Here is a 57671-nt window from a genome sequence, read left to right as displayed (position 1 = left end):
CCAGCTGTATGGTTCCGTGCTGTCCGAAGCGGCAGTGCTTGGCTTCGTTGCATCCGTGCTTGGCGTGGTGCTGGGAAGTCTGCTCATGTGGGGCATGTGCGTCAGCGACATCATGCAAGAGGGTATGCGATTCAATTTCTCTTGGCAAGCCGCCGTCGTACCCATTCTTTTCGGTATTGTGGTGACGGTGCTCGCATCCTTGGGATCCGCACGTTCCGCTACTGCGGTGACACCATTGGAGGCATTGCGCCCGATCGAACTGACCGACAACCGTCGTTCCAGCCTCACGCGAGCCATAATCGGTATTCTGATGGTGGTAGTCGGTATCGCCATGGCAGTATTTTCCATCTGGCAGGTACAAGCCACCAATGGCGGCGAGGAAGCGAACAGCGATCAATTCACGATGATTCTGCTCATAGCCATCGCCGGTGCCGCACTGGTGTTCCTCGGCATGGTAGTCACCGCGGTGTTTTGGATGCCGGCCCTCATGAAGGGCGTTGGAGCGTTGGCCTCACTGACAGGCCCTTCCGCAACGGTTGCGCACGCCAACATTCAGAAGAATCCGCGACGCATCGCAGCAACCGGTGCCGCTCTGCTCATCGGCGTCACCCTGGTTTCCACCATTGCAACCGGTGCCGCTAGCGCCAAAGAGACTATGAATGGTGCGCTCGCCACCCGTTATAGCGTCGACATCGTGGCCATGGGCGATGACATCAGTCAGCAAATGGTCAAGGATGTAGCCGACATCAACGGCGTGTCCGACACATTGTATGCGCCGGCGGTTTCCGTGACCTTGGAGAAAGCGGATGGAACCCAGCCTACGTCCGCATTGCTGGTCGGTGTGAAGAACATCGATCAGGTCAAGCAGGTCATGCGTGCCAACTTGGGTAACGCCTCCATCGACAGTGATAGCGTGCTCATGCCAACATACAATGCGCAAACCGGCAAGGAACTGCAGTTCGCCAATGGCACGGCTGATTTCTCTACCGAATGGAACCAGGACGGCGTCACTACGCGTTCGCTGACATTGCAAGCAAACCAAGCCGACTACCGTCGCGTATCCGCACAGTATGGAGCTGTCGGATTCGTGGATGAAAGCCATTTCACCAATGGTGACCTCGATGCCGCCACCCATGTGTTGCTGGTCAAGGCAGATACTGACAAGTCAGGAGTTTCCGTTGACGGCATCTACAACGACATGCAGGCCGCATTGGAGAAGAGCGCTGATGCGACAGTGACAGGACCGATCGCCGAACGCATCGTATGGGCGAAGATGATCGACTCCATGATGATGCTTCTGGTGGGATTGATCGCTGTGGCCGTGCTCATCGCACTTGTCGGCGTGGCCAACACGCTGTCGCTGTCAGTGATCGAACGCACCCGAGAATCCGCCACATTGCGCGCCATCGGCATGACCCGAGGCCAGCTGCGACGCTCTCTTGCGGTGGAAGCCCTGCTCATCTCGCTGGTATCCGGCATCGCGGGCGTACTACTTGGCACCCTGTTCGGCTGGCTGGGCGCATACGTGGTGTTCAGTATGTACGGCAAAGTGGTGTTCCCGTTCGAATGGGGCATTAACGGCATCGTACTCGCCGTGGCAGCCGTGGCAGCATTGCTCGCCAGCGTATTCCCCGCACGCAGGGCAGTGAGCACGCCTCCTGTTGAGGCGCTCGCCGAAGCCTAAGCTTCATAGCAAACACAACGAAAAGGACTCCTGCCACAAACATGGTAGGAGTCCTTTTTGCGTATCATGCATACGCAAAACAACAAATCAATCAGACCAAATGGTTTTCGTAAGCGAACACCACCGCCTGCACACGGTCACGCGCATTGATCTTCGCCAGAATATGCGCCACATGCGTTTTCACCGTCGGCAGGCTGATGAAAAGCTTATCGGCAATCTCCTGATTCGACAATCCATGCGCGATCTCAATAAGCACTTCGCGCTCGCGATCGGTCAGTTCATCTAATTCCGGATCGGTGTACGTCGAATCAGAAGTGGAAGAAGCAGTGGAATTTCCATGTGCGCCAACATTCGCAGCCATGAAATCGCCTTCCATCATTTTCTCGATAAGACGTTTCGTGGCGGACGGTGCGATAATCGCATTACCTTGAAAAACCGTGCGAATCGAATTCAACAACGTTTCCGGTTCCGTATCTTTCAGCAGAAAACCGGAAGCCCCGGCAGTGATCGCAGCCATAACATATTCATCCAAATCGAATGTCGTCAGAATGATCACTTTGGTATGAGTGACTTCTGATTGCGTTCCATCGGCAGCAAAGCGATGCTGCAACGCACTGATTTGCCGAGTCGCCTCGATACCATCCATGCCGGGCATACGCACATCCATCAACACCACGTCAGGATGCAGCGTTTCCGCCAACGCCACAGCCTCTGCACCATCGCGAGCCTGCGCCGCAACCGCCATATCAGGTTGGGACCCGATCACCATGGCGAAACCGGCACGTACCAATTCCTGATCATCGGCAATGACCACACGAATCTTCTGTTCTTCACTCATACTCTCCACCTTATCGGCATTGTTCCGCTCACAGCGCGAAACAAACCCTTAAATCTCCCTGAAAACTTGAACCGGCTATCGAGACGCGCGCTGCAGCTGCTCCTCCAGCGGTGCTGCGGGCCTCAACTGTAGTTCGCTCGCGCTACCGGCATGAGCGTCATCGCTGAAACCAGTCTCACGAAGCACGCCAAGCAGTTCGCGCATACGTTTAAGCGCGGCGCGCCCCTGTTCTCCAATGGCTTTGAACGCTGTGGAAATCTCGTCGGCGGTAGGCTCTTTGCCTTGTGCTTCGGCGCGATCCAGCATGCGGATACCATCGACGGCTTGGTTAATCACGCTGTTCAACGTGGCAGTGACCTCAGCCTGAATGCTGGCACTGATACGGTCACGTTCCATATTCGCCGCGAGAATACGCTGCTTCTCCTGCTCGGCCACTAGCGCTTCCTCTCGCGCCTGCAACACCAGTGCGTTTGAATCACTGGAATGAGCCCAACGTGCCCACGCCATAATGCCGGCGCACAGCATCAGCACTGCAACCGTATACATAACGCCGGTAAAGAACGCCGCCGTATTACTTGAAGTGACTGAAACCGGTTTCGTCAAGCCTGCAAAAGCGGCGATGGCGCCGAACAAGGTAGTGTATCCGTGTTGATAAGCCGCGATTTTCAAGCCCATCAGCACCGAACAGGTAGCGGCGGCAAGACCGGTCCAACGCCATGCGTGTTCACGCCCATACAATACGGCTGAATACAGCGCACACAGCGACGCTACGATATGTCCAACCTCAATCGATTCCAAAAACACCAATTGCGCAACCGACAATACGAACACAATAAGCGCGCAAGTCTCGGGGAACCTGCGTCGAAGAGCCAGCGCCAGCAAGCAGCATGCGGCGATCGCATGAGAGAGCTGCACATGAGGTGAACTATCAAAAAAGAACGTAATCGACATGCGATTCAGCAGCATGACCAATGCCACGGCACCAACGGAATCCATGAGCGCATAATGGCGCTGCGTCCACACGGAAACACGTTCCACCCAATTCAGTCCTCGTGAATTGGATGTATTTGCAAGTTCTACGGATTTCAGTTTCAACGATTTGAGCAAATCATGCAGATTGGGTGCGGTGATGCGCAAATGTTGCAGGGCATTCGAACGATGATCGCGACCGGTTGGTTGGTTGGTTTCCTGCGTCTGCTTCGATGGTTGATCTGGGATTCGCGCCGATATGTTGACGACTGTGTGAGGTGCGATTGCTTCGTCGGATAATTTCGCTTTGCTGGATATGGCAGTTGTGTTGCACGATTCGGACTGTTTCGAGGCATACTGTTCGCCGGTTTCGTCTGTTACCTGTTCTTTACCGCCGTAAGGCAGAGTGGCCATGACTTCGAAGCCTCCGCCGAGTTGAGGGCCAGCCTGCAATGAGCCTCCGGCTGATTCGATGCGTTCTTTCATGCCCAACAGGCCGTACCCTGGCGTATGCCCGTCGACATTGGCTGCCGCGCCACGACCATTGTCGGCGATGGTCAAAGTGAGCAAACCGTTGTTCCATGACTCTTTAATGTGCACATCGACGTGTGGCCCCGCATACTTGCGGATATTCGTCAGCGCCTCCTGCACTATATGGTAGGAAGCTATCGAGGCTTGTTCACCGAGTTGTTCCGGGCTGGCGGTGCCGGTGATATTCCGTTGGATTCGAATGTCGGGGGAGACGTTTTGCGCTTGTTCCACAAGATTGCCGATATCGTTATAATCGGCGTGCGGCGAACCCCCGAATACTCCCAGAAGACGTTGCATGTCATGCAGTGCGCGTTCCGATTCGTGTCGAATCGTCTCCATGGTGTTTCTGGCCACCGTGGGATCATGCGTGCCTGCATAGCGACCGCCATCAGACTGCACGATGATGATTGACAGGGTGTGCGCCACCACATCGTGCATGTCACGTGCGATGCGTGCGCGTTCCGCCAACGCGGCGATATCGCGTTCATCCTGGTCTCGCGCGGCGATTGCCTCATTGCGTTCCCGCATCATGCGAATGGTTGCCAGACGGGCACGCTGCCAGAACGCTACAATGACGGTGGAAATGATACATACTTCGAAAATCGGCGTCAGCACCAGCATGGAATGCGCCACCATGTCGGCGACTTCCGATATGGATGTTCCTGTGTAGATGGAACCGAGAGTGTCTTCCGTGACCATAACGCCATTTGGATTTGAGTCATTCCAGCTGCTCCATGTATGCACTTTGCCTCCGGTGAGCAGTGGTCCATTGGTCATGGTCCATGCCGCCAGCGCCGAAGCCAGAAGACCGATGGTCAACGCCAGAATAATGAAGGCTTTCGTGTTTTTGGGATTGCCGTAGACGATCACTGAATACAGCATGAACAATGCCAGAATATCGGCGCCCAACAGGCAGGGGCCAAATATGAGATGCGCCAAGGTCAATGCCACGCAGAGCAACGCTCCGGTCTGCGGCCACCATCGACGGATTAGCAGCGGAATAAGCATTGCCGCTTCCCATGCCATCTGCGTGGAAGGCTTAAGGTCAAACAGCAATCCCGGATTATAGGTGATGCCGCTGGTCACGCCGAACAGCAGAACACCTATAACAAGCGTGATGATGAGATCGCCTGCGAAGACATGACCATGCATCCACGACAAGAGACGCTGCTTGAAATTCGACATACGTTCCACCCTAGCGCCAGATATGCTGTGACGCCATCATGCGCAGGAATGAAATAGCGGTAAGATAAAGCCGCTTTTGTGAGGTAAGGTTGTCCCCGCATGTGGGTGAGATGGAAGCCATCAAAAAGTCACTACTCGCATTGAATATGCCGATGACGCCAAAGGAAAGGTGAATGCATGACGTTGCTGAGCGAATACTACGTGCCCGGATTGCATATTGAGGATCGTTCCATCAAGGTGCCGTTGGATTGGACGGGTCACGAGCCCGGTCATGGGTTCGATGGCGAATCGATTAGCCTGTTCTACCGTGTGGTCGCCGCTCCCGAACATGTGCATGACGACCTGCCGCTGCTCGTGTTCCTGCAGGGCGGTCCCGGCGGTTCCGGTCCGCGTCCGCTCGGTCCAAGTTCCGATGGTTGGATTGAGGAGGCCATCAAGCATTTCCGTGTGGTGTTGCCGGATCAACGTGGTACTGGGCGTTCGTCTCGTGTCGATACGCATGTGATTGAGGGCATGGATGGCGACGGCAAGGCCGGTGCCGCGTTTTTGAAGCGTTTCCTCGCCGATTCGATCGTTCGTGACTTCGAGCATCTGCGTCGTACCGAATTCGGGGGCGCACGTTGGGTCACGCTTGGCCAAAGCTATGGCGGATTCCTGACGTTGACGTATCTTTCGCTGTTCCCGCAAGGAGTTATCGCCAGTTTCACCACGGGCGGCATTCCTCATGTTCCTGCCGATGCGACCGACGTGTACCGTCATACGTTCCCGCGCATGGCGGCAAAGACGAAGCAGTTCTACGAGCGTTACCCGATCGATATCGAACGTGCCGCGGTCGTCGCCGACATTCTGCAATCGCGCAAGGTCACATTGCCGAACGGCGATCCGCTCACGGTGGAACGCTTCCAATGCTTGGGATCCGATTTCGGTATGAAGCCGAGTTTCGAACGCGTGCATTGGATTCTTGACCAGGCATTCCTTGACGGCGACGGGTCGGCCTCGACCTCGGCGGAACTGTCTGACGAATTCCTGTCTTCCGTGATGGATGCGACTTCATCTCGCCCGCTGTATTGGCCGTTGCAGGAGTTCATCTACGCCAACGGTGAGCTGGAAGCGCCGATTTGCTGGGCCGCACAGCGCGTGCGCGGCGAGCATCCGGAATTCGCGGGTGACATTCGTCCGCTTAATTTCACCGGCGAGGCCATGTTCCCGTGGATGTTCGAGCAGGAACGTGCGTTGCGTCCGTTCAAACCAGCCATGGATGTGCTTATGGACGACACTCATTTCGGCACGATTTACGATGCCGATCAGTTGGCTCGCAATGAGGTTCCGCTGCAGGCTGCCGTCTATTTTGACGACATGTATGTCGACTCCGGTCTGCAATTCGATACGCTGTCCCGTGTGGGACGATCGCACTATTGGACCACCAACGAATTCGAGCACGACGGCGTACATGGTTCCGTGGTGTTCAAGCACCTGTTCGACGAGGCGTTGAACAGGGGAGACCTGGAAGAACTGTTCTGACATTCCCGAAATTCTCCGAAACCATCGCATCCAAAACAATTACGTCCATTAGAAAAGACGACAAGGAGGACACCATGTCCAATCCAACCATCGGATTCATCGGATACGGCAATATGGCGCAGGCCATCGCCGAAGGACTCGTCGCAGCCGGCGCCGTCGACGGTGCCGACATCGTGGCTTGCGCCGCGCATTACGACAAGCTGGAAAAGACCACGATGAAAGTGGGTGCAAAGCCATTGCACAACGCGGCCGAAGTCGTCGCAGCGTCCGACATGGTCGTCATCGCCATCAAACCGTACCAAATCGAAAGTGTCATCAAGCCAGTCATCGGCGCGATTGCCGACGAAGACAAATTCGTCGTATCCATCGCGGCGGGCTGGGATCTTGACAAATACCGAGACTTGTTCGGCGCCGATTTCAACGCGGCGCATATCCAATGCACCATTCCGAACACGCCGATGGCCGTCGGCAAGGGGGTACTCGTCACCGAAGCCGACAACACGCTGACCGACACGCAAGCCGAAGTGTTCGAGCGGCTGTTCTCATCGATCAGCCTCATCGAACGCGTTGATTCCGCGCATATGGGCATTGGCATGTGCATCGCAGGCTGCGCACCGGCATTCACCGACATGTATATCGAGGCGCTCGGCGACGCGGGCGTGAAATACGGCCTGCAACGTGCCACCGCCTACCGTCTAGCCGCGAAGATGGTGGAAGGCGTCGGTGCGCTATACCTCAAAAACGAAACCCATCCGGGCGTCATGAAGGACGCCGTCTGCTCGCCGGGCGGCACCACAATCAAGGGTGTGACCTCGCTGGAGGAAAGCGCGTTCCGCGGTGCGGTCATCAAGGCCGTCGACGCCATCGAAGCCTAATACTAAGCTAGGGAACCATGTCTCTTACTATCGGAATCGTCGGACTGCCCAACGTCGGCAAGTCCACCATGTTCAACGCACTGACCCGCAACAACGTGCTGGCCGAAAACTACCCGTTCGCCACCATCGAGCCGAACACCGGCATCGTACCATTGCCGGACAAGCGTTTGCCCGTGCTGGCCAAGCTGGTCCACACCGAAAAGGTCGTGCCCGCCACGGTGACCTTCGTGGACATCGCCGGCATCGTCAAGGGCGCCTCCGAAGGCGAAGGCCTGGGCAACAAGTTCCTGGCCAACATCCGCGAGGCGGACGCGATCTGCGAGGTCGTGCGCGCCTTCGAGGACGACGACATCGTCCACGTCAACGGCAAGGTGGATCCGGCCGACGACATCGACACCATCAACACCGAGCTGATCCTCGCCGACCTGCAGACCATCGAAAACGCGCTGCCCAAGCTGGAGAAGGATCTGAGGGGCAAGAAGATCGAGCCGGCCTACATGGACGCGGTCAAGCAGGCAAAGACCATCCTTGAAGCCGGCGAGACGCTCGACAAGGCCGCACGCGAAGGCCGCTTCGACAAGGATTCCGTCTACGACCTGCATCTGATGACCGCCAAGCCGTTCATCTACGTGTTCAACGTGGACGACAACGAACTGGCCAACGACGAGCTCAAGAAGAAGCTGGCCGATTCCGTGGCCCCGGCCCCCGCCGTGTTCCTCAACGCCCAGTTCGAGGCCGACCTCACCGAGCTCGACGAGGCGGACGCCCGTGAGATGCTCGCCGACGCCGGCCTGGAAGAGTCCGGCCTCGACCAGCTGGCCCGCGTGGGCTTCGACATCCTCGGCCTGCAGACCTTCCTGACCGCAGGCGTCAAGGAGGTGCGCGCCTGGCAGATCCACAAGGGCTGGACCGCCCCGCAGGCCGCCGGCGTGATCCACACCGACTTCGAGAAGGGCTTCATCAAGGCCGACATCGTCTCCTACGACGACTTCGTGGCCGCCGATGGCTCCATGGCCAAGATCAAGGAGGAGGGCAAGCTCCGCCAGGAAGGCCGTGACTACGTCATGCAGGACGGCGACATCGTCGAGTTCAAGTTCAATGTCAGCAAGTGATTGCTAGGTAGTAATTGCCGGATAGCATCGGGGGCCTTGGAATTCCAGTGATTCCAAGGCCCCCGTCTATACTGTATTCAGTTGTTGTCGTATGGAGTCGCATCGTGATGGACACGGTGCATTGGGCATCTGATTGGAGGAGCGGATATGACCGGTTATGTGTTGCGTTTGTATGACACCCCGCTGCTTCAGTTTGATGCCGCGTACGGTGAAGGGCTGTTGGCCGGTAAGGTCGAGGCCCGTATTCGCTGGTTCGATGAGTCGAAGCGGGCGTTGCTGCCGTTCCCGTTGGCTCCGGAGCCGGATGATGTGAAGCTCACCGCTTGGCTGGAACGGCGCACCATCCCGAAGAACCGTGAGTTCGCGGCTCAGATCCTTGCGCAGGCCGGGCTGAACATCGCGGATACGCTCGGCATCATCGACCTGTGCAAGGGGTTGTCGGTCAACGATTCGTTCTGGGTGGAACGGGACGACGAGGATCTGAAGTTCGCAAACATCAACCTGTATGACAATCCGTTGGATGAGACGCTTGCCATCGTGGCGTACACAGGCTACACGTCGAGTGAGAAGCATGCGATAGGCCTGTCAAGCGAATGGACAACGGACGGGCAGTTCCCGAAGGCATGGCGGCACACGGGCAATGGATTGGAGTTGTGGAAGGCCGGTTCCGAAGGGTATGCGAACGCCGGACTAGAGCCGTATTCCGAGTATCTCGCCTCGCAGTTGGCGCGAAAGCTCGGTGTGAACGCGGTCGAATATCGCATTGCTCGCTGGAAGGGCAAGCTGGCGTCGGTGTGTCCGTCGATGAATACAAAGGACGTGTCGTTCGTGCCGTTCTATGCGGCTACGCAGCTCGCATCGTTCCCGGAGATTCTCGCGGCTGCCCGTGCTGTGTCGGAAGCATCGTTCGAGGCGATGCGCACGATGCTCGTCTTCGATGCGCTCATCGTCAATCAGGATCGTCATGCCAACAACTACGGGTTCCTGCGCGACAACCGCACTGGCCGTATCCTCGGTCCGGCTCCTTTGTTCGATCACAACATGTCGTTGTTCAAGAACGACATGCGTGCCGATTGGGAGCATGGTGCGTGGACCCCGAAGGTGCTGGAGGAACGTCAGCCGTCGAACTCGCGCATGACGTTTTACAACCAGTGCGAGGTCATCATGGGGGTTGCGCAGCATGAGATGCTGCGCAAGGCGTTGGACGTCACGTTGGAGAACGATCCGACGTATCCGCTTGAGGACGGCCGCATCGAAGCACTGAACGACTACCTGCATGCCGCGGCCCGTACGCTGCTCGACATCCCCGTGGTGGACGAGGCGAAGCTCGCTTCCCAGCTCGACGCGCTGCGACCCGCAATCCAGAGCGCGCCCGTGATTCTCAACGACAGCCTGCTTGAGAAGGGATAATCGGACGAGTTCAAGTTCTCACCAACGCCTAAGAAGTGATTGTCGAGTAGTGTCATGGTCTTGGCCGGGGAGCATGTCCTAGAACCTCCGCGCTACATGTACGACCAATGGCAACATGGCAACGGCCAGCATGAACGTCATGGCCAGAACCGCTCCCGCTGGATAAACGCTGTACGCCCAGCCGTATGCGATCTGCCCGAGAGGCTGGGCGCACATGCTTGTGGAGAGCGCGAGCGACATCACCTTGCCGGTCATATCCTCGGGGCAGCCCATCTGGATCGCCGGCACGGCGATGAGGTTCGCGAGGGTGATGGCGATCATGGTTCCGCAGGTGCTCGCCGTGAGCACCGCAAGGCGCACTCCATCGCCGGAGGGAAGCGCCATGACGAGCGCCTGGGGCAGGATGGTGAGCGAGAAGGCGGCGATTGCCATCGGGAATCGCCGCATGGACAGCGACCTCGCGACCCGCCCACCGACGAGCGCGCCGAGCAGTCCGGATGCTCCCACGAGACCATATGCAAGGCCGTACGCCGTGGAGCCGAACCCCAGTACGGTCCGCACCATGTAGGGGAAGCCGACCTCCGCATACCCCGTCACCAGGAAGTTGAGCGCGGCGCAGATCAACACCAGATGCAGTACATGGGGACGCTCGCGAGTGAGGAAACGTCCGGCCGCGCGCAGGTCGTCCAGGGCGGAGGTTCGCCCATCGCCACCGCGTTCGGGGGCGCCGAGCCGGATGAAGCACTCCACGACTGCGGCCGTGCCGAATCCCACGATGGTGATGCCCATCATGGGCATGGCGCCCACCGCCGCGTAGAGCACGCCGCCGAGCACGGCGGGCACGAGCGTACTTGTCTGGTTCACAACGTTCACCACGGCCATCGCGCGACGCATCACGTCCTCGCCGTGGGAGCGGAACATCTGCGGCAGCGCCGCCTGCACCGTGGGCGTCTCCATGGCATCGAGCACGGCGAGCACTACCTGCATCACAGCAATCGCCGCCAAATTGAAACCGATGACCGAAAAGATGATGGCGCAGACGAGCACTGTTACGGCGGAGAGCATGTCAAGCGTCACCATGATGGTCCGGCGGTTCATGCGGTCCGCCACCACGCCGCCAAGGGGCGAGAGCAGGATCGTGGGCAGGATACTCGCTGTGAGGATGGAGGCGAACGCCGCCGCCGAGCCGGTCTCGTCAAGCACCCACATGGACATGGCGAACCGCAACATGAGGTTGGCGAAGAGCGATATGCCGAGACCTGCGACAAGTAGATGGAAGTCGCGTACGCGAAGAGGGTTTGCGGCTGGGCTGCTTTGTGGTTGAGTCGTGTATTCGGACGTGTTCGTCATTATCGAGTTCCTTTCCTTGGTATTCATGGACATCCACTCAGACCGACCGTCGGTCTGTTGTGGTGATAAAAAATGCGCCACGGCAAAGGACGCACAAACGTCCTTTCGCTCGGGCGCCATAATGTGCAAACCAGCGTGCCCGGGTACGGCCTATGCGGACGCCGCTTCCCCCTCTGGCATCAGGGCCGTGAGGCCCTTGACCGCTCGTAGGGTGAGCGTCTCGTCGAATACCGGTACGCCGATGGCGTCGAGCATCGTGGCGAGGCAGCGGATACGCCGTTCCATGTCAGTGCGGTCGGCGGGGTAGAAGCAGGGCATGAGCCAGTAGTTGCCGAGGAGCGAGAGCAGTTGCGCCGCCTCCTCGGGATATGCTGTGGGAATCGAACCGTCCTGTACGCCCATGTCGATGAGCGAGCGGAAGGACTCCGGCAGTCTCGTTGACCAGAAGCGCATATTCGCGGTAAAGAACGCGGGATCCTTGAGAAGCGCGAGCTGGGATCGAACGAGATCCAAGTGATCGGGGGCGTCCACGGCGGAAATGACGAGTGCGCGCAACTTCTCCAACGCGCTCATGTCATCACGCTCGATGAGCTCGTCGAGGAGACGCGAGGTGACGGCCCACTCATCGGCGTTCAATTGATCAAGGATCGCCTCCTTCGATTTGAAATGGTGATAGAGCCCGCCCTTGGACAGTCCCAGATCGTTCAGGATGTCCTGGATGGATGTCTTCTCGTAGCCCTTCTCGGCGAAGAGCCTTCGCGCGGAATCGAGGATTCGTCGTTCAGTGTCCTCGTGGTGCGTATGGTTCGCCATGACCTCCTCCTTTCCTTTCTTCCCCAGAGCATACAGACCGTCGGTCGGTCTGTCAAATGGTCGAATCGACTATCATGCGCTGTGCTTGAATATCCACAACACGGCAGGATGAAAAAGACCGACAAACATCGAGCTTCAATTCAATGTGTCTGAGGACAAATACATGACTTTTGACATGACATGATTTCACTGCCTGGATGACTATCCGTCTACTGCGCAAGTGTGAGGGAATGGACGGCTGTTGCGGTACGGCAAGTCGGTCGAGTTCAAGTTCTCCCCAACGTCTAAGAAGTGATTGCTTCATAGCGTCGAGGGCCTTGTAATTCTGATGATTCCAAGGCCCTCGGTTATTCCTGTTATAATTGCTCTTTTTGCCGGACGCGATTATGCGCATCGCTGTAATGCACGAACGGGGGCCGTTATGAGTCTTAAGTTGCCGATTCTCGTTGTTACCGATCTCGATGGCACGTTACTCAACGAGAACCAGCAGGTCTCTTCTCGATTACAAAACATGCTTGACCGAGCTAAAAATGCTGGTGTTCTTTTTGCCGCGGCGTCAGCGCGTCCGTTCCGCTTAGCAAAGCAGGTACTAGAACCGGTATTGCCTTTATTTTCCGCTTTTCTTGTATCTAACGGCGCACAGATTGTGGATACAACCACGTGCCATGTTATTCATTCCGAACCGCTTGATGAGAGACAGTGTGTTGACATTATTGCTATGCTGAAAAATAAATATCCACAGGCTGGATTCGGGTGGGAGTACAAGGAAGGATTCGGTTGCGATCAAGCATTTTGGGATCTGCGCGCGCAGGGAGGAATACTGCGTGATCCGAATCCTCAACGCATGTCGTCAATTCCAAATGCTCCTGTTCTTGAGCTTGTCATGGCAACGCCTGACTACAAAGCGGATCAGTATATTGACGGTTGCCGTGAGCTAATTGGTAGGGACTTTACGGTTACCGATTCCAGTGGCGGTGTTATGGAAATCTTAAATGCCAATGCGAACAAGGCGCATGCTTCACAAATCTGGGCAAAAAGCTTGGACGCTGATTTGAGGAATGTTATCGCTTTTGGTGATGGGCTCAATGATGTTCCATTGTTGCGCGCGGCAGGGATGGGCGTCGCTATGGCAAACGCTGATGATCGGATCAAAGCCGCCGCTGATGCCGTTGCTCCGTCCAACCAGCAGGATGGGGTAGGCGTTTTCCTTACCGACTTATTAAGGGATGAGGGTCTTTTTGTGTGACCATGACCATGCACATGTCGATTGCCAGCGACGGTGCTCTTGCTGCGGGAATATACTCAAGATGGAGATTTACCTCATATGAGGTATCGGATGGGAGGTGCGGCATGCCGGAGCTGAGTCGGTTCTTCGGAATCATCGTTCGCATGATGTATCAGGACGAGAGCGAGCATCACAAGCCGCATGTCCATGTGTACTACGGCGATTTCAAGGCATCCATCGGCATCGACGGCGAGCTGTTGGCCGGTTCCCTTCCTGCCAAGCAGTACAAGCTGGTGGCGGCATGGCTCGTGTTGCATGAGGATGAGCTGTACAAGGCGTGGAACGAAGCCGTGTCCGGACGCCCGTTCGACCGTATCAAGCCGCTTTCGTGATGATTCGTGAGGAGAGGAGTTTGCCATGTTTGAAGTGAATGGCATCCTGTATGCGGATGAGCCCGTCCGGGAGCTGGAGGTCCGTTCGGCCCGTGTCACGGATGACCATGTCATGCTGGTGACGTTCTCCACGGGCGAGACACGTCTATGCGATTTCACCGAAATGTATGACGATGTTCCCGCCTTCGCCCCGCTGCGGGATGAGAAGGCGTTCGAGAACTTTCGCATCGATCACGGCATCCTGATTTGGTGCGATGGCGACATCGACATCTCTCCCACGTATCTGTACGAACATTCGTATGAATACGCCGCTCATGGCGAACTGGTTTCGGCGTGATGTCGTCAGTCGGCATCGCACCATTCCGAAAACTGTAAGTTTCGGTTCAACCCCTCGCGCAGGTAGGGTTGAACGATAGTTGTTTTCGGCTGTGTTATCGTAATAGGTAGAGCTAGCGTTGCTCCCGGACGATGGACAAGTACCCGGTTTGACAAGACTTGCCATGCATGAGGAGTATGACGGTTATGCCTTGGTTTGTTCTTGTAATTTCTGGCATCTGTGAATCTGTGTGGGCTATTGCACTTGACCGCTCCAAGGGATTTTCCCGACTGATTCCCACCGTGGTGTTTGTGATTGGCCTCGTTGCCAGCATGGGCGGACTTTCCTATGCGATGAAACACATCCCCATTGGTACTTCATACGCGATATGGGTTGGCATTGGTGCGGCAATAACTGCCGTTTACGGCATGCTTAGCGGAGAGGACGCCGTTTCACTAATACGGATTCTGCTCATCATTGGGCTGGTCGCCTGCGTCATAGGGCTAAAGCTCATTGATTGATGACGGATATGCAGAGCTCGTTCCCTCAATAGGGGGCGAGTCTTTCCATGTTGTCGCTAGAGAACAACGTAATGCCATTGTGCAAGCCGAGTTTCTTTACCGCAACGTCTTATGGGATATCAGCGCGACGATTCCGAGAGTGACGATAATGATTGCTGCTGCAACGGCAAAGCTGCCGATCATCGCAGATTCATAGGCGCGGGAAGCCGTCTGTCGTATCAGCTCACCCGTCACGTGAGTGAATTCAGTCGCCTGCTGGAAGTCCAGCGTTACGGAACCAGCGGATTGCGGATTCAATCCGGCGGATTGCGCGAGATGATGGAATCCCGCCATATACAGTCCGCTTTGTATGCTGCCGAAGATTCCCACGCCGATGATGGATCCGAATTGACGAAACACGGTCAACAGACTGGAACCGGCACCGGATTGCTCGATCGGTACCCGGCCCATGGCCCAGGTCAGCATCGCCGGTTGGCCGGCGCCCAGTCCGAATCCGGCGATGACTTGACCGATCAGCACCGTCGATTGCTTCGTCACTTCGCCGGACCACCACATGGCGGCGCCGATTGTCAGCATGCCGCCGGCCAGACATCCCAGGGCCAGCAGGCTTGTGCCACGCGAGCCGATTCGTGAGACGATCCAATCGTTCATCCGCGCCCCCACGATGGATGCGACGACCAGTGGCATCAGCAGCATCCCTCCCACCAGTGCGCCGTGGCGCAACACCGTCTCCAGGTAGGACGGCATGATGAAGATGATGCCGTACATCGAGAAGTTCAACATCATCAACGCCGGCGCACAGGCCGCGAACGACGGGTCCCTCATCAGCCCGAGCTCCATCAACGGATTGCGGGAGGTGCGGTCATGCAGCACGAATCCCGTTATCAGCATGGAGCCGACCGTCATCGGAATCCAGGCGCTTGTGGACAGAATGCCATGCTGCGCATTGACCAGACCGGCGGAAAACAGGGTGAATCCGGCGAACATCATCGCCACCGACATCCACGGCACATGCAATGACCGGGCCTTGGGTAGCCCATTCGTTTGCGGAACGTTCATGTGGATGACGGCGATCACGACGAGAAACACCACGCCGTCGAACCCGAAAATGCCGCGCCATCCCAGCGTTGCGGTGAGCACTCCGCCGACGAGTGGGCCGAATGGCACGCCCAAGGTGCCGGCTATCGCCCAGGCGGTCATGGCGCGGGACATCTCGGAGCCCTGGAACAGGATGCCGAGCAGTGCCTGCCCCATCGGGATGACCACGCCTGCGCCGGCTCCCATGATCGACCGCGAGACGAGCAGTACCGGCACGTTCCCGGCCACAAGACCAATCGCGGATGCGGCGACGAACATGCCCAGACCGGCAAGCATGGTCTTCAGATGGCCGAGTCTGTCGCCAAGGAATCCGGCCAACAGCACCACGGCCGCAAACACGAGGTTGTAACTGGAGACGATCCACTGCTGCTCCGCCATGCCCGCTCCGAACGACTCGGCGATGTTCGGTAGCGCCACGTTGAACGCGGTGGTGTTGGTCATCATCACCAGTTCGGCCGCGCATAGGCAGATCAGGGAACGATTCAGACTCCCGTCCTTCGTGTTTTTCATCATCCGACCTTCGCTAAGATACTAGAACGTTTCTTATAAGCCGCACATGATTATAGATATCCGCGAATAAGAAACGCCGTGGTATCTTGTAGTTGTCGGCGTGAACGAGTGTCGAACCCAGTACCCATGCCGCGAATGGAGAGAAGAGCCCATGGAAACGAACGCCGAGCCGAAGCAGACACGTCGCCGGGGCAAAGCCTTGGAAGCGGCCATTCTGGAGGCCGCGTGGGAGCAGCTGTCCACCTGTAGCGCCGAAGAATTCACCTTCGATAACGTGGCCACAAGAGCTCATACCAGTAAACCGGTGCTATACCGCCGATGGTCGAATCGTACGGAATTGTTCGTGGCCGCCATGAGACAGCACCGCGGCCATGCCGCCATCGAACGTCCGAACACCGGCACACTCAGAGGCGACGTCATCTCCATCCTCCTGCAGCTCAACAGCAAGCAGTCCGATGCGGTGATGGTGCTGGCCAAGTTCGGCGTCTACGCCAACTGGCTCGGAGTGAGCGCGCACGAACTCTACGAGCGCACGATGATGAGCGATCGACCCAGCATCATGATGGCCGTCGAAAACGCGCGGGCGCGCGGCGACATCACCTGCGAACTGCCGGAATCACTGTTGCGCATGCCCGGAGAACTCGGTCGTGCAATCATCCTGCGCGACATGCGCCCCCTATCCGAAGCGGACATCATCGCCACGGTCGACGAGCTGTTCCTTCCGCTCGTGGACCATTACGAACGGCAGGCACGAGCGGCACTGGGCGAACCGCGCTGACGCGATTGGAGAGTCGGATGCTTTGGTGCTTGAATGGGGAGGGAAGAGGCCCGGCAGAGACGCGGGGAGAGGGGAAACACGATGATCTGTCCGAATTGTCATTCTCGGATGCCGGAGGGCTGCCGGTTCTGCACGAACTGCGGTACGCCACTGATGGTGGCTCCCGCTCCAAGGCCTGTGCCGTTGCCGGACAATACGGCGACGGTGGTCCCGGTCAAACACGGCCCGGACAAGCTTGTCGTCGCGCTGTCCGCACTGCTGGTGGTCCTGATCGTGGCGGCGATTTCACTGTTCGCCACCTATCGGCTTGAGATGTGGGGTGGCAAGACGCTGCCCAGCGCCGAGACAATCGCCAAACAGGTGGCGGCCAAGACCGGCGTATCGAACGGCAAGGTCCAGGCCAAGGACGTCACCGAGGCACTGAAGAACAAGGGACTCAACGTCAGGACCGTGCCGGTGTTCTCGGGCGAGGACCGCGGCGCGTTCCTGGGCTATGACGGCATGGAACAGGGGCAGCGCGTGGAGGCCGGCACCACGGTCAAGGTGCGGGAATCGGCCGGTCCCGGCGTGCCCAAGGACACCATCGGCAAGCAGGCCACGGACGTGGTGGATACGTTCGCGGGCATGAACGTGCCCGTGCACTACAAGAAGGTGCCGGTCAAGGACCCGTCCAAGACGCCGGAGGGGTCGGTGGCGGTCACCTATCCGGCCGCGGGACAGGGTCTGTCGGACGAGAACAAGGACGACGGCATCTACATCGGCGTGGCCTCCAAGGGCGACGGCATCCCCGTGGACATCATGGGCATGGACCGGAACGAGGCCGTGGACCTGCTGGAATCGCAGGGATATACGGTCGATCTGGAACCGCACTACTCATCCAAGCAGTACGTGGGCAGGATCTCCGGTTCCTATCCGGGGCCCGGTTCCACACCCGACAAAAGCGATACGGTGACGCTCTACTACGGCGTGGACGAGTCCAGCAACACGAGCCTGCTCACCAAAACGGGCGGCGGCACCCGGTACGCCAGCATGGACTCCGTTCCGATGATCGGCATGTACTGCAAGAGCACGGTGACGGACACCTCCAAGGACTGCATCACCCTCGAACAGACGAGCGGACCCTGGGACACCGGTTCGGACAACACGTCCCTGCACATCAAGGGCCATGACCTCTCCACCCCGATGGATGCGTTGGGGCTGACCAACTTCTCGCAGGATGTCAGCGGCGCCATGGTCGAGCCGTCGGACAACGTGCCCGAGAACGAAATGCCGATGAAAAACCATCTGCTGCTCAAGGATTGGGGCATGTTCGAACTCTATTCGGGCATGGGACTGCCCAACTGCGGCGATGAGGTGTTCGGCGCCGGCTCGGTCGGGGAATACTGCATCGACGGCAAGTACTACAACGCCTTCGAGAACGGGGACGGCAGCCTGGATCCACCGGGCGGCTCCGACAACTACAAAGGGCCGACGGGATCCGTCTACAGGATGAAGGACTTCCTGGTCTACTTCCCGGTCGGCTCCGACCTCGCGGCACTGGAGGATTCCGGCTACTTCGACGCCGATTCGCTGGCCAAGGCCAGGAAGCAGAAGGCCGTGGACACGAGCCGCCCGTTCATCCTGCTGCGGGACACAAGCCAGTACGACAAGACCGAGGTTCCGGCCGACGACTACACGACGCCCAATCCGTTCGTTCCGACCAATACCCGATGGAACGGGTACAAGAGCGATCTGGTCAAAATGAAGCCCGCCCCGAGCGATGCGACCGTCTACTACCTGGTCGAACAGGACGGCGACCTCGACTGGAGCTCCCTGCCCGACGCCGACGTCAAATGAGCCAATGCCGCCCACGGACCGTGCCATACAGGTTTCCTGTATCGTGCGTTGCGAATTCGTAATGGATATCGAATAATCGATCGTCGGGCGGCAACGGCATATACGACGTAGGAAGGCGAGCGGAATCATGGGGCGTACATCGCGTGAGCCGGGTATAGATTCGGGTGGGATGAAGCGTATCGTCATCGCGATCTGCGTTCTGTTGCTGGCCGTCGGCACCATAGGGGGAGTGGTCCACTGGTTCGGCAGCCGGTCAGCCGATACGTCGCATGTCGAGTATGCGTTCTCCGCATCCAGCAAGTTCACCGACGCGCAGCTCAAGGCGGCCGGGCATAAGACCGCCGAAGTGTTCTCGGGATTCGCCGGCTGCACCATCGAGAAGATCTCCTACGACGAGCACCGTGCCGACAAACTGCTCGACCTTGAGGACACGGCCAAAGCCGAATCGCCATCCTACGAATCGGCCATCTATGACGCCTACAAGCGCTACGGCAGGAATCGTATCTTCATCGCCACCGTCGACTTCACCTGCGACGGCAGCGATGCGTCGCTGAGTGCCGGCGAACAGTCGATGACCGACTACCTTTATCTCAACGACGATGGCGAAACCTGGACCGAAATCGACCACGGCAACGGCTGATGGGCGGCCAATCGTCGTGCGTGAGTCGCCGAAAACCGCTGCTGAGAGGGGTTGTTGTCGGTTTTCGACTTATTCCAATCCATTGACCGACCGTATGAATCCGGTTACGACCGTCCGCAGGACGATTCTATGAGCATGCAGTCGCATAGCACTTTCGTGGTATCGTCGCGGGTGTGGATCTGAACAACATCGATTTGTCGAACTTGGATTTGTCCGCATTGGATCGGGTGGCGCTGTGGTACGGCGGTCTGCCGGCCTCCGTACAGACGGCGCTCACCCTTGCCGTGGGTGCGGTCGTGGCGTACGTGGCGTTCAAGATCGTGGCCAAGATCATCAAAGGCGTCATCACATCGATAATCGTGGCGGTGCTGGCGTTCCTGCTGACCACCGTACCCGGCAACATGATCCTGTCGCATGCCTATGATCGCGTGGAACAGCAGGTCACGACCAGCCTTTCCCAATCGCGCTGAATGCCCCTATTCAGTACGTTCAGTACGGTAGCTGATCCGGCTCCTTGCTGCTCGGTGTAACAGATGGGCCTGCAGCCTTCTGGGAAGGCTTGGGCAAGGGGCCTGGATTGACGGGTTTTCCTGCGGGCGAAATTCCGGATACTCTACGGCTGCCGGGATTATTGGCCTTATGAATCATCAGCGCCACAGGGAATACGGCGGTGAATGCTAGGCACATCATCACCAAGAGGGACCACAGCACGAAAGCGGCATCATCGCCCTTCACGATATAACGGCTCGGATCGGCCGGGTCATATAATACCGAGACGGCCTGGCCGACCTTGTACGGCGGCGGAGACGATGCTATCGAGGACTTTTGCTCGTATGCATGTCCGTTGACGCTGTACCGGAACACCGGCGTCCATGTATCCGAGGAATCTTCATCGGATTCGTCGGCGGGATTAAACACGAGCTGCGTCACGATGCCGTCCGTCAGCTCGGTGCAGTCTCTGCGGAGTTGTACCTCATTGATCAAGGACGGCGCAGCGCTCGCCACCAGCAGGATTGCGCCGACCAGGCTGAAGAGCCCGCAGATGAGAGCCCATGACCATCCCTTCTTGGAGCCGGCCGTGCTGTTGCCGGAAGCATCGCGATGATTGACGGTGTTGGTTGGTGCGGGTGTGCCACTCTGCTCCGATGCCATGATTCCTGCTCTCTATGAGCGCCCGTGATTACTGCAAACGAGGCGACGATGGACGTTGCGAAAACCACCTGATTCAAGCGTATCAGTAGCTTCCGATGCGCTCGCCGGGAATTGGGCATCTCCCGCTTCCCGGGGGATGGCATAATCGGGCGTATGCGTATTGTGATTCAGCGCGTGTCTCACGCCAGCGTGGATGTCGTCAATGATCTGGGGACCATCGACCCCACGTTCGAGCCGCAGCAGATCGGGCCCGGCTACATGATTCTGGTCGGCGTTTCGGACGCCGACGGCGACGCCGAAATCGCCTGGCTTGCGCACAAGGTGCTCAACCTGCGCGTCTTCGAGGACGAGCAGGGCAAGATGAACCGTTCGATTCAGGATATCGGCGGCGAGATTCTCTCGATCTCCCAGTTCACGTTGTACGCCGACGTGCACAAGGGCAACCGTCCGAGCTTCATCAAGGCCGGCAAGCCCGAACACGCGGACATCACGTGGATCAAATTCAACGAGGCGCTGCGGTCCGGGGGAGTGCCGGTCCGGGAAGGCCGTTTCGGCGCCCACATGCGGGTCGGCCTGGTCAACGACGGGCCGGTGACCATCATCGTCGACACCGAAACGGACATGCCGCACAAGGGATAGCGGGAAGCTCCATTACACCAGGATTGCCATCGCCTCCCAGGCTCGGCTCCCCTCGGGAAAAGGGAGCCGAGAAAAAGGCCGTCAGTCGTAGATCGGTGTACGACGTTCGCGCGGGTAGTGACGGCGGTGGTTGACGATGCGCTTGCCGCCCACGCCGGCCTTGCCGCCCGGACCCCACGGTCCGCGCGCCTCGGCCTTGAGCTGTGTGAGGTGATGCTTCATGGCCAGCAGCATGATGTGCGTGTCCTCCAGGCCGAGGTGGCGCTCCGCGTCATCCTCGCGCAGCGCGCCCTGACGCTTGGCATAGGCGTCCAGCGTGTTGTCGCCGTCCGGATGCCCCTCGCAGGGAATCGACCCCTCATCCCACAGACGGCTCATCGGCAGCGTATCGATGATGGTCACATGGCCGTTGCGGTACGCCTCCGCGTAGCCGGCCACGTTGAGCATGAAGAAGCTGTGCTCGAACGTGGCCATATGCGCCACGAACGGCTGCGATGTCAGGCGCTTGAGCAGATCGGCCTGTGCGGCCGGATCCTCGTCGAACAGCGGGTACTCCTCGCCCGTGCGCTGGCTGATGTCGATGCCGGTCAGTTGGATGATGAATGCATTGCCGTGCCGGGCCGCCTCGGGCGTCACGCCGAACGAGAAACGATGCTGGTCGTAGGCGTCGCCGCCCTGGTAATAGTCCTTGTCGTAGCTGTAGCCGCTCGGCGCGTCCGCCGGACGGGGCGACCTCATGTTCATGTATTCGAAGCCCACGTCGATGATGTACGCACGGTACGGCTCGGTGCCGTTGGTCTCCAGATCGATGCCCATGACGTTGTCCACGTCACGGCCGGGCAGGAACACCTCGCGCCAATACTCCTTCGGAGCCGCGGCCATGTGCTCGGCCGTATGCTCGGCGGCCGCGTGACGGAACTGCGCGTACCGGGGCTCGGCAACGGCGGTCTCGTCCGTGGCCACCTGCTCCACGCCCGGCACCGCGGGATTGTCGTCGTTGATGACCGGCTGCCCCTCGATGAGATAATCCGGGCTGCCGGCGTCCGAACTGGAATCGGCCGGCGCGGACTCGTCGGGACCGGCCTCCACGGAGCCGTACTTCACCTCGTCGGCGTTGATGAGCGCCATCTGACGGTGGTGACGGGCCTCCTCGCGGGCCGCACGGTCGGCCTTGCGCTGCTCGGCGCGCGCGTTGACGATCTCGGCGGTACGGTCCTGGATGTCGTCCACGACCACGCCGTCCCGCGCGGCGGTCAGCACCGGCACGGTGACACGCTGCCGATCCTCGTCCGCAACGGTCCACAGCCCTTCGGCCACGCCGCGGTCGCGCAGCAGCGCGATCTGGTCGTTGAGTCGTCGATCCGCGTACGCCAGCGCGCGCGGCAGCTCGTAGGTCTTGATGTGACGGTCGAAATCACGCATGAACACCATGCTCATCTTGGCGATGATCGCCTCAAGCCTGTCGCGGATCTCCAGATCCGCCTTCAGCAGGTCATGCACGCCCGAATCGGCGCCCGGCTCCAGATCCGCGGGGCCCGCCACGCCGATGCCATGTTCGAGATCGAGCGTACGCACCCAATCCCAATCGATATCGTTGTTATCCGCATCCTTCAACATGATGTACGACCACTGGCCGATGCTCTCCTTGGCGGAGGTCAGCCACGAACGGTCGATATTTGAGTTATTCCCCATGCCTCCCCATCGTAGTGCGTTCCGGTTTCGCCTTCGGCAAGCCGAACGGTCCGGCGGCCGAGCCAAGGCTGAACGGCCGGTGAATTCTTCGGTTCGGCTACGGGCGGAAGCATGCGACGCCCGCGCGTTTCGGATAGGGTGGAGGTCATTGGCTTCCGGCGGATTCGCACGCGGGCAGACCTGCCGACGGCAATCGGCGACGTACGGAACAGGTCCGCGCCCGCATGGCGTGTGGCCTTGCGAATCCGCCGCCGTGGCATTGGAAATTATCGTAATTGTTATAGAGAAACGAGGAACCACCATGAGCATGCCGCTCGATTTGTATGTGATCCGGCATGGCGAGTCCGAGGCGAACGTGATCGTCCAGGCGGGCGAGCAGGGCGACGAATCCCTGTACACGCAGGACAACGTGACCGTGCCCGACCGCTCCTGGCGACTCACCGCCACCGGTCGCAAGCAGGCCGACTGCATCGGCCGCTGGATCGTCAGCCAGCAGCAGCTGTTCGACCGCTACATGGTCTCGCCCTACGTGCGCACGCGCGAGACGGCCGCCACCATGGCCCTGCCCAAGGCCAAATGGGAGGAGAACCGCGTGATCCGCGAACGCTCCTGGGGCGAGATCAACACCATCACCAAGGCCGAATTCAAGAACAACTACGCCCGCAACTGGATGTTCAAGAACACCGACCCGCTCTACTGGCGTCCGCCGGCGGGCGAGTCGATCGCGGACGTGGCCGAGGACCGCGTGCACAACGTGCTGACCTCCCTGAGCCGCAAGTCCGACGCCGAATCCGTGGTGATGGTCACGCACGGCGACTTCATGTTGGCCCTCATGCTGACCATCGAGGATCTTTCGGACGAGGAGTTCCTGCACCGCGCGGATTCGGACGACTGGAAGATCACCAACTGCACCTGTCTGCACTACACGCGCCGCGACCCGGAGACCGGCCGCACCTCCAAGCGCGTGCGTTGGGAGCAGACCGCCCGTCCCGTGCTGGACGAGGAGACCGGTCGCTGGGAGGTCAAGGTGGAGCCGTGGCGCGAGTTCAAGCGCCCGTACCTGTCCAACGGCGACCTGGTGGACGTGGTGCGCACCGTGGACCCGCATCTGCTGGAGTACTACGGCAAGTAGCGGGCGGTCGGACGGCGTCCCGCGTCCGCATCCGGCAACGAAATGGGACGATGAGGACGAGTCTGCCTTGGCGGGGACTGTATGTTCGCGTTCCAACGATGAGGCCGCGAACATACAGTCCGTTATGACGCTCCTAAAGACTGTATGTTCGCGCGAGGTTCGTGAGTGCGCGAACATACAGTCTTTCTCTTATCTGCTGCACCGGCGCGCAGCCGACTCGTCGGGATGAAATGTGCGGGAGCCGTGAACAGGCTAGAATGGCGGACAGCGTGCGGCCGGCGGTATGGCCGCGCCCCCAAGCCAAGAGCGAGGAGAGAAGTAATGTCCAACATATTCCAATGGCAGTTGCACGGCGACGGCAAGACACTGCACCCGGGCGAGGTGGTCGAGCCCGACGAGCGACTGACCTGGGTGCGCACGGCGGGTATCGGCGCCCAGCACGTGATCGCCATGTTCGGCGCCACCTTCCTGGTGCCGATCCTCACGGGCTTCGACCCGTCCACCACGCTGTTCTTCACGGCCATGTCCACCGCGCTGTTCCTGCTCATCAACAGGAACGTGCTGCCGAGCTACCTCGGCTCGTCCTTCGGCTTCATCGCGCCGATCACCGCCGTCACCACGGCGAACAAGGGCATCGCCGTGGCCAGCTTCGGCATCATGATCACCGGTATCCTGCTGGCCCTCGTGGGCGTGCTCGTGCATTACGCGGGCGCCAAGTGGATCGACATCATCATGCCGCCGGTCGTCAACGGTGCCATCGTGGCCATCATCGGCTTCAACCTGGCCCCCTCCGTGTGGACCAACTTCCAGGCCGCGCCGGACACCGCCGTCGTGACCCTGCTGGCCGTGCTGCTCGTGGCCGTGCTGTTCAAGGGCCTCATCGGCCGACTCAACATCCTCATCGGTGTGCTCATCGGCTACATCTACGCCTGCATCCGCGGCCAGGTCGACTTCTCCGCCATCGCGGACGCCGGCTGGATCGGCTTCCCGAAGTTCCACCTGCCGCAGGCCGACTTCTCCATCCTGCCCATGTTCATCCCCGTGGTGCTCGTGCTCGTGGCCGAGAACGTGGGCCACGTCAAGTCCGTGGCACAGATGACCGGCCGCGACTACGACGACCAGATCGGCACCGCCCTCATGGCCGACGGTCTGGGCACCACGCTCGCCGGTCTCGGCGGCGGTTCCGGCACCACCACCTACGGTGAGAACATCGGCGTGATGGCCGCCACCAAGGTGTACTCCACCGCCGCCTACTGGTGCGCCGCCGCGTTCGCGCTCATCCTCTCGCTGTGCCCGAAGTTCGGCGCCGTCATCAACACGATTCCCGCCGGCGTGCTCGGCGGCGTGACCACCCTGCTCTACGGCATGATCGGCATGATCGGCATCCGCATCTGGGTGGAGAACAAGGTCAACTTCGACAAGCCGCTCAACATCATGGTCGCCGCCATCACGATGATCATCGCCATCGGCCAGTTCGCGTTCACCGTCTCCGGCATCTCGTTCAACGGCATCGCCATCGGCACCATCGTGATCCTGGTCGCCTACCACGGCCTCAAGGCCATCGGCAAGGCCACCGGCACCATCGAGAAGAACGATCCGGACATCCTGTAATCATTCAGTCCGTCCGGGGCGCATCACAATACCCCCGAGAAGTAAGCCCACGGTGTGGTTCCGGTCCGCACCGTGGGCTTTGTTTTGGCTCCATAAAACCAAGATTGACATGGGCCTTCATTCTCGGCTCCCCTTGTTAGGGGAACTGTCGGCAGAGCCGACTGAAGTGTAGTCAGACATGGATTCATATCAATCTTGGTTTAACGGAGCCTGTGTTTTTGGGGCGTGATCCCACACAGCAATCCCGCACAGCAATCCCGCAAAGTAGGGGGCTTGGGCTAGGCTCGGGTGGTTTGCATTTCTTACGCGATCATTATGCGTACCTGTACCATGAAAGGCCACTGTGCCCCATAACGATGTTGATGATTCCCGCAGCCCGATGATGCCCATTACCGGCACGTATGCCGACTCGGACGCGGATACTGATGATATGAACGGCGGCGAGGACACCGCCCCCACCTTCGGCGAACTTGGCGTGCCCGGCCCGCTTGTGCGCGTGCTCGCCGCCGACGGCAAGAAGACCGCATTCCCCATCCAGTCCGATACCCTGCCCGATTCGCTCGCCGGCCGCGACGTGCTCGGCCGCGGCCGCACCGGCTCCGGCAAAACGCTCGCCTTCTCCATCCCGCTGGTCGCGCGACTTGGCTCCTATGATTCGCTCGGTGAGATCGCCATGAGCGAGTTCCGCCGCGAGATGAAGCGCCGCAAGCAGGCGCGTCTCGAGGAACGCCAGTCCGACGATTTCCTGCCGCACCCGCGCGGTCTGGTGCTGGCCCCCACGCGCGAGCTCGCCAACCAGATCAACGATGTGCTCCTGCCGCTGGCCCGCATGTACGGCATGACCACCACCACCATCTACGGCGGCGTCAAATACACCCGCCAGATCCGCGACCTCAACGCCGGCGCGGACATCCTGGTGGCCTGCCCGGGCCGACTGGAGGACCTGCTGCACCAGAAAGCGCTCACGCTCTCCAACGTCGAGGTCGTGGTGATCGACGAGGCCGACGAAATGGCGGACATGGGCTTCCTGCCGCCCGTCAAGCGTCTGCTCGAGCAGATCCGCCCCGACGCCCAGCACATGCTGTTCTCCGCCACGCTCGACCACGGCGTGGACGAGGTGGTGAACCTCTTCCTGCACGATCCCAAGGTGCACAGTGTAGATGAGCCCAGCGCGGACTCCGATCTCATGACCCACCATGTGTTCGAGGTCACGAGGGCCGAAAAGCCGGCGATCGTGCGTGCGCTCGCCTCCGGCACCGAACAGCGCATCCTGTTCACGCGCACCAAGTTCCAGGCCAAGAAGCTGGCCAAGAGCCTGACGCAGAGCGGCATCCCCGCAGCCGAACTGCACGGCAACCTCAACCAGAACCAGCGCGACCGCAACCTGGCTGCCTTCGAATCCGGCGACGTGCATGTCCTGGTGGCCACCGACGTGGCCGCGCGTGGCATCGACGTGTCCGGCGTGGACCTCGTGGTGCAGGTCGAGCCGCCGGACGACCCGAAGTCGTTCGTGCACCGTTCCGGCCGTACCGCCCGCGCGGGCCGCACCGGCGACGTGGTGACCCTGGTGCTGCCCGAGCAGCGCCGCGACGCACGCCGTACGCTGAAATTCGCCGGCATCAAGGTCAAGCCGATGGCCGTGACGCACGATTCGCCCGAAGTGACCGAACTCGTGGGCGAGGCCGCGCCCGCCGTGTACGGGTGGAATCTGGACAAGTCGCAGCCTGTGGGCGGTCAGCGCCGTGGCGGGGGAGCGAAGCAGAGCCAGTCCGGTGCAGGCAAGGGCAAGCAGAAGAACAAGGTCGATGCCGCCGAGCAGGCCGAGCGTGCCCGCCGCGCCGAGCAGGAGGACAAGGCCCGCAAGAAGGAGCGCAGGCGCCGTCGTGCGGCCGAACGTGCCGAGCGTGCCGCCCAGGCGAATCTTGCGCAGGTCGAAGGCGAGTCCGTCGACTTCGACAGGAACGGCGAGTACCGTGACTCACGCCGTAACGGCCATAACGAGCACTCCGCTCGCGATGAGCGTGACGATAGGGGCGCCCGCAAGACTCAGCCGAACAGGAACCGCGCCGAACGTCGGGCGCACCTGAGCGATCCGCAGGCTGAACGCCGCGATTATCTGTTCGAACATCCCGAGGAGCGTCGCGGGGGCCGGCCGGACGTGACCGGCAAGCGCAGGAAGGATCGCAGCGAGGACGAACGTCAGCGCGACGGCCGGCGCCATGGCGAGAACCATCGCGACATCGAACGCGGCGAGGCCGGACGGCCGGGCAAGCGACGCAACGGCGAAGGCGGTGGCAAGCGCATCCATCGCAAGGACGAGAACCGCATCATCGTCGACGAGCGCGGCGAGGCCGCGAAGCGTCACGAGCGCCGCATGATGGCCAAGTACGGCAATACGGAAGGACCGCAGCGCCGTCACTCCAAGCACGGCAAGACGCATCGCGCTCCCTTCCGCATGGGTGGCACCCGCAACGGTCGGAGGTAGAACGGCATAGCTTTTGGCTCTGGTACGCCAAGATTGGCGCGGCTCCGATGGGACTACCCCTCAGTCGGCTTCGCCGACAGCTCCCCTGACAAGGGGAGCCGAGAAATAAGGGCCCCGCCAATTGTGGTGTGCCGGAGCTTACTTTTGGCTCCCCTCTATGAGGGGGAGCTGCCGTCGAAGACGGCTGAGGGGAGCCGGACACTCATACGGCTGCGTCAGTAGTGATACAGCACCGTGCCGTCGGGGCCGGTGATGGTGAACGTGGGGGAGCCCTCCACGCTCAACGAGACGGTCAGCGAGTGCTGGCCGTCCGCGCTCACCGAACGGTACGTGAACCGCTTGTTTTCCAGCGTGGTGGCCTCGGTGCGTGCGTCCAGCAGCCACGGGTTGCGCCGGCGCAGGGCGATGAGCGCCTGATGCATCCGGTAGACGGGCTCGCCGAGCCGAGACAGCTGATCGGGGGATTCGGGGAACTTCGGGCGCACATCGTCGTCGCCGCCGAACCGCGCCTGTTTGACGCCCACGTACCCCTGCTCGTCGCCGTAGTAGATGCTCGGCACGCCGCCCACCGTCATCAGCACTGCCAGCGCCAGCGCGGCCTTCGGCGCGCCGATCTGCGAGGCGATGCGCGTGACGTCATGGTTGCCGATGAACGTCTGCGGCACGAAGGAATCCAAGAAGGCGTTGTGCCGCTTGAGGTTCCAGTCGAGCTCGAAGAAGTTCTCCGTCTCCAGCGCATGCTGGACGGACTTCCACAACTCGTACTGCGTGACCGAATCCATCGTCGATTCCTCGACGATGCGCGGGTAATCGCCGTGGATTACCTCGCCGAAGATCCACGAATACGGATGTGAAGCCTTGACCTGCGGCAGCACGCGGGCCCAGAACGCGGGCGGCACGGCGTACGCCGCGTCCAGACGCCAACCGGCCGCACCTCGGTCGAGCCAATGGTTCATCACGCGGGTCACGTACTCCACGGTTTCGGGGGAGTCGTGGTCGAGATCGACCAGGTCGCCATGCCCCTCGAACACGTCCAGCGCGGGATTGCCGTCGCTATCCAGATGGGCATTGACCAGTCCGTGCCATGGATCGCCGTGCGGGTCGAGGGCGCCGGACGCCTCGTCCAGGGCCGCCTGCACGGCCGGATGCGAACGGCTCACATGGTTGAACACGCCATCCAGGATCAGTTGAAGGCCCATGTCCCTGCAGGATTCGGCGAGCCGGTCGAACGCCGCATCGCCGCCCAGCCGCACGTCCACGCGCATATGGTCGAGCGTGTCGTAACCGTGCGTGCGCGACTCGAAGATCGGTCCCAAAAGCAGACCGGACGCACCCAGATCGCGCGCGTAACCCAGCCAGTCGACCATCGAATCCAAGCCGCGGCCGTGGAATTCGCGCGGGCCCGACGGGCGGATGTCCGCACCGCAGAACCCCAGCGGATACACATGCCAGAACACGCCGTAACGCACCCAATCGGGCAGATCGCGGCCCTTGTCCGTATTCACGACCATCGCAACACCTCCTGCTGCCGGTATGTTGACACTATGTCCATTCTCTCACAAACGACGCGAAAGTTCGGGGGAACGCGCATATCGGGGGTGTGGTTCCGCGGTGTCGGTTCATGGGAAACGCACGAAAACCGGCGAAAAGACCACATTCTGGAACGAAATATAAGACGGGTCTATACCCCCGCTACTGTTGCCAAACAATGCCACAAGCAGCGACGCAATCCCCGCACAGGGCCGCAAAGAAGAGCAATTTCAAAGAAGAGAGCCCGTATGCCGTTTGCTATCCGGCATGACGGGAAGAAATACGAGGGGTCATCATGACCGAAGCGACAGCCCAGGTTCCGGCACCGGGCAAGTTGGAATTCAAGGACGACTACACGACCGCGGAAGCCGCGCGCGTGATCCGCAATTCGAAGGGCCTGCCCGTGGGCGTGCGCCCGAAGATGGTGTGGACTTGGCAGAAGGCGCTGCTGTGGGCCGCCGTCGCCATCGTATGCGCCTGCGGCTGGGCCATCCTGGCCGTCTCGCGCGGCGAACAGATCTCCGCCATCTGGTTCCTGGTGGTGGCGTTGAGCTCGTACGCCATCGCCTATCGTTTCTATGCGTACTACATCCAGATCAAGATCATGCGCACCGACGACGCGAACGCCACCCCGGCCGAGCGCGTGCATGACGGCGCGAACTTCGAACGCACCGACCGCCGAGTGCTCTTCGGCCAGCACTTCGCCGGTATCTCCGGCGCCGGCCCGCTCGTCGGCCCGATCCTGGCCGCCCAGATGGGCTACCTACCCTCCACCCTGTGGATCATCCTCGGCGTGATCTTCGCCGGCGCCGTGCAGGACATGCTCGTCCTATGGATCTCCGCCAAGCGCCGCGGCCGTTCGCTTGGCCAGATGGCCGCCGACGAGATGGGCAAGTTCGGCGGCATGATCCTGTCCGTGTTCCTGGTGGTCATGACCGCCATCGCCATGGCGTTCCTGGCGCTCGTGGCCATCAAGGCCATGGCCGCCTCCCCGTGGGCCGTGTTCTCCATCGGCATGACCATCCCGATCGCCCTCATCATGGGCTGCTACCAGCGCTTCCTGCGCCCCGGCCGCGTGATCGAGACCACGCTGCTCGGCTTCGTGCTGCTCGTACTGGACATCGTGGCCGGCGGCTGGATCGCCTCCATCCCGGCCGTGGCCGAGGTGTTCACGCTGACCGCCCAGCAGCTCGTCATCGCCCTGGTCATCTACTCGTTCGCCGCCGCCGCGCTGCCGCACTGGCTGCTCGTGACCCCGCGCGACTACCTGTCCACTCTGATGAAGATCGGCACGCTCGTGCTGCTCGTGGTCGGTATCATCATCGCCAACCCGTCCGTCAAGGTGCCGGGACTGACCGAACTTGCCTCCGGATCCACCGGCCCGACCTTCTCCGGCAACCTGTTCCCGTTCCTGTTCATCACCATCGCCTGCGGCGCCCTCTCCGGCTTCCACGGCGCGGTGAGCTCCGGCCTGACCCCGAAGGCCGTTGAGAAGGAGAACCAGATCCGCATGATCGGCTACGGTTCGATGCTCGTCGAATCGTTCACCGCCATCATCGCCCTGATCGCCGCGATCACCATCTCGCAGGGCGTCTACTTCTCCACCAACATGTCCGCCGCGCAGATCTCCGCCGCATCCGGCGTGAGCGTGACCGCCACCTCCACGCCGAGCGAACAGGCCGAGGCCGCCGTCAAGGCCGTCGATTCGATGACCGTGAGCGACATCGAGGGCAACCAGATGAAGGTCACCTGGGATTCCGTGGACGAAAACGGCGACGCCAAGACCTACGAAGGCGCCGAAGCGCTGGAAAAGGCCGCTTCGGACATCGGTGAGAAGACCATCGTCTCCCGCACCGGCGGCGCCACCACATTCGCCATGGGCATGGCCAACTTCCTCAAGTCCTACCTGGGCGGCCATGATTCGATGGCGTTCTGGTACCACTTCGCCATCATGTTCGAGGCCCTGTTCATCCTCACCACCGTGGACAACGGCACCCGCGTGGCCCGCTACCAGATCGGCGAAATGCTCGGCAACGTGCGCAAGCTGAGGAAGTTCGCCGACCCCACGTGGAAGCCCGGCAACATCATCACCACGCTGATCGCCACAGCCTTGTGGGGCGGACTGCTGTGGATGGGCGTGTCCGACGCGAACGGCGGCATCAACGCCATGGTGCCGATCTTCGGCATCTCCAACCAGCTGCTCGCCGCCGCCTGCTTCGTGCTCGTGACCGTATGCGTGGCCAAGCTGGGATACAGGAAGTACCTGTGGATTCCGGTGCTGCCGCTCGTGTGGGACATCGCCGTGACCTTCACCGCCGACTTCCAGAAGATTTTCGGACCGCTGAGCTACTTCACCGTCGCCTCCAAGTACCAGGCGCAGATCGCGTCCGGCGAACTGAGCGGCGAGGCTCTGACCAACGCGCAGGCCGCGCTCAACAACGCCTACCTCGACGGCGTGCTCTCCGTGTTCTTCCTGGTCATGATGGGCATCTTCGTGATCGTGGGCGTGGTATGCGTGGCCCGCACGTTCGCCGCCGGCAAATTCGGCGCCGAGACCACTTCCGAGGAGCCATTCGTGGAATCCCAGTGGTTCGCTCCCTCCGGCCTGATCGCCACCTCGCTGGAAAAGAAGGTGCAGCGCGAATACAGCGCCAAATTGCATGAACTCGCCCAAAGCGAGCGGGCGGCCGCGTGATGCCGGGGGATATCGCGGAACGACTCGCGCACGCATGGCGCGGCATCGTCTGGTATCTGCGGGAGATCAGCGGCGAGGCGAGGTACGGCCATTACCTTGAGCACTTCGCCGCCGAACACCCCGGCGAAACCCCGATGAGCGAGGTCGAATACCTCCGCGCCCGCGAAGCCTACGACCGGCTCCACCCCAACACCAGCTGTTGCTGCTGACGCAGAGCCCCTCCTCGTGAGGGGCTTTTTTATGAGCGAAGCCACACACAACGCCACGAATACCGCTACGTAGTCACCAATCGGTTACAATCGGTGTGACGACTTTCCGCCACCCCCGAAGAAGAAGGTGATGACTAGCCGTGGACGTATCCTTGGCCTACTTCATCCAACAGGTGTTCTCCAACCCGGCGCTCGCCGTGACAACGTTGCTGACGCTCGGCGTCATCTTCGTCAACGGATGGACGGATGCTCCCAACGCCATCGCCACCTGCGTGACCACCCGTTGCATGCGCGTACGTTCCGCGGTCATCATGGCGGCGGTGTTCAACTTCCTGGGCGTCTTCCTCATGACCCAGTTCAACGCCTCGGTGGCCTCCACGATCTCCACCATGGTGGATTTCGGCGGTGACACGCATGCGGCCCTCATCGCCCTGTGCGCGGCGCTCTTCTCCATCGTGGTCTACAGCGTGGGCGCCTCCATGCTCGGCATCCCCACCTCCGAAAGCCACAGCCTCATCGCGGGCCTGACCGGCGCGGCCATCGCCATCCAGGGCGGCATCGCCGGCGTCAACATGGGCGAATGGGTCAAGGTGCTCTACGGCCTGGTGGCGAGCCTCGTCATCGGCTTCGGCATGGGTTGGCTCGTGTGCAAGATCGTCACCCTGATCTGCGCCGGATTCGACCGACGCCGCACCAACGGCTTCTTCACCTACGCGCAGATCGTGGGCGCCGCGGCCAACAGCTTCATGCATGGTGCGCAGGACGGCCAGAAGTTCATCGGCGTGCTGTTCCTCGGCATGGCGTTCTGCAACGGGCAGTCGAGCGTCGCCGGCGTGGTGATCCCCGTATGGCTCATGATCCTGTGCAGCACCATCATGGGCGTGGGCACCAGCGTGGGCGGCGAGAAGATCATCAAGTCCGTGGGCATGGACATGGTCAAACTGGAGAAATACCAAGGCTTCTCCGCGGATCTCTCCAGTGCGCTGTGCCTGCTCGTCATGACCGTGCTCGGCATCCCCGTCTCCACCACGCACACCAAGACCAGCGCCATCATGGGCGTGGGCGCGGTCCGCCGGCTGTCCGCCATCAACTTCGGCGTGGTGCGCGACATGATGCTCACCTGGGTCTTCACGTTCCCCGGCTGCGGCCTCATCAGCTTCGCCATGGCCAAACTGTTCATGTTCGTGTTCTAGAAAGGAACCCCGCAATGGCAAGAAAAAACGATTCCTTCTACTTCGACGGGTTCCGTGAGAGCGCGGAATACGCATGCCAGGCCGCGCATCTGCTCTCCGAGGTCATGCACGGCTACGACTCCGAACAGCTCAAGGACAGCATGGAGGAGATGCACCGCATCGAACAGGCCGCCGACAAGGTGCGCCACAGGATGATGGACGAGCTCGTCACCGCCTTCATCACACCGTTCGACCGCGAGGACATCGGCCAGCTGAGCTACGTGCTCGACGACGTGATCGACAGCATCGAGGGCGTGCTCGACCGCATGTACTACGACAACGTGACCGACATGCGCCCCGAGGCCCTGCAGCTGACGGACATGGTGGTTCACGGCTGCGAGCAGATCGCCGGGCTCGTCGGCGAACTGCCGCAGTTCAAGCGCTCCAAGACGCTGCGCGAGCGCGTGTTCGCCATCAACACCATCGAGACCGACGCCGACCACGTGTTCATCGAGGCCATGCGCACGCTGCACACCACCTGCACCGACCCGCTGCAGGTGTTCGCCTGGCACGACGTGTTCCGCCACCTCGAACAGTGCGCGGACAACTGCGAGGCCGTGGCCAATGTGGTCGACGGCATCGTCATGAAGAACAGCTGATGTCATTTTCTTGGCTCCCCTTGTCAGAGGAGCTGTCGGCGGAGCCGACTGAGGGGTAGTTCCCGAGCAATAAGACATCGATTGTTGTTCCGTCTCACCGGTGCGAGTTGATCCAAAGGATGGTGAGCTGGGTGCGGTTGGTGAGTCCCAACTTGTCCAGCATGGCGCTGATGCGGTTGCGCACGGTGCCTTCGCTCAGGAACAGCTTCGCCGCGATGTCCCGATTGTCGAATCCCTGCGCCACCAGCGCCGCGATGTCACGATTGCGCTCGTCCATCGTATCCAGCGCGCGTCGGTCCGCGGCCAGTGCGGCGGGGGATTCCGGTTGAGCCGCATTGGACGATGCCGTGCCGACGCCTCCATCCGATGCCGTCATACCGTCGATGCCGGTCCGTCCGGAGGCCCGACCCGCTCCGTGCGCGATATCGCCGCTTCCGGTTGCGCACTGGTTACCATTGTCCGCCGCTGAACCGGTGAGTTTGCCGAGCACCTCGGCGCCCAGCACCACCTGACCGGCCATCACCGCCTGCAGGGCCGGCGCCACAGCAGCCACATCCTGCTTGATGAGATACCCCTTGGCGCCGAGGGCCATGGCCTGCGCGATGTACGACCGGTCCGCGAACGTGGTCAGGAACAGGATGCGCGCGGCGGGGTCCTTCCTCAGGATCTCTCCGGCCGCGTCAAGACCGCTTTTGCCGGGCATCTGGATGTCGATGAGCAGGATGTCCGGGTGATTGGCCGGGGTCTCGAAATACCGTGCCGTGGCGGTCGTGCCGTCGTTCGCGGTCCACAGCACGTCCGCCGCGCCGGTGGCCGTCAGAATGGTCTGCAACGACTGGCAGACGATCGGATCGTCATCCACGATTGCGATTCTCATACAGTACCTTTCGCTTTCCCATCATTCGACGCTTTTACGTGGTTCCACGGCCGCTTCGGTACCGAAACGAACACCCGCCAGCCGCCATCGTACGGTCCGCACAACGCCGTGCCGCCTATGGCCCGCACACGCGATTCGATGTCCGCCAATCCCATGCCGCGAGACAATTCATTGGCCGATAGCCTGTCGCCAGGCCGGCTGGCGGAACCGGTACGAGGCGTTCCGTCAACCGTTGGTTTCGCCGGGCCCGCATCCTGCACGACCAGTTGCCAGAACGCGGGGAAATCACGCAACGTGACCTGTGCGGTACGAGCCTGGCTGTGATGCACCACATTCGACAAGGCCTCCCTGATCACCGTGGCGAAACAGCGGGATACGGGTGCCGGGGCTGAGGTGACATCGTTCTCAAGCCGGATCGAGAACCCGGGGGAGACCCCGTCGAACGAGTGAACCGCCGCCTCGATCTGTGCGGCGAAATCAGTGCCGTCATCCTCCAGATCGTGCACGGACCGGCGCACCATCGTCATCGCGTCATTCAATGTCTCGCCAAGCGCGCCGAAGCTCTGGGCGGCCACGGTATCGCCGGTCGCATCGGCCACGGCGCGGCCGGCCTGCGCCTGCATGATGGCGCGGGTCAGCAGATGGCCCACGTTGTCATGAATCTCGCGTGCGATGCGTGTACGCTCGCCCAGCGTGGCCATGCGCACCGACTGCGCCCGCTCCTCGTCCACGTCCGCGAGCCGCAGGCGATTGGCGCGGGCCGATTGCCGAGACCGATCCTGCAAGGCGCGCAACTGCCGCCGCAATGCGTCCTCATGCGTGGTCCTCGCACCCAGTGCGAAGCCCAGCACAGTGGCTCCCACAGTGAGCATGAACGATATCGCGTCTTTTGCGAAGGATGGTTGGGAGCTGTCTTCGGTGACGAGGATATGGCATGTCGATACCGCCAGCGGAAGCAGCCACAACCATCGAGAGGCCAACGTGACATAGGGGAGCGCATCCCGCCAGCGTGATGCGAACGTATTCGTCGTACTGGTCGGCATTGTGCCGGATGCGGTCGTGGGTGATGCGGTTCGCGCCGAAACAGGTGGAACGCAGGATGTCAGGCGAGCCGCATCATAGGCGATGACGGGCAGGAACACGGTCCATGAAGGCAACGCCGCGGCGGCCGTCTCATATGCGCACGTCGGCAGCCAAGCCCAGGGCCCACGCGCCAGCCATTCGGCAAGCCCCGTCGCGGACGCCGCGACCAGCAGCCCGGCGATCATCCCCGCATACCCCATCACGGAGATATCCTGCGCGCCCTCGCTGCCGATGGCATACGGCATCGCCAACAGCGCCACGCCGAGCGCCAGCAGCAACCCCTTCTCCGCCATCGTTCGCATAAGACCTCCGAGGCACAAATCCTTCCCTACGAATAAGCCTACTCGTTAAAGTCGGGAAGAGGCTGCGGACTGGGATGCTTTCCCAAGGCGTGCGCCTAACCTGACATGTTATTGAGCGGGATAGTACCATGATTGGTATTCCCAACGGCTATTCAATGTGCAAAGAGACAAAGGAGACTCTGATGGCGAACGATCATTTGTCCGAGCCGGAAAGCGACAAGAAGTTTTCCGTATTTGACGAGGCAATGTTCGAGCATGCAGTCATTCAACGTCTGCAATCTCTGGGCTACGAATGGCTGTACGGGCCGGAAGTGAAGCGCACGGATGAGTCATATCGTGATGTTTTGCTGCCTGGCGTGTTGGAGGACTGCCTACGCCGGATCAATCCGGGAATCCATCCGGCTGCCCTTGCGGAAGCCGTCCGAAAGGTGTCGGATATCGAAGGTGTCGATCTGCTGACACGCAATATTCAGTTCATGGAATACCTGCAATCAGGTGTAGAAGTATCGTTTTTCGACGGAGAAAAGATGACTCCCGATCATGTGCGGATCATTGATTTCGAGCATCCTGATCGAAACGTATTCAACGTGGTAAACCAATGGACGTACGTTGAGTATGAGGAGAAACGGCCCGACGTAATCGTGTTCGTAAATGGCATGCCATTGGTGGTGTTTGAACTGAAATCACCGTCGCGCGAGAATGTCGACGCATCGGATGCATACCTGCAGTTGCGTAACTATATGAAAGTGATTCCGTCACTGTTCGCTTATAACGCATTCTGCGTGATGACGGATATGAGCGATACCCGTGTCGGAACCATCACGGCCAGCGAGGATCGCTTCATGCAGTGGAAGACTGCTGACGGCGATTACTCGAAGATTGCCAACAAGATCGTTATCCGATGGACCACGCTGCTCGATGGCATGTTCCCCAAAGACCGGCTGCTTGACATTCTTCGCAACTTCATCTGCTTCTCCAAGTCGGAGGACGGAACCGCAAAGATTCTAGCGGCGTACCATCAGTACTTCGGCGTTCATAAGGCTGTGGAGAGCACCTTGCGCGCCATGAACAGCGATGGCAAAGCCGGCGTGTTCTGGCATACACAGGGTTCCGGCAAATCATTGTCGATGGTGTTCTACGCACATTTGCTGGCTGAACAGGTGAACAGCCCGACGATTGTGGTGACCACTGACCGTACCGATTTGGATGGGCAGCTATATGGACAATTCGCCAAGTGCGCAGATTTCCTGCGCCAGCAACCACAGCAGGCGGTCAGCCGTGACAATCTTGTCGAACTCCTGAACAATCGGCAGGCGAACGGCATCGTATTCACGACGATGCAGAAGTTCAGTGAATCCGATGAACCGCTATCAGAACGCCGCAACATCGTGGTCATGGCCGACGAAGCGCACCGCAGTCAGTACGGACTGGAAATAAAACTCCATGCGGATGGTACTCATTCAGTGGGTGATGCGTTGAAAGTCAGGCAAGCGCTCCCGAACGCTTCCTATATAGGATTCACCGGCACTCCGATTGAGACTCAGGATAAATCCACCCGCGAGATATTCGGTGATTACGTGGACGTGTACGACATGACCCAATCGGTCGAGGACGGTGCCACTCGTCCGGTGTTCTATGAGAGTCGTGTGGTTTCGCTCAAGCTGGATGAAAACATACTCCGCGAATTGGATAAGCAGTACGAGAACATCTCGGATGATGCCGATGAGATGGCTATTGATCGCAGTAAACGTGACTTGGCGACGATGGACAGTGTGTTGGGTGCTCCTGAGACCATCGATTCCCTATGCCGTGACATCGTGAATCACTATGAGGAGAATCGTGCGGACGAGCTGACGGGTAAGGCGTTGGTCGTTGCCTATTCACGGCCCATTGCTATGCGTATGTACAAGAAGTTCCTTGAACTGCGCCCGCAATGGAAAGACAAAGTGCATGTGGTCATGACGTCTTCCAATCAGGACCCGGAGGAATGGCATAAGGTCATCGGCAATAAAGCCCATAAAGATGAGCTCGCTAAAGAGTTCAAGGATGATGACAGTCCGTTCAAAATCGCCATCGTAGTGGATATGTGGCTGACTGGCTTCGATGTACCTTCGCTGTCCACGATGTACGTCTACAAGCCTATGAAAGGACACAACCTCATGCAGGCTGTGGCACGAGTGAATCGTGTGTACAAGGGCAAGGAAGGCGGCCTGATCGTTGATTACATTGGCATCGCTGGCGCCCTGAAACGCGCGATGCACGACTACACTAAGCGTGATCGTGAACGGTATGGCGACATGAACGTGGCCGACACTGCATACCCGTTGTTCCTTGACAAGCTGAGTGCGTGCCGAGACTTTCTGCATGGTTTGGATTATCAGAACCGAATCCATACCAATTCTGCCGAACAGATGGCCGAAGCCATCGCGGACGGTGCGGACTACTTACTGGATCCCGAGCGGGAGAAAGATCGTAAGGACTTTATCAAGTGCGCCAAGGAGATGGCCCAAGCATTCGGCTTGTGCCGCAGCATGGTCGCTGATGAATTGAAGATCGAAGAAGCGTACATCGATGTGTTGCGCACGCAGATGCTCAAAGTGCTGAACGTTAGTCCCGGCAATCCGCGCATGTCTTTGAAGGAGATCAACAAGCAAATCGCCGCTATCATGGAGCAAGGCGTACATAACGAAGGCGTTATCGATCTGTTCGAAGACCGGACAGTTGAGGTCTCGCTGTTTGATGAATCCTTCCTTGCCGAAGTCGCACAGATGAAGCAGAAGAATCTCGCGATGGAATTGTTGCGCAAGCTGATTGACGATCAGGTCAAGGCATATCGCAAGAAGAGCGTGGTCATGGCTGGCAAGTTCTCTGAGATGCTGCAGCAATCGGTTAATGCATATCTCAACGGCATGCTCACCAACGCCGAGGTCATACAGCAGCTGTTGGATATGGCCAAGGAGATCATGGCCGCGCGGCAGGAAGGTAAGACGCTTGGTCTGGATGATGAAGAGCTTGCCTTTTATGATGCACTGACTAAGCCACAAGCTATCAAGGATTTCTACGAGAACGATGAGCTGGTTGCTATCACCCGAGAGCTGACTGACACGTTGCGCAGGAACCGCACGATAGACTGGCAGAAGAAAGACGATGCCCGCGCTCGCATGCGTAAGTCAATCAAACGATTGCTGAAGAAGCATAAGTACCCGCCGGATGAGGTGCCGGAGGCCATCGAGACGGTGATGCAGCAGTGCGAGTTGTGGGTTGACTACGGAGAGGGAAACTGATTCATGGCGAAAAAGACAAGCACCAAAGCCCTGGGCTTTGAGGAGCAGATTTGGGACGCGGCTTGTAAACTGCGTGGCAACATCGATGCTTCGGAATACAAAAATGTTGTACTCGGTTTGATTTTTCTCAAGTACATCTCGGATAACTTCGAGGCCAAACATGCCGAATTGGTGGCCGAAGGCGAAGGATTCGAGGAAGACCGTGACGAGTACACGTCCGAGAACATCTTCTGGGTGCCGAAAGAAGCCCGTTGGGAAGTCGTGGCCGCGGCTGCACACACTCCTGAAGTCGGTAAGGTCATCGATGAATCAATGAGGCTCATCGAGCAGGAGAACAAGAAACTCAAGGGCGTGCTGCCCAAGAACTTCGCACGTCCTGAACTGGACAAGCGCCGGCTCGGGGAAGTGGTCGACCTGTTCACCAACGTGAAGATGGCTGAGAACGGAGACACCCATGATCTTCTCGGCCGCACGTATGAATACTGCCTGTCGCAGTTTGCATCGCAGGAGGGTAAGAATGCCGGTGAATTCTACACGCCGAAGTGCGTGGTGAAGACACTGGTCAATGTGATTGAACCATTCAAAGGGCGCGTTTATGACCCGGCGTGCGGTTCCGGCGGCATGTTTGTACAGTCGGCCGAGTTCGTGCGCAACCATCAGGGCAACATTAATAACATCTCCGTCTATGGTCAGGAGTCGAACCCGACAACGTGGAAGATGGCCACGATGAACCTCGCCATTCGCGGTATCGATGCCGATCTTGGCCCGAAAAACGATGACACGTTCTTCAACGATTTGCATCGCACTGAACGGTTTGACTACATTCTCGCGAACCCGCCATTCAATCTATCCAATTGGGGTGGCGATAAGCTCAAGGACGATCCACGATGGGAATACGGCGTGCCGCCCGAGGGCAATGCGAACTTCGCATGGATGCAGCACATGATTCACCACCTGTCGCAGTCTGGCCGTATCGGCTTAGTGCTCGCCAATGGCTCGCTATCGTCGCAGACGAACAATGAAGGAGAGATTCGCAAGAACATCGTCAACGCCGGACTGGTGGAGGGTATTGTCGCGATGCCAACGCAGCTGTTCTTCTCCACGCAGATTCCAGTGTGCCTATGGTTCCTGCGCAAAGGGCGTCCTGCTGATTCCAAGACGCTGTTCGTAGATGCTCGCAACATGGGCACGATGATTAGTCGCTCACAGCGTACGCTCACTGATGAGGATATTCAGAAGATCGCGTCCACGTTTGATACGTTCCGTGATGGGACGCTGGAAGAGGAGAAAGGCTTCTCCGCCGCAGTGTCTATCGAAGACATTGCCAAGCAGGATTACATTCTTACTCCCGGCCGCTATGTCGGCATTGCTGAGCAAAAAGAGGACGATGAGCCATTCGATGAGAAGATGAAGCGTCTGACCGGAGAACTCGCCAAATGCTTCGAGGAATCCAACCGACTACAAGCCGAAATCAAGAAGAATCTGGAGGCGATTGGGTATGGGATGTAAATGGAATCAAGAACCGTTACGTGAGTTCGTTTCGGATCTTTTTAAAGGAGTTGTACCAATATACATCGATGAAGGTCACGAATATGCAGTTCCGGTTATTGGCCAGCGATGTGTTAGAAATTATGAGATAGATTTGTCTCCTATCCGATTCCATAATGGATTTTCCAAGCCGATTCCGATTCGGAAAATGCTGCGTAAGCATGACATTTTGATTAATGCGACAGGTGTTGGTAGCGCTGGAAGGGTTGCTCAAATACGGGATGACATACGAGCAACGATTGATGGCCATGTCATTGTGGTAAGAGCGAAAAAAATTGATCCTATGTATTTAGGATATGCACTCAAGTGTCAACAGTCGAAAATCGAGCAGTTGGCGGAGGGGTCTACTGGTCAAACCGAGATGAATAAGCAACGTTTGCAAGATGAGATCATCATTTCGTATCCCAATTCAATTGTTGACCAGTTGAAAATAGTTCATATCCTTAATTCCATTGACAGGCAGATAGTATTTCTTAATCAGGTAAACGGCCATTTGTCGGAGTGCATTCATGCTATTTACCGCAACTTTGCGAATGAGGTACAAGTTGGAAATAACGGGCATGAAGGCACTATTTCTGAATTACTTGAAGTCCGTTATGGCAAAGATCATAAGAAACTCGCTAACGGCACAATCCCTGTTTACGGATCAGGTGGTTTAATGCGACATGTTGACCGGTCCCTTTATCAGGGAGAATCTGTTCTTGTGCCACGTAAAGGAAGCCTTGATCATGTTATGTATGTTAACGAGTCCTTCTGGACGGTCGACACCATGTTTTACACGGTTCCCAGAATGATTGGCGCTGCTAAATATGCTTATGAATATCTGCTGGAACAAAATCTTGCAGCGATGAATGCTGGATCCGCTGTTCCCAGTATGACTACAAGAATTCTGAATGCTATTCCGGTTTTTATTCCTCCGGAATCTGCTTTAAATAACTTCGATTCCATAACTGAGGTTTTCTTTAAATCTCTTCGTAGAAATTTTAATGAGATTGATGCTCTGGCACAGCTTCGTGATGCGCTGTTACCCAAACTTATGTCAGGTGAAATTGACGTGTCAAAGGTCGAGCTGCCTATGCCGCCAGCACAAACTCCGACGAGCGCAAATGGCCGTTTGCCTGAGTTAGACAGTTGATCTGTTGATCGTATGTTCCAAGAACGTAGGCGATCTTGTGCTGCGTCGTGAGATCAGGAATGGTGACTACACAATGGTGAACATGGTTTCGGTTGATGCCTGGAACCGCGCTTGCTGTTGTGTAGTTGTTCCAGTTGATGGTTTTCAGTAGGTAGTAGATAAAATGAGGATAATTCCCTTTGAAATCAGAGACGTATAGAGTAGTATTTAGCGGCCAATAGTTATCTGTCGCATAGAAAACCTCACCGATGGTGCCGTATCGTCCGGTGATTACTCCTGGCCCGTGTACTGCGGCCTCATTGTGAACTCCAGAACGTCCTGAAGACGAATAAACAGGAACCTTACCGTTGACTCGTTTCTTTGAAGGCAGATCGTATCCACGCTTGAGTGTGATTGCCTCGCCAAGCGCCATGCTTTGCCATGTCATTGATTGCATACCTATCGTTATTTGTGTGTTGTAATCAAGCCTGTCCGTAGAAGTCTTCGGTACTGTATTCCTTCCACCTGAGGTACATTTCCCGGTAGTTCTTCTTGATAAATTTCTGAATTATAGAGACTTCCTTTGCGGTTAGTCTGCCTTGTCGCTCAAGCGTGGTGTCTCCGTTGGATTTAACGAAGAATTTCGCGGAGCCTGATTCGGTGAGTTTGGTGTCGCTGGCGTGTACGTGCATGCATTCGATGACACAGAATGATGTGAAATACAGGTAATACCCGGCGACCATGAATTGGAAGTACTTAGGCATGGTCCGCCTCCAGAAACTCCTTGTTGTTTCGGTAATACTCCTGAACGATACCGACCTCTATGTCGTCCATACTGGTCTCCAGTACATTGCCTTCACGGTCTAGCACTAGGGCAGAGCCGGGAGCGTTGAGATTCAGCACTTTAATATGCCCGTTGTCGGTGTCAGTAAACGCATAACCGTTCACAATCATTCCCGCACTGCTGGCAATCGAAGCAATATCAGGCATGAGCTATCTCGACTTTCTTGATTGGCCGCAGGAAATGGTTGGCATCGATGTACAGATCTGTAAGTACTGGTCTCAGATCGATGTATTCCTCTTCTGGCGCGGTGTTGTGCTTGTATTTTGCATCCACGACGAGGTATCCGTTATCCCATTGCTTGACATTGGTATACCGTTCCAACGAGTAAGGAGCGCGGAACCGAATACGAGCCTTGCCGTATTCAAACACGGTGAAGCCGTTCTCTGCACTGAGATATGCAGTATTTGCCTGCTCTGAACGGGTGAGCGATGTAGCCACAGTGCGTCTCCTCTCGGCTTTACCGGGTTGATTTGTACTGGTTCCGATTATAGGGGGATAACGTTGATTACCCCAGATACTTTCGATGTGACGCTTTTACGTTGTTTTGGCTGACTAATGCGTATTGCATGGTGGTGTCAATCTTGACATGTCCAAGCAGTTTCTGAACCTGTTCCACTGGCATACCTCGATTGATGGCATTGGTGGCCATAGTACGACGGAACTTGTGTGGGTGTATGCGGGGGAGTTGCAGCTTTCTACCGAGAGCACGGAGCCTGCTTTCCACGGAACAGATGGCGATGCGTTCGTGGCTGCCGCTGAGACTGACGAACAGGGCGGGGTTGGCGTCATCGCGGCCTCGCAGATATTCTTCAAGATGAAGTTTGGCTCTGGCGTCGAAGTAGGTTTTTCGTTCCTTATTGCCTTTGCCCTGCACGGTGCATTCACGCTCGTTGAGGTTGACGCTGTCACGGTTAAGCTTCACTAATTCGCCGACTCGCATGCCGGTGGAGGAGAGCAAGTCGATCATCGCGAGATCTCGTGGCGTTTCGCAGCCGTCGCGTAGACGCTCCATATCCTCATCCGAAATGGTTTCTTTGACTCTAATCGGAGCTTTCACACGGCGTATCTTGCGCGCTGGGCTTTTGACGATATAGTCCTCATCCTCTAACCATGAGAAGAAAGTGGCAAGAATACGGCGGATGTTGTCTACCGTGACCTTCCCCACAGCATGTGTCGTCTGGTATTCGGCGAGATAGGTTCGAAGTTGGTCGGTATCCACTTGAGTTAGGGGAGTAGTGGTTTTTCTGATGTAGTGAGTAAGTGTCGAATCATAGTATTTCAATGTGCGTTCGCTGCATCCTTCAAGTTCCTTGGCGGTAAGGAAGGAGTTCAGCAGTTCCATTGCTTCGTTGTCATTGCCAGCAAGATTATCTGTGCTGAGATTGGCTGACAGCACGGCTTTGAGCTGTCTGAGCTGTCGCGCATCCAACGTGTTCTGCATGGATTTCAAGATTGACTCGATGGTGTTGCTTCCTATCATGTGGAGCCTTTCGCCTCGATGCATGTATGAATACATATAGGCATAATGTGAATCGCGGAAAACAACGATGCTGACAGACAAACGGCCATTTGTTGGAGATTGGGCAAAGCCTATTTGATGTAAAGCTTGGACTTTGTGAATCCATGGATGGCAAGATTGGCGTTCTTGGTGATATCGCTGAAGGAAATCCTCGTCGAAAACTCAGCAAAAACGCATTTGCAAAATATGTTGATATGGGAAGCTTATCGACTACTGGATCATATCCTAGTGGATGGAATAAACGGTCATATAACGGAGGAATGCGTTTTACGAATGGAGATACGCTCATAGCTCGTATTACACCATGTCTCGAAAACGGCAAAGCCGCATATGTTAATTTCCTCGATGAGAATGAAGTCGCTTTTGGATCGACCGAATACATTGTTTTAACCGGCAAGCCAGGAATCCCCAATGAGATAATGTATTTTCTTGCGAAGAACGAAGCCTTTGTTGATTACCTAATTCAGCACATGACCGGCAGCAGTGGCAGACAAAGAGTATCAGTAATAGATGCTCTGAATTGTCCGATTCGCATTCCCTCTGATGCGCTCATACAAGAAATAGGGCAAGAACTGTCTAGGATACTGAATGTTGTGCGAGCAAATTCCGAACAGATCATGGAGCTCTCACAACTTCGCGATACATTGCTGCCCAAGCTCATATCAGGTGAGATTGATGTATCGAAGGTTGAGCTACCTACGCTGCCAATCCAAACTGCTCCAACAAATGGCCGTTTGCCTGCTTAGCAAGTCAACATCGTGACAAATGTCATCGCCGGGAGCGTACGGCGTGACGTTTGTGGGTGGGAGTCGCGGCGCCCGCTTGGGATGATGGAGTCATCCAAGGAAGGGAGCGAACATGGCAACCGACATCACAGCCCACACCGACACCGGGCCCACCGCACCGGCCGAGACGAACGAAGTGGAGACGACCACGGCAGTCCACGTCAGCCAGCTCGTCAAGCGGTATGGCGACATGGTGGCGCTCGACTACTTCGACCTCGACGTGAAGCAGGGCGAGATCTTTGGTCTGCTGGGCCCCAACGGCTCCGGCAAGACCACGGCAATCAACTGCATCCTCGCGCTGCTCACCTACGATTCGGGCACCATCCGCGTCTTCGGACAGCCGATGACGCCCACGTCATACGACCTCAAGCGCCGCATCGGCATCGTGCCGCAGAACGTGGCCGTGTTCAACGAACTGACTGTCACCGAGAACATCGACTACTTCTGCTCGCTGTACGTGCCGAAGAAGGCCGAACGCGCGCCCCTGGTCGAGGAGGCTATCGAATTCGCCGGACTGCAGGACTTCCGCAAATTCCGGCCCGGCAAGCTCTCCGGCGGTCTCCTCAGACGTCTCAACATCGCCTGCGGCATCGCCCACAAACCCGACCTCATCTTCTTCGACGAGCCGACCGTGGCCGTCGACCCGCAGAGCCGCAACGCCATCCTCGAAGGCATCCAGAAGCTCAACAAGGCCGGCGCCACCGTGATCTACACCAGCCACTACATGGAGGAGGTCGAACAGATCTGCGACCGCATCCTCATCATGGACCACGGCCGTCACCTCGCGCTCGGCACCGCCGACGAACTCAAGGCCATGATCGACACGGGCGAACGCATCACCATCGAAACGCTCGACCTGACTGACGAGACGCTCGCCGCCGTACGTGCCCTTGCGTTCGTCATCGAGGCCTCCTACGACGGGCGTGAACTGGATGTGCGCTGCCGTCGCGGCGACCACAACCTCGTCGACCTGATCGGCGTGCTGCGCACCTCGGGCGCGAACATCGGACACCTGACCAGTCGTCCGCCCACCCTGAACGACGTGTTCCTGGAGCTCACCGGCAAGGCGTTGCGCGACTAGGAACCCTCCAACTCAAGGAAAGGAGAACGCCATGTGGAGCACGTTCATCGTCACACTCAAGGCGAATCTCAGGGACAAAAGCGCGCTGTTCTGGCTCATCGTGTTCCCGATAGCGCTGTCAACCATGTTCAACGGCGTGTTCGGCAACCTGGACCAGGCCATGAGCATCACGCCGGTATCCGTGGCCGTCGTGAAGGATTCGAACTGGACGAACGCGGTCGGCGCGGACACGCTCATCACGGCACTGTCCGGCAAGACAAGCGATTCGGGCAAGACTCAGGATGGCAGCGGCACGAATGCAGGCATGGATGTAATGGACATCGACCCCGGCGTGACCCTGCTGGACGTCACCAAAGTCGACTCGACATCGCAGGCCCGCGAACTACTGTCCCAAGGCAAGACGGACGGCTACCTCAAGGCCGACGACGACGGACGAATCGCACTCGCACTCAGCGACGACACCGTGACCGTGGCCAACAACGGCACGCAGGAGGCGGGACTTGATGTTTCCCTCTCGGCGCTCGACAACGTGCTTGACCAGTACAACCGCACCAGCGCCACCGTGAAGTCCGTGCTCAAGGACAACCCGACCGCCCCGGCCACGCGCACGTTCTGGAACGGCATCAACGCATCCATGAACGCCACCAAAGAGGTCACGCTCACCAACTTCAAACCCAGCGTGATGGCGAGATACTACTACGCGCTCATGGGCATGGCCTGTCTGGTCGCCATGTCGTACATGATCCATACGGTCACCACCGCTCAGGCGAACCTCTCCGCGCTCGGCATCCGCCGCACCGTCGCGCCGCTCGGACGGACCAAACAGCTCGTGGCCGGATTCCTCGCGGGATGGCTGTGCTCCTGCGCCTGCCTGCTCGTCGCGCTCGCGTACATCCGCTACGTCTGCGGCATCGAAGTCGGCGGACGCGAGCCGGCCGCCGTGCTCGCCGTGCTCGTCGCCTCGTTCATGACCTGCGCATTCGGCACGATGATCGGTGCCATCCCCAAGCTCACGACCGGCGTCAAACAGGGCATGGCCACCGCGATCGCCTGCTCGCTGTCCCTGTTCAGCGGCCTGTACGGCGGATTCGCCATGGAACTGAGCGACCTGATCTCGCGTAAGGCGCCGCTGCTCGCCATCATCAACCCCGCCCAACAGGTGACCGACCTGTTCTACTCGCTCATGTACTACGACAGCTACCAGCCGTTCATCCGCACCTGCGCCATCCTGTTCGCGATGAGCGCGGTGTTCCTCACGGCCGGCGTGATCATGCTCAGGAGGCAACGCTATGAACACCTGTAAGGCCACCGTGCGCGTACTGCTCGCGCACCGCACGTACATCATCATCTACCTGGTGCTCATGGGCATCATGATGTTCACGCTCAGCTGGTCGCAGATCACCGCCGCCAACCGGACCGTGGCCGACACCTACGAGCCGGAGAAGGTCAACGTCGCCGTCGTCGACCGGGACGCCAACCGCGGCGGCATCGCCGACGGCCTGCGCGACTACCTGTCCGATTCCGCCACGCTGGTCGAACTGGACGACGATCCCGAATCGCTGCAGCAGGCCGTCGCCTCGAACTGGACCGATCTCATCGTCATCATCCCGCGCGGCTACGCCGACGATTTCATCGAAGCCGTGCGATCCGGCGGCGACATGCCGAAGGTCGAGACGGTCACGAGCTACACGTCCGGCGCCGGAGCCATCGGCGGCATGAACGTGAACGGGTTCCTCTCGCTCACCCGCATCGCGCTGATCGGGGAAAACGTGCAGGTCGACGACAGTGAGCTCGCCGCATGGTATGCGAAGATGATCGGCGGGACGTCTTCCGGTTCCTCGGCCGGCGGGTCCGCCGCCGGTGCCGCCGGGCAGATGAACGAACAGATGGCTGCGGGGCAGAACGACGACTGGTCCCGGTTCATGAACGGCTCGGCGGACGGCCCGGCCACAATCGACCTCGATTCGCTGCCGGAGGGGTCGCTGTCCGACCTGACGACGACCGATGTACAGGCCGCCGCCAAGCGGGCCGCACGCACGGCGCACGATGCGAAGGCCAACCGTCCGGTCGCCGTGGAGAACGTCACGTCGCAGGACGACCGGAACGCCGGTGCGGCGAACCCCGTCGCCTCCGGATTCGGCGACACGATGAAGACGGCGATCTACCCGCTGTTCCTCACCCTGAGCGTCTGCGTGAGTCTGGTGGCCCGCGTGTTCGGCACCGGCGAACTGCGACGCCGGCTCATGGCCACCCCCTCGGCCTCCATCGGACTCAAGCGCATGAGCGTGCTGTGCGGCTTCGCGTTGCTGATCTGCATGGGCTATCTGGTCGTCGCGCTGGGGCTCACGGCCGCGACCGGCGCGAACATCGCCTCCATACCGGTGGGCGGTGTGGTAATGACCTTCGTCTCGATCTGCATGTTCGCCCTCATGTGCACGGCCTGCGGTTTCATGCTCGGCGAATTCGGCGCCTCCGACACGGTTGCCAACGGGTTCGCCAACGTATTCGGACTGCTCATCCTGTTCGCGTCCGGTATCGCGTTCCCGATGAGCATGATGCCCGACGCGATGGTCGCCGTCGCCAAACTGACGCCCGGCTGGTGGTACTGCACGGCGATCGACGAGGCGCTTGGCGCCGGTTCCGCTTCCGGCACGGACATGGCCGGTTGGGCCGCCGCCACCGGCATCGTGGCACTGTTCGCGGTCGCGTTCGTCTGCGTGGGGCTCGCCGCCGGACGGTTCCGCCGCTCCCGGCCGAATGCGGTGGCGTCGACCGTGACTCAACTCGCCGAAGCGTAAGTCACAGGCGGCGTGCTTCGCCGCTACATCCCCTTCAACCGATACCGCTGGGTCGGGTCGTCCTGGAACTTCACCTTGGCGACCCGGCCCTCCCGTATGAGTTCGCGCATGCCGGAGGTCGCCGCCAGGGGAGTGAGCTGCAGCTCGCGGATGATCTCCTTGATGCTCATCGCCGAATGACGCTCCAGCACGGTCAGGATCGCCTTCGAGATGTCGCTCGGCGTGCTGTTCGCGGCCGAACGCTGCTTGGTGATGGTCATCGTGAACGTGTTGATGTCGTTGACCGTGGTGGCCGGCTCGATGCCCGCCTCCCTGAGACTCGCCGCGATGCGCTGGTAGCCGTCGCCGCCCTCCGGGTTCACGAACCCGCCGTCCGGATACGGCGTGGACTCCAGCAGCGTGAACAGGAACTGGTTGCGGGTGGAGACGAACGGCACGCCCGTCACCGGGTTCGGGTTCGCCAGCACATCGTGCGTCACCGTGCCGTACAGGCCGCCCGGATTGGTGATCTCGATACGGTTCGTGAACACGCTGATGCGCACCTGCGTGCCGCGCGCGTCGGGGGAGTAGTCACGGTGCGTCAGCGCGTTCGCAATGGCCTCGCGCAGCACCACGGGCGGATAGTCCGGCTTCTTCGCGCCGATCCAACGCATCAGCGACTCGACCGCGTCGTTGATCATCACCGGAATCGGCCCCACGATGGTCTTGGCCGCCACCAGCCGGTCGTCGCCGCGGAACACCTCGTCCCGGTCGGTGCCGGGGAATACGGCGATCGCGATGGAAAGCCGCGGATAGTACTTCTGCGGGTAACGGCCGAGCGCGAGCAGTCCGGCCAGCGTGGGTCGCAGGACCCCGCCCACCTCGCTGTCGTCGGAATCGTCATGACGCAGCACCTGCAGATCGAGCAGCGTGCGCGTGGCGTCGCGGCCGGCGAACACATGCGGATGCTGCTCGCGCGCACGGGCCAGCAACCCGGCCACCAGAGCGGGATCCAGATCGTCGGTGGTGGCGTGCGGCACGATGTCCAGATCATAGGTGGGCTGCAGATGCTCCTCGATGAGCCGGTCCACCTCGTAGGAGGTCATGCGGCGGTCGCCGTCGCCGGTACGGATGAACGAGCCGCCGTGCGGGCCCAACGCGGTGGTGAAGCAGGGCTTGTCTCGCGGCAGCATCTCGTCCACGCGGGCGAACACCAGATTCGCGCCCTCGAACGGGCAGGTCACGATCACCGGGCGCACCACCGGCGTCATCTTCTCACATGCCTGGCTCAGCGCCTCCTGCATGGCGCGCGCGTCGAACCCCTCCACCGGCGTGAACCCGGCCTTCTCCGAAAGCCCCAGGATGATCCAGCCGCCCGAACCGTTCGAGAACGCGGAAAGCGTATCCGTGATGGTGGAGGAGATGCGGCGCTTGCACTCCTTGACCTCGCACTGCTGCGTATCGTTGCCGATCATGCGCATAAGCCCGATGAGTTCGGTCATCTTCGCGGTGTAGTCGTCGACCATGGGAGTGCCTCCTTTGACACCATTGTGCCGCATGCGGTTCGTGGGGTCGTGCGCTGTGTCCTGCGGGAAGGATGCCGTTCATCGAGAATTCACGTCGGTTCCGCCGGCCGGCGATGGGCGGGTGCCGGACGAGCGTCATCCGGATGGGTGGCATGCTCGCACTGGTGCGCGCGGGAAGCGTCGGTATGCGCGGTACACGGGCGTCGAATGAGACGAATCATTCCACATTGCGCCGGTAGAATGGAAAGTGCCGCGGTACGAAGTCGTCCGCGCAATGCACCTGAACATATGCATCCAACGCATGCAACAAGCCGAAAAGGGGAACATCATGACCGACATCAACGAAACCAACGACACTGATGTGCTGGACGAGACGGCCGTCGTCGGCACTGAGCCTGTCGAACCCGACGACGCCTCCGAAACCTGTCCCAAGGCCGCGCACTGCCCGCTCAAGCACCACCCGGGCATGTGCGGCAAGGGTGGCAAATGCCCGGTGAAGAACCTGTCCCGAAACGATGTGATCGCCGGCGCCATCACGCTGGTGAGCATGATCGCGCTCACCGCCTTGACCTACTACGCCCAGTTCGTGCTCACCAAGGCCGCCGTCAAATCCGCGCTCAAGGAGACCCGCCTGCGCTAGGATTCGACGGATTGCCGTCAAGGAAACGCCGTGTCGCTCCTGGCGTCGTCTCCCAGATGACAAGGTTGCTGGAACCATCGCCCGAAATCCCCGATGATGGCCATACGATTGCAAACAGGCCAGGTAAGGAGGCCATCATGGGGGATATTCAAGGAGCGTCACGTGCGACGCATCATGGCGTACGGCGTACGTTCGCATTGGTGGCCGCCGTGTTCATGTGCGCGGCGCTCGCGGCATGCGGTCAGGGAGCGAACGCAAACCACGCTTCCGGGACCGACGCGAACTCCGGCGGGCAGCCCGCTTTCTCCGGCCCATACGCCGACGATTTCAAACAGGCCTACAAGGACGCGCCCACCGACCTCATCCGCGACATCCTCAAGGACGGCAAGATTACCGACGCCGAAGTGCAGGAGGCCTACGACGCATACAACACCTGCCTCGAACCCTATGGGCTACAGGCCGTGTACACGCCGGGCGAAGGTGAGAGCACAGGGCAGTATCGGGGCTCGCTGTCCAACGACGAACAGCTCAAGGTCATGCAGGAATGCCAGAGCAAGACCGGCGCGGATCTCGTATCCACGCTTTACGCCGATATCTCATCCAACCCGAACAACGTCGATACGGCCGCCATGCAACGTGCCACCTACCAGTGCCTCGCCAAGCACGATCTCCTGCCGCAGCCGATCAGCGAAAGCGAATACCTGGCGATGGTCGACCGCGGCACCACGCAGGACAGCATGACCGCCAGCCTCAAACGCGAGTCCGAGTTCTTCAGCGAATACTGGGAGCAGGCCTATGACGGCCAGCCCAACCCCGATTTCAAATACGACCAGAACACGCCGCAAGGCCACCAGTTCTACCTGTGCAACAATGATCCGTTGAACCAGTGATATGCGGTGTGGAATATATCTCGGATTGCGCTTGACCAAGGCCGTCATGGGCCGGGTTCCTTGGCGTTCCTTGGTTTCTCTCGAATGCCGGTCTCGGTTGACCAACGATTCGGCGGGCTGGTAGCTGGTAGTGGGCGAGGTATCTGATAATGGCCGAGTCGGAACGCTTCAGGTGCCGTTTGTTCCGTATCTGTCGCCGGGCCGGCGGCGGAGTTGACTGCGTGGGCGCGTACGTAACCGGGTTCTTCACCCGAGGTTGACGACAAGGCTGTCTGAAGCCTTCTCGTCACCGGTCCACGTGGCGTCCCTACGGTTCCAGCTCATGCCGTTGGCTGTCATCGAATCGATGCCGTACTCGCGGGCGTGGGCGACGAGCCATCCGGCCGTCTGCCAGCACACGCGCTGCTGGTCGGTATCGGACAGGCCGGATGGCAGCATGACGGTGAGCGTGGTGCGGTTCGTTGCGGAGCCTTTGTTCGTGGACGAATGGGAGCCGAACAGTCCGAATAGTCCGTGATTCGAGCCGCCGGAATTGCCGGAATCATTGGCGGCTCCGTCCGTGCTGTCCTTTACGGAGCCGTCATTGCCGGTGCCATTTGCGGCGGAACCTTCGACGGAATCGCCGTTCTTCGTCTCACTTTTGGTGATGGTGACGTTCGGCAGCGCCGCCGAGGCCGCCGTGATGAGCCCGTCCGCGTCGGAACCACTCGCCGGCTCCAGCGCGCAGGTCACGCCCGCGCTCAGCTCGCCGGTCAGGGCCGATGCCCAAGCGCGCGCCATCGCATCCCAGTTGGCGTACAGGTCCGGATATCCCGAACGCTGCACTTCCTGCGCCGCATCCTCCACCGGAATCGTTTGCCAATCCGGCACCTGCATCAGATGGTCGTAGAAAATGTTCGTGGCATACGTGGGGTCGGACACCTGTTCGGCCGTGCCCCACCCCTGGCTGGGACGCTGCTGGAAGAGCCCCAGCGAATCCCGGTCGCCATGGTCGAGGTTCGTGAGCCGCGATTCCTGCATGGCCGTGGCGATGGCCACCGTGACGGCATGGTCCGGCAGACCGCGATTGACGGCGATGTTCGCGATGAGCGCGGCGTTGCCCGCCTGCTCGGGACTCAGCGTGTGACGGGTGCCATCGGACGAGATGGCGGCGCAATAGGCGTCGCTCGCCGAACGCACGTATTCCTTGGGCGCCAACAGCCGCGGCAGCAGTATGACACCCAGCAGCACGATGACGAGGAACACGGCGACCGGCACCAGAATCCACTCCGTGATCGCGCCCGGGCGGCGCGCGCCATACCGGTTGTGTTGCTGCCCCATAGCCCTTCGGCCTCTTTTCATTCGTTCCGAGCGATTTACTGCCATATCCCATATTTCATGGTCGCCCGAATCCGAACAATACGACCGAAGTATGATTTCCGATTTCGTGCTCGTCCGCGTCCGCCGTGTTGCGGGGAATCCATCGGTCTGGAAGCTGGAACCACATGATTCGGTTGGGCTTCCGCTTGTGGCTCTTGTTTTTTACGGTGGACTCATGAACAGTGACATCAAGGACGATAACACGCAAGGAATCCCATCCGTTCCAACGAATGCCGCCGATGCCGCAGCGATGCGACAGACGGAATTCGGGCCCTCCTCGCCCAGCCGCTCGCCATTGGGCGTTGATTCCGTCTTGACCTCATCGAACGAATATTCGAATACCGCTGCGAAGTCGTCATCCATGGGCGAAGAACTTGACCGTCGCAGGCTTGACATGCTTCAACGATGCACGGACGAGGCGAAACGGATGGGGAGACAGCTGTTATTCGGCATGACCACATCGCTTATCCTTCAATCGGTACCGCTTCCCGCCGAGTGCGACCTTGAGACGGAAGCGCTGCATACCGTCTCCAGCGCAAAGAATCGCCGTATTCGTGCGAGGAACTCGACGTTGCGCACGCACTTGTGGAAGCATGTGGCCACGGCACGGAAAGTGAAGATCAACGGATACGTGCTGGCATTGGATTTGTTCCATGTATGGGCGCAACTGTCCACGCATCTCTCCTTCGCGTCATTGGTCGTGCTTGGTGATGCCATCGTCGCCGCGACAAGCAGTCAACCGCGTTTGGCGAGGGGACGTGACGCCGATGCCGTGTATGCGGATTTGGTCCGCTTCACGCAGAAGCTTCCACTGTTCAAAGGAAGGGAATCATGCATAAAAGCGTTGCTGTTGATTATGTCGGGGTCCGGCTCCCCGAAGGAGTCCGAACTCCGTTTGGCATTGTTACGTCATGGGTTGCCGTGCCCGGAATTGAATTACATTGTGCCAAATCTGCACTTCGCATCAGGGGTGGTGATGACGGTGGACATGGCATGGCCGGATTGCAGAATCGCGGTCGAATACGATGGCGACCATCATCGCACCGATAAGACGCAATGGAGACGAGACCAGGAGAAAAGGTCCAGACTCCTCAGCCGGGGATGGGCCGTATTTGTGGCCACGGCCGCCAGCATCCAGGATGAGAGCGCCGCCGCCGAATTCGCCTTTGCCGTGGCGAGGACTCTTGCGTTGAGAGGTTGTTCGTTCGAGTTTCGTGTCTTACCGATGCCGCTGGAACGATTGGCCCGGCGTATGAGGAGATTGGCTGCCCGTCCGGACGGTGCCCAATGAGATTCATGCATGAAGGCATCGCTGAACCATGATGACATGGGTCCTTATTTTTGGCTCCCCTTGTCAGGATGTTGGCGTGAGGCAAACAGTGGAGCTGTTTATAGGCAATGTGCGAGATGGCGATCGAGCCAACAAACCGCGGGCGTAGTTCGTTCTTAATTGCAAGACGAGCCGTCGGTGAAACCGACTGAGGGAGACATGGATTCATGCCAATCTTGGTCTAACAGAGCCTGCGTGAATCGTGCGCGGACTGGGGCGGAAGGCGATGATGCGGAGCGGGGCGGTGCGTGGTGTGGAACGGCATGCCGGAATGTGTGGAATCGGGCTTATCACGTGCGGTTTTGTGCGGGACAATGCGGTTGTTGCGTTGTTTTTGGCGTTTCGTCCCGCGTGACGTATTGCCGTCGAGTATGGGATTTTCATGAGAATGACGGAATTCCAATGGTTTATGGTTGCGAAGGTGCGGGATGAAAGGCTTGGATATCACAGAAAGGCCTGTCGTCCCACATCGATGCGGTACAACAGGCGCCTAACGGTGGAAACGCGGCTTTGTACCGCAGAAAGGCACGGCCAGAGGTTTCGAGAGGGGGATAGCCGGAATCATGCTCGGAGCCGTAGCCCTGTGATTCCGGGCCTTATTCATCCGGCGTGTATTCGAGGATGTCGCCGGGCTGGCAGTCGAGGGCCTGGCAGAGGGCGTCGAGGGTGGTGAAGCGTACGGCCTTGGCGCGCCCGTTCTTGAGGATGGACACGTTGGCGGGTGTGATGCCGATTCGGTCGGCCAGTTCGCCCACGCCGATCTTGCGCTTGGCCATCATGACGTCGAGGTTGATGCGGATGGCCATCAGATCACCTGCTCCAGTTCGTCCGATTGGTCGGTGGCCGCGCGCAATAGTCCCTTCATCACGGTCATCAGCAGGATGAAGCCGATTTCGGTCATGATGGTGACGCCGAGCATGGCCGCAACGCTGAAGTAATCCATTCCCTGCATGGTGGCATCGCGACAGCCCGAGATGGCGAACGCGCCCGATGCGATCGCCGTCAGTACGATGCCGACGGCCGCGCAGCCGATAATAAGATTCACGTTGGGGAGCGCCTTGGCGGTGAACACCGCGCCCGAACCGGACAGCGACAGCAGTCGCCAGACGCCGATGAACGCGATTTCGACGCATGCCAGGAACAGCTCGCCCAGCACAAGGTACGGCCAGCGCAGGGGAGCCTGGCTGACGTAGAAACCGGCCATCACCTCGCTGAGCACGGGGACCGCGATCGCCTGTCCCCAAAGGCATCCCAGCCAGATGAGCACGACGATCGCCTTCGATCCGATCAGGACCCACCGGTTCATATAGTTCTTCATGTGTTTCCTCCTTGCCGAGATTGCCGACAGGAATCAGTATATATCGTTTTTCGATATATGTAAATCGAAAAACGATATAAAAGACCCCTCTGCTCAGTGAAGGCAGAGGGGTCGGGTCGGTATTGGCACTGAGCGCGCGGAGTCTTTCTCGGAAGTGCCGAACGCGCTCAGGCCGTGACTTGGCTAGTCCTCCTTCGCGCTCGGAGCGCTCAGGCTGTGCTCATGCTTCCTTCGCGGCCGGGGCACTCAGGAAGTGCTCCTCGCTGGGCAGCACGGCGTTGAGGATCACCGCCACCACGAACGCCACGGCGATGCAGTTGGAGGCGAAGATCTGCTGGAACAGCGAGGGGAAGTTCACGAAGATGTCGCTCACCTGCGTGAAGCCGATGCCGATGGTCAGCGAAAGCGCGGCGATGGTGATGTTGCGCTGCGAGAAGCCCGCCTCGGCGATCATCTGGAAACCGGAGAGGATGATGTTGCCGAACATCATGATGGTGCAGCCGCCGAGCACTGCCTGCGGCAGCGAGTTGAACACCTCGGCGATGGCCGGCACGAAGCTCGCCAGAATCAGGATGAGGCCGCCGGAGAGGATCACCTTGCGGTTGACCACCTTGGTCATGGCCACCAGGCCGATGTTCTGGGCGAAGGAGGTCAGCGGCAGGCAGCCGAACAGGCCGGAGACCGAGGAGATCAGGCCGTCGCCGGCAATGGCGCCCGCGGTCTCACGCTCGGTGGGCGTACGGTTGAGGCCCACCTTGGTCAGGGCGGCGGTGTCGCCGAGCACCTCGACCGAGGAGACCACGTACAGCAGGCC

At 59.4% G+C, this 57671-nt stretch carries 51 protein-coding genes and 1 riboswitch (2 of these 52 running past the window's edge); of the genes, 31 read left to right on the top strand and 20 right to left on the bottom strand.

Features of this window, described 5'->3' with window-relative positions; all coding sequences use genetic code 11:
• A protein-coding gene (locus JS536_RS04810; RefSeq protein ID WP_214355987.1) for an FtsX-like permease family protein crosses the window boundary here: on the top strand, positions 1-1684 show its 3' portion. The gene continues 959 nt to the left of window position 1, outside the view; the window shows 1684 of its 2643 coding nt (coding positions 960-2643); its start codon lies beyond the left edge, outside the window; the stop codon is at positions 1682-1684.
• Positions 1685-1775: 91 nt separating this feature from the next.
• Here the strand turns inward: JS536_RS04810 and JS536_RS04805 are convergent, their stop codons facing one another.
• Positions 1776-2522: a response regulator transcription factor gene (locus tag JS536_RS04805; protein ID WP_032684650.1), complete on the bottom strand. Its 747-nt coding sequence runs from the start codon at positions 2520-2522 to the stop codon at positions 1776-1778.
• A 75-nt stretch (positions 2523-2597) separates the two neighbouring features.
• Positions 2598-5207 carry a histidine kinase gene (locus tag JS536_RS04800; protein ID WP_214355986.1) on the bottom strand — a complete coding sequence of 870 codons (2610 nt, stop codon included), beginning with the start codon at positions 5205-5207 and terminating at the stop codon, positions 2598-2600.
• 177 nt (positions 5208-5384) lie between these two features.
• On the opposite strand from JS536_RS04800, the gene JS536_RS04795 reads away from it, so the two are divergent.
• The 4 genes from JS536_RS04795 (at position 5385) to JS536_RS04780 (ending at position 10125) form a co-directional block, all read left to right on the top strand.
• Positions 5385-6728, top strand: a complete 1344-nt coding sequence (locus JS536_RS04795) for an alpha/beta fold hydrolase (protein ID WP_029679528.1) — start codon at positions 5385-5387, stop codon at positions 6726-6728.
• A 74-nt stretch (positions 6729-6802) separates the two neighbouring features.
• The gene (proC, locus tag JS536_RS04790; RefSeq protein ID WP_008783010.1) at positions 6803-7603 is read left to right on the top strand and encodes a pyrroline-5-carboxylate reductase; all 801 of its coding nucleotides are present in this window, start codon (positions 6803-6805) and stop codon (positions 7601-7603) included.
• Positions 7604-7620: 17 nt separating this feature from the next.
• Positions 7621-8715, top strand: a complete 1095-nt coding sequence (ychF, locus tag JS536_RS04785; protein WP_214355985.1) for a redox-regulated ATPase YchF — start codon at positions 7621-7623, stop codon at positions 8713-8715.
• A gap of 147 nt (positions 8716-8862) precedes the next feature.
• On the top strand, positions 8863-10125 hold the full coding sequence (locus JS536_RS04780; RefSeq protein ID WP_214355984.1) for a HipA family kinase: 1263 nt from the start codon (positions 8863-8865) through the stop codon (positions 10123-10125).
• A gap of 78 nt (positions 10126-10203) precedes the next feature.
• Here the strand turns inward: JS536_RS04780 and JS536_RS04775 are convergent, their stop codons facing one another.
• Together JS536_RS04775 and JS536_RS04770 are read right to left on the bottom strand one after the other, a co-directional pair.
• Complete coding sequence (locus JS536_RS04775) at positions 10204-11475, bottom strand: MFS transporter (RefSeq protein WP_214355983.1); 1272 nt, start codon at positions 11473-11475, stop codon at positions 10204-10206.
• Between the two features lie 150 nt (positions 11476-11625).
• Positions 11626-12288: a TetR/AcrR family transcriptional regulator gene (locus tag JS536_RS04770; protein ID WP_214355982.1), complete on the bottom strand. Its 663-nt coding sequence runs from the start codon at positions 12286-12288 to the stop codon at positions 11626-11628.
• 421 nt (positions 12289-12709) lie between these two features.
• Here JS536_RS04770 and JS536_RS04765 point away from each other — a divergent pair, with 421 nt between their 5' ends.
• The 4 genes from JS536_RS04765 to JS536_RS04750 all read left to right on the top strand — a co-directional run bounded on the left by JS536_RS04765 (position 12710) and on the right by JS536_RS04750 (position 14742).
• Positions 12710-13534 carry an HAD family hydrolase gene (locus JS536_RS04765; protein WP_214355981.1) on the top strand — a complete coding sequence of 275 codons (825 nt, stop codon included), beginning with the start codon at positions 12710-12712 and terminating at the stop codon, positions 13532-13534.
• 104 nt (positions 13535-13638) lie between these two features.
• Positions 13639-13905 carry a DUF4160 domain-containing protein gene (locus JS536_RS04760; protein WP_094668249.1) on the top strand — a complete coding sequence of 89 codons (267 nt, stop codon included), beginning with the start codon at positions 13639-13641 and terminating at the stop codon, positions 13903-13905.
• Between the two features lie 25 nt (positions 13906-13930).
• Positions 13931-14242 (top strand): DUF2442 domain-containing protein, encoded by a 312-nt coding sequence (locus tag JS536_RS04755; RefSeq protein WP_214355980.1) that lies wholly within the window; start codon positions 13931-13933, stop codon positions 14240-14242.
• 106 nt (positions 14243-14348) lie between these two features.
• Positions 14349-14408: riboswitch (guanidine-III (ykkC-III) riboswitch) on the top strand.
• A gap of 10 nt (positions 14409-14418) precedes the next feature.
• Positions 14419-14742, top strand: a complete 324-nt coding sequence (locus JS536_RS04750; protein ID WP_214355979.1) for an SMR family transporter — start codon at positions 14419-14421, stop codon at positions 14740-14742.
• Between the two features lie 96 nt (positions 14743-14838).
• Here JS536_RS04750 and JS536_RS04745 read toward each other — a convergent pair whose 3' ends face one another.
• The gene (locus tag JS536_RS04745; RefSeq protein ID WP_214355978.1) at positions 14839-16353 is read right to left on the bottom strand and encodes an MFS transporter; all 1515 of its coding nucleotides are present in this window, start codon (positions 16351-16353) and stop codon (positions 14839-14841) included.
• 148 nt (positions 16354-16501) lie between these two features.
• Here JS536_RS04745 and JS536_RS04740 point away from each other — a divergent pair, with 148 nt between their 5' ends.
• From JS536_RS04740 to JS536_RS04725, 4 genes are all read left to right on the top strand, one after another.
• Positions 16502-17128, top strand: coding sequence for a TetR family transcriptional regulator (locus tag JS536_RS04740; protein ID WP_214355977.1), 627 nt, complete (start codon positions 16502-16504; stop codon positions 17126-17128).
• 33 nt (positions 17129-17161) lie between these two features.
• The gene (locus tag JS536_RS04735) at positions 17162-18964 is read left to right on the top strand and encodes a PASTA domain-containing protein (protein WP_214355976.1); all 1803 of its coding nucleotides are present in this window, start codon (positions 17162-17164) and stop codon (positions 18962-18964) included.
• A gap of 127 nt (positions 18965-19091) precedes the next feature.
• Complete coding sequence (locus JS536_RS04730; protein ID WP_214355975.1) at positions 19092-19604, top strand: hypothetical protein; 513 nt, start codon at positions 19092-19094, stop codon at positions 19602-19604.
• A gap of 173 nt (positions 19605-19777) precedes the next feature.
• Positions 19778-20074 carry a hypothetical protein gene (locus JS536_RS04725; RefSeq protein ID WP_214355974.1) on the top strand — a complete coding sequence of 99 codons (297 nt, stop codon included), beginning with the start codon at positions 19778-19780 and terminating at the stop codon, positions 20072-20074.
• Between the two features lie 19 nt (positions 20075-20093).
• Here the strand turns inward: JS536_RS04725 and JS536_RS04720 are convergent, their stop codons facing one another.
• The gene (locus JS536_RS04720) at positions 20094-20756 is read right to left on the bottom strand and encodes a DUF3592 domain-containing protein (protein ID WP_214355973.1); all 663 of its coding nucleotides are present in this window, start codon (positions 20754-20756) and stop codon (positions 20094-20096) included.
• Between the two features lie 153 nt (positions 20757-20909).
• Between JS536_RS04720 and dtd the strand changes: the two genes are divergently transcribed.
• Complete coding sequence (gene dtd, locus JS536_RS04715) at positions 20910-21395, top strand: D-aminoacyl-tRNA deacylase (RefSeq protein ID WP_214355972.1); 486 nt, start codon at positions 20910-20912, stop codon at positions 21393-21395.
• An 81-nt stretch (positions 21396-21476) separates the two neighbouring features.
• On the opposite strand, the gene JS536_RS04710 is transcribed toward dtd, so the two are convergent.
• The gene (locus tag JS536_RS04710; RefSeq protein WP_214355971.1) at positions 21477-23087 is read right to left on the bottom strand and encodes a DNA polymerase III subunit epsilon; all 1611 of its coding nucleotides are present in this window, start codon (positions 23085-23087) and stop codon (positions 21477-21479) included.
• 301 nt (positions 23088-23388) lie between these two features.
• Between JS536_RS04710 and JS536_RS04705 the strand changes: the two genes are divergently transcribed.
• The 3 genes from JS536_RS04705 (at position 23389) to JS536_RS04695 (ending at position 28315) form a co-directional block, all read left to right on the top strand.
• Entirely contained in the window at positions 23389-24219 is an 831-nt protein-coding gene (locus JS536_RS04705) for a histidine phosphatase family protein (RefSeq protein WP_109056656.1), read from the top strand.
• 321 nt (positions 24220-24540) lie between these two features.
• Positions 24541-25830, top strand: a complete 1290-nt coding sequence (locus JS536_RS04700) for a solute carrier family 23 protein (RefSeq protein WP_214355970.1) — start codon at positions 24541-24543, stop codon at positions 25828-25830.
• A 430-nt stretch (positions 25831-26260) separates the two neighbouring features.
• Positions 26261-28315: a DEAD/DEAH box helicase gene (locus tag JS536_RS04695; protein WP_214356014.1), complete on the top strand. Its 2055-nt coding sequence runs from the start codon at positions 26261-26263 to the stop codon at positions 28313-28315.
• Positions 28316-28530: 215 nt separating this feature from the next.
• Here the strand turns inward: JS536_RS04695 and JS536_RS04690 are convergent, their stop codons facing one another.
• Complete coding sequence (locus JS536_RS04690) at positions 28531-29826, bottom strand: alpha-amylase family protein (protein ID WP_214355969.1); 1296 nt, start codon at positions 29824-29826, stop codon at positions 28531-28533.
• Between the two features lie 314 nt (positions 29827-30140).
• Here JS536_RS04690 and JS536_RS04685 point away from each other — a divergent pair, with 314 nt between their 5' ends.
• From JS536_RS04685 to JS536_RS04670, 4 genes are all read left to right on the top strand, one after another.
• On the top strand, positions 30141-32540 hold the full coding sequence (locus JS536_RS04685; RefSeq protein ID WP_214355968.1) for a carbon starvation CstA family protein: 2400 nt from the start codon (positions 30141-30143) through the stop codon (positions 32538-32540).
• Complete coding sequence (locus JS536_RS04680; RefSeq protein ID WP_214355967.1) at positions 32540-32749, top strand: YbdD/YjiX family protein; 210 nt, start codon at positions 32540-32542, stop codon at positions 32747-32749. The genes JS536_RS04685 and JS536_RS04680 overlap by 1 nt, the downstream gene beginning before the upstream one ends.
• 140 nt (positions 32750-32889) lie before the next feature.
• Positions 32890-33942 (top strand): inorganic phosphate transporter, encoded by a 1053-nt coding sequence (locus JS536_RS04675; protein ID WP_214304889.1) that lies wholly within the window; start codon positions 32890-32892, stop codon positions 33940-33942.
• A gap of 14 nt (positions 33943-33956) precedes the next feature.
• Complete coding sequence (locus tag JS536_RS04670; RefSeq protein ID WP_109056650.1) at positions 33957-34580, top strand: DUF47 family protein; 624 nt, start codon at positions 33957-33959, stop codon at positions 34578-34580.
• 94 nt (positions 34581-34674) lie between these two features.
• Here JS536_RS04670 and JS536_RS04665 read toward each other — a convergent pair whose 3' ends face one another.
• Both JS536_RS04665 and JS536_RS04660 read right to left on the bottom strand, forming a co-directional pair.
• A complete protein-coding gene (locus tag JS536_RS04665) occupies positions 34675-35457 on the bottom strand; it encodes a response regulator transcription factor (protein WP_214355966.1) in 783 nt (260 codons plus the stop codon).
• Entirely contained in the window at positions 35454-36842 is a 1389-nt protein-coding gene (locus tag JS536_RS04660) for a histidine kinase (protein WP_214355965.1), read from the bottom strand. Before JS536_RS04660 ends, JS536_RS04665 begins: the two co-directional genes overlap by 4 nt.
• A gap of 182 nt (positions 36843-37024) precedes the next feature.
• On the opposite strand from JS536_RS04660, the gene JS536_RS04655 reads away from it, so the two are divergent.
• The 3 genes from JS536_RS04655 to JS536_RS04645 are packed head-to-tail and all read left to right on the top strand — an operon-like array spanning position 37025 to position 42809.
• A complete protein-coding gene (locus JS536_RS04655; protein WP_214355964.1) occupies positions 37025-40126 on the top strand; it encodes a type I restriction endonuclease subunit R in 3102 nt (1033 codons plus the stop codon).
• A 3-nt stretch (positions 40127-40129) separates the two neighbouring features.
• A complete protein-coding gene (locus tag JS536_RS04650) occupies positions 40130-41635 on the top strand; it encodes a class I SAM-dependent DNA methyltransferase (RefSeq protein WP_214355963.1) in 1506 nt (501 codons plus the stop codon).
• Positions 41625-42809: a restriction endonuclease subunit S gene (locus tag JS536_RS04645; protein WP_214355962.1), complete on the top strand. Its 1185-nt coding sequence runs from the start codon at positions 41625-41627 to the stop codon at positions 42807-42809. Before JS536_RS04650 ends, JS536_RS04645 begins: the two co-directional genes overlap by 11 nt.
• On the opposite strand, the gene JS536_RS04640 is transcribed toward JS536_RS04645, so the two are convergent.
• From JS536_RS04640 to xerA, 5 genes are all read right to left on the bottom strand, one after another.
• Positions 42748-43236 carry a restriction endonuclease subunit S gene (locus JS536_RS04640; RefSeq protein WP_214355961.1) on the bottom strand — a complete coding sequence of 163 codons (489 nt, stop codon included), beginning with the start codon at positions 43234-43236 and terminating at the stop codon, positions 42748-42750. The genes JS536_RS04645 and JS536_RS04640 overlap by 62 nt on opposite strands.
• Positions 43237-43270: 34 nt before the next feature.
• Positions 43271-43552 carry a DUF4160 domain-containing protein gene (locus JS536_RS04635; protein WP_214355960.1) on the bottom strand — a complete coding sequence of 94 codons (282 nt, stop codon included), beginning with the start codon at positions 43550-43552 and terminating at the stop codon, positions 43271-43273.
• Positions 43545-43778 carry a hypothetical protein gene (locus tag JS536_RS04630; protein WP_214355959.1) on the bottom strand — a complete coding sequence of 78 codons (234 nt, stop codon included), beginning with the start codon at positions 43776-43778 and terminating at the stop codon, positions 43545-43547. The genes JS536_RS04635 and JS536_RS04630 overlap by 8 nt, the downstream gene beginning before the upstream one ends.
• Positions 43771-44070 (bottom strand): hypothetical protein, encoded by a 300-nt coding sequence (locus JS536_RS04625; protein WP_214355958.1) that lies wholly within the window; start codon positions 44068-44070, stop codon positions 43771-43773. Before JS536_RS04625 ends, JS536_RS04630 begins: the two co-directional genes overlap by 8 nt.
• 67 nt (positions 44071-44137) lie before the next feature.
• Positions 44138-45112, bottom strand: a complete 975-nt coding sequence (gene xerA / locus JS536_RS04620; RefSeq protein ID WP_214355957.1) for a site-specific tyrosine recombinase/integron integrase — start codon at positions 45110-45112, stop codon at positions 44138-44140.
• Positions 45113-45255: 143 nt separating this feature from the next.
• Here xerA and JS536_RS04615 point away from each other — a divergent pair, with 143 nt between their 5' ends.
• The 4 genes from JS536_RS04615 (at position 45256) to JS536_RS04600 (ending at position 49815) form a co-directional block, all read left to right on the top strand.
• A complete protein-coding gene (locus tag JS536_RS04615; protein WP_214355956.1) occupies positions 45256-45897 on the top strand; it encodes a restriction endonuclease subunit S in 642 nt (213 codons plus the stop codon).
• Positions 45898-46009: 112 nt separating this feature from the next.
• Positions 46010-47017 carry an ABC transporter ATP-binding protein gene (locus JS536_RS04610; RefSeq protein ID WP_240544258.1) on the top strand — a complete coding sequence of 336 codons (1008 nt, stop codon included), beginning with the start codon at positions 46010-46012 and terminating at the stop codon, positions 47015-47017.
• Between the two features lie 31 nt (positions 47018-47048).
• Entirely contained in the window at positions 47049-48320 is a 1272-nt protein-coding gene (locus tag JS536_RS04605) for an ABC transporter permease (protein WP_214355955.1), read from the top strand.
• The gene (locus JS536_RS04600) at positions 48307-49815 is read left to right on the top strand and encodes an ABC transporter permease (RefSeq protein ID WP_214355954.1); all 1509 of its coding nucleotides are present in this window, start codon (positions 48307-48309) and stop codon (positions 49813-49815) included. The genes JS536_RS04605 and JS536_RS04600 overlap by 14 nt, the downstream gene beginning before the upstream one ends.
• Positions 49816-49838: 23 nt before the next feature.
• On the opposite strand, the gene JS536_RS04595 is transcribed toward JS536_RS04600, so the two are convergent.
• On the bottom strand, positions 49839-51320 hold the full coding sequence (locus tag JS536_RS04595; protein ID WP_214355953.1) for an ATP-binding protein: 1482 nt from the start codon (positions 51318-51320) through the stop codon (positions 49839-49841).
• A 328-nt stretch (positions 51321-51648) separates the two neighbouring features.
• Between JS536_RS04595 and JS536_RS04590 the strand changes: the two genes are divergently transcribed.
• Positions 51649-51960, top strand: coding sequence for a hypothetical protein (locus tag JS536_RS04590; protein WP_214355952.1), 312 nt, complete (start codon positions 51649-51651; stop codon positions 51958-51960).
• A gap of 137 nt (positions 51961-52097) precedes the next feature.
• The gene (locus JS536_RS04585; RefSeq protein WP_214355951.1) at positions 52098-52850 is read left to right on the top strand and encodes a hypothetical protein; all 753 of its coding nucleotides are present in this window, start codon (positions 52098-52100) and stop codon (positions 52848-52850) included.
• Between the two features lie 246 nt (positions 52851-53096).
• On the opposite strand, the gene JS536_RS11800 is transcribed toward JS536_RS04585, so the two are convergent.
• Positions 53097-54170, bottom strand: coding sequence for a cobalt transporter (locus tag JS536_RS11800; protein WP_240544257.1), 1074 nt, complete (start codon positions 54168-54170; stop codon positions 53097-53099).
• Between the two features lie 91 nt (positions 54171-54261).
• Here JS536_RS11800 and JS536_RS04575 point away from each other — a divergent pair, with 91 nt between their 5' ends.
• Positions 54262-55500, top strand: coding sequence for a hypothetical protein (locus JS536_RS04575; protein ID WP_240544256.1), 1239 nt, complete (start codon positions 54262-54264; stop codon positions 55498-55500).
• A gap of 635 nt (positions 55501-56135) precedes the next feature.
• On the opposite strand, the gene JS536_RS04570 is transcribed toward JS536_RS04575, so the two are convergent.
• The 3 genes from JS536_RS04570 to JS536_RS04560 form a co-directional block, all read right to left on the bottom strand.
• Positions 56136-56345 (bottom strand): helix-turn-helix transcriptional regulator, encoded by a 210-nt coding sequence (locus JS536_RS04570; protein ID WP_109056445.1) that lies wholly within the window; start codon positions 56343-56345, stop codon positions 56136-56138.
• On the bottom strand, positions 56345-56857 hold the full coding sequence (locus JS536_RS04565) for a DUF2975 domain-containing protein (protein WP_214355950.1): 513 nt from the start codon (positions 56855-56857) through the stop codon (positions 56345-56347). The genes JS536_RS04570 and JS536_RS04565 overlap by 1 nt, the downstream gene beginning before the upstream one ends.
• A 220-nt stretch (positions 56858-57077) precedes the next feature.
• A protein-coding gene (locus tag JS536_RS04560; RefSeq protein ID WP_214355949.1) for a nucleobase:cation symporter-2 family protein crosses the window boundary here: on the bottom strand, positions 57078-57671 show its 3' end. It continues 759 nt past the right edge of the window; only the last 594 of its 1353 coding nucleotides appear in the window; the start codon falls outside the window, past its right edge; its stop codon occupies positions 57078-57080.

The sequence above is a fragment of the Bifidobacterium sp. SO4 genome (genome assembly GCF_018555355.1).
In the GTDB taxonomy this organism is placed as follows: Bacteria; Actinomycetota; Actinomycetes; order Actinomycetales; family Bifidobacteriaceae; genus Bifidobacterium; species Bifidobacterium miconisargentati.
The sequence above is the reverse complement of the archived record's forward strand: the minus strand, read 5'-3'. Positions and strand labels throughout refer to the sequence as shown.

Coding starts and splice junctions, on each gene's coding strand:
- JS536_RS04680 (WP_214355967.1), top strand. CDS start 32,540: ATGCCGGGGGATATCGCGGAACGACTCGCGCACGCATGGCGCGGCATC.
- JS536_RS04800 (WP_214355986.1), bottom strand. CDS start 5,207: ATGTCGAATTTCAAGCAGCGTCTCTTGTCGTGGATGCATGGTCATGTC.
- JS536_RS04740 (WP_214355977.1), top strand. CDS start 16,502: ATGGAAACGAACGCCGAGCCGAAGCAGACACGTCGCCGGGGCAAAGCC.
- JS536_RS04595 (WP_214355953.1), bottom strand. CDS start 51,320: ATGGTCGACGACTACACCGCGAAGATGACCGAACTCATCGGGCTTATG.
- JS536_RS04655 (WP_214355964.1), top strand. CDS start 37,025: ATGGCGAACGATCATTTGTCCGAGCCGGAAAGCGACAAGAAGTTTTCC.
- JS536_RS04605 (WP_214355955.1), top strand. CDS start 47,049: ATGTGGAGCACGTTCATCGTCACACTCAAGGCGAATCTCAGGGACAAA.
- JS536_RS04690 (WP_214355969.1), bottom strand. CDS start 29,826: ATGGTCGTGAATACGGACAAGGGCCGCGATCTGCCCGATTGGGTGCGT.
- JS536_RS04685 (WP_214355968.1), top strand. CDS start 30,141: ATGACCGAAGCGACAGCCCAGGTTCCGGCACCGGGCAAGTTGGAATTC.
- JS536_RS04640 (WP_214355961.1), bottom strand. CDS start 43,236: ATGACATGGCAAAGCATGGCGCTTGGCGAGGCAATCACACTCAAGCGT.
- JS536_RS04745 (WP_214355978.1), bottom strand. CDS start 16,353: ATGATGAAAAACACGAAGGACGGGAGTCTGAATCGTTCCCTGATCTGC.
- JS536_RS04630 (WP_214355959.1), bottom strand. CDS start 43,778: ATGCCTGATATTGCTTCGATTGCCAGCAGTGCGGGAATGATTGTGAAC.
- JS536_RS04730 (WP_214355975.1), top strand. CDS start 19,092: ATGGGGCGTACATCGCGTGAGCCGGGTATAGATTCGGGTGGGATGAAG.
- xerA (WP_214355957.1), bottom strand. CDS start 45,112: ATGATAGGAAGCAACACCATCGAGTCAATCTTGAAATCCATGCAGAAC.
- proC (WP_008783010.1), top strand. CDS start 6,803: ATGTCCAATCCAACCATCGGATTCATCGGATACGGCAATATGGCGCAG.
- JS536_RS04615 (WP_214355956.1), top strand. CDS start 45,256: ATGGATGGCAAGATTGGCGTTCTTGGTGATATCGCTGAAGGAAATCCT.
- JS536_RS04660 (WP_214355965.1), bottom strand. CDS start 36,842: ATGCGAACGATGGCGGAGAAGGGGTTGCTGCTGGCGCTCGGCGTGGCG.
- JS536_RS04705 (WP_109056656.1), top strand. CDS start 23,389: ATGAGCATGCCGCTCGATTTGTATGTGATCCGGCATGGCGAGTCCGAG.
- JS536_RS04635 (WP_214355960.1), bottom strand. CDS start 43,552: ATGCCTAAGTACTTCCAATTCATGGTCGCCGGGTATTACCTGTATTTC.
- JS536_RS04695 (WP_214356014.1), top strand. CDS start 26,261: ATGAACGGCGGCGAGGACACCGCCCCCACCTTCGGCGAACTTGGCGTG.
- JS536_RS04735 (WP_214355976.1), top strand. CDS start 17,162: ATGGGGAGGGAAGAGGCCCGGCAGAGACGCGGGGAGAGGGGAAACACG.
- JS536_RS04665 (WP_214355966.1), bottom strand. CDS start 35,457: ATGAGAATCGCAATCGTGGATGACGATCCGATCGTCTGCCAGTCGTTG.
- JS536_RS04570 (WP_109056445.1), bottom strand. CDS start 56,345: ATGGCCATCCGCATCAACCTCGACGTCATGATGGCCAAGCGCAAGATC.
- JS536_RS04700 (WP_214355970.1), top strand. CDS start 24,541: ATGTCCAACATATTCCAATGGCAGTTGCACGGCGACGGCAAGACACTG.
- JS536_RS04720 (WP_214355973.1), bottom strand. CDS start 20,756: ATGGCATCGGAGCAGAGTGGCACACCCGCACCAACCAACACCGTCAAT.
- JS536_RS04770 (WP_214355982.1), bottom strand. CDS start 12,288: ATGGCGAACCATACGCACCACGAGGACACTGAACGACGAATCCTCGAT.
- JS536_RS04650 (WP_214355963.1), top strand. CDS start 40,130: ATGGCGAAAAAGACAAGCACCAAAGCCCTGGGCTTTGAGGAGCAGATT.
- JS536_RS04755 (WP_214355980.1), top strand. CDS start 13,931: ATGTTTGAAGTGAATGGCATCCTGTATGCGGATGAGCCCGTCCGGGAG.
- dtd (WP_214355972.1), top strand. CDS start 20,910: ATGCGTATTGTGATTCAGCGCGTGTCTCACGCCAGCGTGGATGTCGTC.
- JS536_RS04645 (WP_214355962.1), top strand. CDS start 41,625: ATGGGATGTAAATGGAATCAAGAACCGTTACGTGAGTTCGTTTCGGAT.
- JS536_RS04590 (WP_214355952.1), top strand. CDS start 51,649: ATGACCGACATCAACGAAACCAACGACACTGATGTGCTGGACGAGACG.
- JS536_RS04610 (WP_240544258.1), top strand. CDS start 46,010: ATGGCAACCGACATCACAGCCCACACCGACACCGGGCCCACCGCACCG.
- JS536_RS04760 (WP_094668249.1), top strand. CDS start 13,639: ATGCCGGAGCTGAGTCGGTTCTTCGGAATCATCGTTCGCATGATGTAT.
- JS536_RS04750 (WP_214355979.1), top strand. CDS start 14,419: ATGACGGTTATGCCTTGGTTTGTTCTTGTAATTTCTGGCATCTGTGAA.
- JS536_RS04575 (WP_240544256.1), top strand. CDS start 54,262: ATGATTTCCGATTTCGTGCTCGTCCGCGTCCGCCGTGTTGCGGGGAAT.
- JS536_RS11800 (WP_240544257.1), bottom strand. CDS start 54,170: ATGGGGCAGCAACACAACCGGTATGGCGCGCGCCGCCCGGGCGCGATC.
- JS536_RS04670 (WP_109056650.1), top strand. CDS start 33,957: ATGGCAAGAAAAAACGATTCCTTCTACTTCGACGGGTTCCGTGAGAGC.
- JS536_RS04585 (WP_214355951.1), top strand. CDS start 52,098: ATGGGGGATATTCAAGGAGCGTCACGTGCGACGCATCATGGCGTACGG.
- JS536_RS04775 (WP_214355983.1), bottom strand. CDS start 11,475: ATGACGAACACGTCCGAATACACGACTCAACCACAAAGCAGCCCAGCC.
- JS536_RS04600 (WP_214355954.1), top strand. CDS start 48,307: ATGAACACCTGTAAGGCCACCGTGCGCGTACTGCTCGCGCACCGCACG.
- JS536_RS04710 (WP_214355971.1), bottom strand. CDS start 23,087: ATGGGGAATAACTCAAATATCGACCGTTCGTGGCTGACCTCCGCCAAG.
- JS536_RS04565 (WP_214355950.1), bottom strand. CDS start 56,857: ATGAAGAACTATATGAACCGGTGGGTCCTGATCGGATCGAAGGCGATC.
- JS536_RS04765 (WP_214355981.1), top strand. CDS start 12,710: ATGAGTCTTAAGTTGCCGATTCTCGTTGTTACCGATCTCGATGGCACG.
- JS536_RS04780 (WP_214355984.1), top strand. CDS start 8,863: ATGACCGGTTATGTGTTGCGTTTGTATGACACCCCGCTGCTTCAGTTT.
- JS536_RS04805 (WP_032684650.1), bottom strand. CDS start 2,522: ATGAGTGAAGAACAGAAGATTCGTGTGGTCATTGCCGATGATCAGGAA.
- JS536_RS04795 (WP_029679528.1), top strand. CDS start 5,385: ATGACGTTGCTGAGCGAATACTACGTGCCCGGATTGCATATTGAGGAT.
- ychF (WP_214355985.1), top strand. CDS start 7,621: ATGTCTCTTACTATCGGAATCGTCGGACTGCCCAACGTCGGCAAGTCC.